The sequence below is a fragment of the Streptomyces sp. NBC_01304 genome (assembly GCF_035975855.1).
In the GTDB taxonomy this organism is placed as follows: Bacteria; Actinomycetota; Actinomycetes; order Streptomycetales; family Streptomycetaceae; genus Streptomyces.
The window spans coordinates 1027802-1085472 of record NZ_CP109055.1 but is presented as its reverse complement, the minus strand read 5'-3'; the positions used below and the strand labels follow the sequence as shown (position 1 = coordinate 1085472).

Annotated in this window: 49 protein-coding genes (2 of these 49 running past the window's edge); 24 read left to right on the top strand and 25 right to left on the bottom strand. The window is 71.8% G+C overall.

Going from position 1 to position 57671, the window contains the following annotated elements; all coding sequences use genetic code 11:
- The 9 genes from OG430_RS04770 to OG430_RS04730 all read left to right on the top strand — a co-directional run.
- Positions 1-1163 carry the 3' portion of a cytochrome P450 gene (locus tag OG430_RS04770; RefSeq protein ID WP_327351135.1) on the top strand. Its footprint begins 262 nt before the window's first position, so 1163 of the gene's 1425 nt are visible here — the last part of the coding sequence; its start codon lies off the left edge, out of view; the stop codon is at positions 1161-1163.
- A complete protein-coding gene (locus OG430_RS04765) occupies positions 1160-2731 on the top strand; it encodes a cytochrome P450 (RefSeq protein ID WP_327351134.1) in 1572 nt (523 codons plus the stop codon). Before OG430_RS04770 ends, OG430_RS04765 begins: the two co-directional genes overlap by 4 nt.
- 62 nt (positions 2732-2793) lie before the next feature.
- A complete protein-coding gene (gene acpS / locus OG430_RS04760; RefSeq protein ID WP_327351133.1) occupies positions 2794-3180 on the top strand; it encodes a holo-ACP synthase in 387 nt (128 codons plus the stop codon).
- A complete protein-coding gene (locus OG430_RS04755; RefSeq protein WP_327351132.1) occupies positions 3177-4457 on the top strand; it encodes a beta-ketoacyl-[acyl-carrier-protein] synthase family protein in 1281 nt (426 codons plus the stop codon). The genes acpS and OG430_RS04755 overlap by 4 nt, the downstream gene beginning before the upstream one ends.
- Entirely contained in the window at positions 4454-5845 is a 1392-nt protein-coding gene (locus tag OG430_RS04750) for a beta-ketoacyl-[acyl-carrier-protein] synthase family protein (RefSeq protein ID WP_327351131.1), read from the top strand. Before OG430_RS04755 ends, OG430_RS04750 begins: the two co-directional genes overlap by 4 nt.
- Positions 5842-8301, top strand: coding sequence for a beta-ketoacyl-[acyl-carrier-protein] synthase family protein (locus OG430_RS04745; protein ID WP_327351130.1), 2460 nt, complete (start codon positions 5842-5844; stop codon positions 8299-8301). Before OG430_RS04750 ends, OG430_RS04745 begins: the two co-directional genes overlap by 4 nt.
- On the top strand, positions 8301-9074 hold the full coding sequence (locus OG430_RS04740; RefSeq protein WP_327351129.1) for a 3-oxoacyl-ACP reductase family protein: 774 nt from the start codon (positions 8301-8303) through the stop codon (positions 9072-9074). Before OG430_RS04745 ends, OG430_RS04740 begins: the two co-directional genes overlap by 1 nt.
- A 198-nt stretch (positions 9075-9272) precedes the next feature.
- A complete protein-coding gene (locus OG430_RS04735; protein WP_327351128.1) occupies positions 9273-10082 on the top strand; it encodes a choice-of-anchor P family protein in 810 nt (269 codons plus the stop codon).
- 284 nt (positions 10083-10366) lie between these two features.
- Positions 10367-11137, top strand: coding sequence for a hypothetical protein (locus OG430_RS04730; protein WP_327351127.1), 771 nt, complete (start codon positions 10367-10369; stop codon positions 11135-11137).
- A 322-nt stretch (positions 11138-11459) separates the two neighbouring features.
- On the opposite strand, the gene OG430_RS04725 is transcribed toward OG430_RS04730, so the two are convergent.
- Positions 11460-14411 carry a lectin-like domain-containing protein gene (locus OG430_RS04725; protein WP_327351126.1) on the bottom strand — a complete coding sequence of 984 codons (2952 nt, stop codon included), beginning with the start codon at positions 14409-14411 and terminating at the stop codon, positions 11460-11462.
- Between the two features lie 596 nt (positions 14412-15007).
- Here OG430_RS04725 and OG430_RS04720 point away from each other — a divergent pair.
- Entirely contained in the window at positions 15008-15382 is a 375-nt protein-coding gene (locus OG430_RS04720; protein ID WP_327351125.1) for a hypothetical protein, read from the top strand.
- A gap of 45 nt (positions 15383-15427) precedes the next feature.
- On the opposite strand, the gene OG430_RS04715 is transcribed toward OG430_RS04720, so the two are convergent.
- From OG430_RS04715 to OG430_RS04700, 4 genes are all read right to left on the bottom strand, one after another.
- Positions 15428-16627 carry an MFS transporter gene (locus tag OG430_RS04715; RefSeq protein ID WP_327351124.1) on the bottom strand — a complete coding sequence of 400 codons (1200 nt, stop codon included), beginning with the start codon at positions 16625-16627 and terminating at the stop codon, positions 15428-15430.
- A 50-nt stretch (positions 16628-16677) separates the two neighbouring features.
- Positions 16678-17277 carry a dihydrofolate reductase family protein gene (locus OG430_RS04710; RefSeq protein WP_327351123.1) on the bottom strand — a complete coding sequence of 200 codons (600 nt, stop codon included), beginning with the start codon at positions 17275-17277 and terminating at the stop codon, positions 16678-16680.
- Positions 17274-18182, bottom strand: a complete 909-nt coding sequence (locus tag OG430_RS04705; protein ID WP_327351122.1) for a metalloregulator ArsR/SmtB family transcription factor — start codon at positions 18180-18182, stop codon at positions 17274-17276. The genes OG430_RS04710 and OG430_RS04705 overlap by 4 nt, the downstream gene beginning before the upstream one ends.
- A 110-nt stretch (positions 18183-18292) precedes the next feature.
- Complete coding sequence (locus tag OG430_RS04700) at positions 18293-20926, bottom strand: PA14 domain-containing protein (protein ID WP_327351121.1); 2634 nt, start codon at positions 20924-20926, stop codon at positions 18293-18295.
- A 170-nt stretch (positions 20927-21096) separates the two neighbouring features.
- Between OG430_RS04700 and OG430_RS04695 the strand changes: the two genes are divergently transcribed.
- The 5 genes from OG430_RS04695 to OG430_RS04675 all read left to right on the top strand — a co-directional run bounded on the left by OG430_RS04695 (position 21097) and on the right by OG430_RS04675 (position 27064).
- Complete coding sequence (locus tag OG430_RS04695; protein ID WP_327351120.1) at positions 21097-22110, top strand: LacI family DNA-binding transcriptional regulator; 1014 nt, start codon at positions 21097-21099, stop codon at positions 22108-22110.
- 189 nt (positions 22111-22299) lie between these two features.
- Positions 22300-23391 (top strand): ABC transporter substrate-binding protein, encoded by a 1092-nt coding sequence (locus OG430_RS04690; protein ID WP_327351119.1) that lies wholly within the window; start codon positions 22300-22302, stop codon positions 23389-23391.
- An 85-nt stretch (positions 23392-23476) separates the two neighbouring features.
- Entirely contained in the window at positions 23477-25087 is a 1611-nt protein-coding gene (locus OG430_RS04685) for a sugar ABC transporter ATP-binding protein (protein ID WP_327351118.1), read from the top strand.
- Positions 25080-26045, top strand: a complete 966-nt coding sequence (locus OG430_RS04680; protein WP_327351117.1) for an ABC transporter permease — start codon at positions 25080-25082, stop codon at positions 26043-26045. The genes OG430_RS04685 and OG430_RS04680 overlap by 8 nt, the downstream gene beginning before the upstream one ends.
- Before the next feature lie 26 nt (positions 26046-26071).
- A complete protein-coding gene (locus OG430_RS04675) occupies positions 26072-27064 on the top strand; it encodes an ABC transporter permease (protein WP_327351116.1) in 993 nt (330 codons plus the stop codon).
- A 56-nt stretch (positions 27065-27120) separates the two neighbouring features.
- Here OG430_RS04675 and OG430_RS04670 read toward each other — a convergent pair whose 3' ends face one another.
- Together OG430_RS04670 and OG430_RS04665 are read right to left on the bottom strand one after the other, a co-directional pair.
- Complete coding sequence (locus OG430_RS04670) at positions 27121-28308, bottom strand: PP2C family protein-serine/threonine phosphatase (RefSeq protein WP_327351115.1); 1188 nt, start codon at positions 28306-28308, stop codon at positions 27121-27123.
- Positions 28309-28487: 179 nt separating this feature from the next.
- Positions 28488-29441 (bottom strand): YihY/virulence factor BrkB family protein, encoded by a 954-nt coding sequence (locus tag OG430_RS04665; protein WP_327351114.1) that lies wholly within the window; start codon positions 29439-29441, stop codon positions 28488-28490.
- A gap of 185 nt (positions 29442-29626) precedes the next feature.
- Between OG430_RS04665 and OG430_RS04660 the strand changes: the two genes are divergently transcribed.
- Positions 29627-29884 carry a DUF7218 family protein gene (locus OG430_RS04660; protein ID WP_327351113.1) on the top strand — a complete coding sequence of 86 codons (258 nt, stop codon included), beginning with the start codon at positions 29627-29629 and terminating at the stop codon, positions 29882-29884.
- A 40-nt stretch (positions 29885-29924) separates the two neighbouring features.
- On the opposite strand, the gene OG430_RS04655 is transcribed toward OG430_RS04660, so the two are convergent.
- The 3 genes from OG430_RS04655 to OG430_RS04645 all read right to left on the bottom strand — a co-directional run bounded on the left by OG430_RS04655 (position 29925) and on the right by OG430_RS04645 (position 33477).
- Positions 29925-30755 carry a polysaccharide deacetylase family protein gene (locus OG430_RS04655; RefSeq protein ID WP_327351112.1) on the bottom strand — a complete coding sequence of 277 codons (831 nt, stop codon included), beginning with the start codon at positions 30753-30755 and terminating at the stop codon, positions 29925-29927.
- A gap of 260 nt (positions 30756-31015) precedes the next feature.
- The gene (locus OG430_RS04650) at positions 31016-32065 is read right to left on the bottom strand and encodes an SIS domain-containing protein (RefSeq protein WP_327351111.1); all 1050 of its coding nucleotides are present in this window, start codon (positions 32063-32065) and stop codon (positions 31016-31018) included.
- A gap of 83 nt (positions 32066-32148) precedes the next feature.
- Positions 32149-33477: a PTS transporter subunit EIIC gene (locus OG430_RS04645; protein WP_327351110.1), complete on the bottom strand. Its 1329-nt coding sequence runs from the start codon at positions 33475-33477 to the stop codon at positions 32149-32151.
- Positions 33478-33819: 342 nt separating this feature from the next.
- On the opposite strand from OG430_RS04645, the gene OG430_RS04640 reads away from it, so the two are divergent.
- Positions 33820-34578 (top strand): GntR family transcriptional regulator, encoded by a 759-nt coding sequence (locus OG430_RS04640; RefSeq protein ID WP_327351109.1) that lies wholly within the window; start codon positions 33820-33822, stop codon positions 34576-34578.
- A 62-nt stretch (positions 34579-34640) separates the two neighbouring features.
- Here OG430_RS04640 and OG430_RS04635 read toward each other — a convergent pair whose 3' ends face one another.
- The 5 genes from OG430_RS04635 to OG430_RS04615 all read right to left on the bottom strand — a co-directional run bounded on the left by OG430_RS04635 (position 34641) and on the right by OG430_RS04615 (position 39922).
- Complete coding sequence (locus tag OG430_RS04635) at positions 34641-35024, bottom strand: Ser-Thr-rich GPI-anchored membrane family protein (protein WP_327351108.1); 384 nt, start codon at positions 35022-35024, stop codon at positions 34641-34643.
- A 620-nt stretch (positions 35025-35644) separates the two neighbouring features.
- A complete protein-coding gene (gene mdlC / locus OG430_RS04630; protein WP_327351107.1) occupies positions 35645-37288 on the bottom strand; it encodes a benzoylformate decarboxylase in 1644 nt (547 codons plus the stop codon).
- Positions 37285-38112 (bottom strand): ABC transporter permease, encoded by an 828-nt coding sequence (locus OG430_RS04625; RefSeq protein WP_327351106.1) that lies wholly within the window; start codon positions 38110-38112, stop codon positions 37285-37287. Before OG430_RS04625 ends, mdlC begins: the two co-directional genes overlap by 4 nt.
- Positions 38109-38954, bottom strand: coding sequence for an ABC transporter permease (locus OG430_RS04620; protein ID WP_327351105.1), 846 nt, complete (start codon positions 38952-38954; stop codon positions 38109-38111). Before OG430_RS04620 ends, OG430_RS04625 begins: the two co-directional genes overlap by 4 nt.
- Positions 38951-39922: an ABC transporter substrate-binding protein gene (locus OG430_RS04615; protein ID WP_327351104.1), complete on the bottom strand. Its 972-nt coding sequence runs from the start codon at positions 39920-39922 to the stop codon at positions 38951-38953. The genes OG430_RS04620 and OG430_RS04615 overlap by 4 nt, the downstream gene beginning before the upstream one ends.
- Positions 39923-40306: 384 nt before the next feature.
- Here OG430_RS04615 and OG430_RS04610 point away from each other — a divergent pair, with 384 nt between their 5' ends.
- From OG430_RS04610 to OG430_RS04590, 5 genes are all read left to right on the top strand, one after another.
- Positions 40307-41089, top strand: a complete 783-nt coding sequence (locus OG430_RS04610; protein ID WP_327351103.1) for an MHYT domain-containing protein — start codon at positions 40307-40309, stop codon at positions 41087-41089.
- 106 nt (positions 41090-41195) lie between these two features.
- Positions 41196-43685, top strand: a complete 2490-nt coding sequence (locus tag OG430_RS04605) for a sensor histidine kinase (protein ID WP_327351102.1) — start codon at positions 41196-41198, stop codon at positions 43683-43685.
- Complete coding sequence (locus OG430_RS04600; protein ID WP_327351101.1) at positions 43682-44131, top strand: roadblock/LC7 domain-containing protein; 450 nt, start codon at positions 43682-43684, stop codon at positions 44129-44131. The genes OG430_RS04605 and OG430_RS04600 overlap by 4 nt, the downstream gene beginning before the upstream one ends.
- Positions 44128-44553, top strand: a complete 426-nt coding sequence (locus tag OG430_RS04595; protein WP_327351100.1) for a DUF742 domain-containing protein — start codon at positions 44128-44130, stop codon at positions 44551-44553. The genes OG430_RS04600 and OG430_RS04595 overlap by 4 nt, the downstream gene beginning before the upstream one ends.
- Complete coding sequence (locus OG430_RS04590; protein WP_327351098.1) at positions 44534-45124, top strand: GTP-binding protein; 591 nt, start codon at positions 44534-44536, stop codon at positions 45122-45124. The genes OG430_RS04595 and OG430_RS04590 overlap by 20 nt, the downstream gene beginning before the upstream one ends.
- A gap of 4 nt (positions 45125-45128) precedes the next feature.
- On the opposite strand, the gene OG430_RS04585 is transcribed toward OG430_RS04590, so the two are convergent.
- From OG430_RS04585 to OG430_RS04565, 5 genes are all read right to left on the bottom strand, one after another.
- Entirely contained in the window at positions 45129-45905 is a 777-nt protein-coding gene (locus OG430_RS04585; RefSeq protein ID WP_327351097.1) for an SDR family NAD(P)-dependent oxidoreductase, read from the bottom strand.
- 43 nt (positions 45906-45948) lie between these two features.
- Positions 45949-46911: an isopenicillin N synthase family dioxygenase gene (locus OG430_RS04580; RefSeq protein ID WP_327351096.1), complete on the bottom strand. Its 963-nt coding sequence runs from the start codon at positions 46909-46911 to the stop codon at positions 45949-45951.
- A 64-nt stretch (positions 46912-46975) separates the two neighbouring features.
- Positions 46976-47575 (bottom strand): hypothetical protein, encoded by a 600-nt coding sequence (locus OG430_RS04575; RefSeq protein ID WP_327351095.1) that lies wholly within the window; start codon positions 47573-47575, stop codon positions 46976-46978.
- A gap of 89 nt (positions 47576-47664) precedes the next feature.
- Positions 47665-49572 carry a caspase, EACC1-associated type gene (locus tag OG430_RS04570; RefSeq protein ID WP_327351094.1) on the bottom strand — a complete coding sequence of 636 codons (1908 nt, stop codon included), beginning with the start codon at positions 49570-49572 and terminating at the stop codon, positions 47665-47667.
- Positions 49569-49988: a hypothetical protein gene (locus tag OG430_RS04565; protein ID WP_327351093.1), complete on the bottom strand. Its 420-nt coding sequence runs from the start codon at positions 49986-49988 to the stop codon at positions 49569-49571. Before OG430_RS04565 ends, OG430_RS04570 begins: the two co-directional genes overlap by 4 nt.
- Positions 49989-50169: 181 nt before the next feature.
- Between OG430_RS04565 and OG430_RS04560 the strand changes: the two genes are divergently transcribed.
- Positions 50170-53292 (top strand): ATP-binding protein, encoded by a 3123-nt coding sequence (locus tag OG430_RS04560; RefSeq protein ID WP_327351092.1) that lies wholly within the window; start codon positions 50170-50172, stop codon positions 53290-53292.
- Here OG430_RS04560 and OG430_RS04555 read toward each other — a convergent pair.
- From OG430_RS04555 to OG430_RS04540, 4 genes are all read right to left on the bottom strand, one after another.
- Complete coding sequence (locus tag OG430_RS04555) at positions 53273-54091, bottom strand: ABC transporter permease (protein WP_442816438.1); 819 nt, start codon at positions 54089-54091, stop codon at positions 53273-53275. The two genes, OG430_RS04560 and OG430_RS04555, sit on opposite strands and share 20 nt — an antisense overlap.
- Positions 54088-55059 (bottom strand): ATP-binding cassette domain-containing protein, encoded by a 972-nt coding sequence (locus OG430_RS04550; protein ID WP_327351091.1) that lies wholly within the window; start codon positions 55057-55059, stop codon positions 54088-54090. Before OG430_RS04550 ends, OG430_RS04555 begins: the two co-directional genes overlap by 4 nt.
- 123 nt (positions 55060-55182) lie before the next feature.
- Positions 55183-55650 carry an NUDIX domain-containing protein gene (locus OG430_RS04545; protein ID WP_327351090.1) on the bottom strand — a complete coding sequence of 156 codons (468 nt, stop codon included), beginning with the start codon at positions 55648-55650 and terminating at the stop codon, positions 55183-55185.
- Between the two features lie 126 nt (positions 55651-55776).
- Positions 55777-56163 carry a hypothetical protein gene (locus OG430_RS04540; protein WP_327351089.1) on the bottom strand — a complete coding sequence of 129 codons (387 nt, stop codon included), beginning with the start codon at positions 56161-56163 and terminating at the stop codon, positions 55777-55779.
- A gap of 273 nt (positions 56164-56436) precedes the next feature.
- On the opposite strand from OG430_RS04540, the gene OG430_RS04535 reads away from it, so the two are divergent.
- Entirely contained in the window at positions 56437-56988 is a 552-nt protein-coding gene (locus OG430_RS04535) for a tellurite resistance TerB family protein (RefSeq protein WP_327351088.1), read from the top strand.
- 30 nt (positions 56989-57018) lie between these two features.
- On the opposite strand, the gene OG430_RS04530 is transcribed toward OG430_RS04535, so the two are convergent.
- On the bottom strand, positions 57019-57671 hold the 3' portion of the coding sequence (locus OG430_RS04530; RefSeq protein WP_327351087.1) for an AraC family transcriptional regulator. The gene runs 112 nt beyond the window's last position; 653 of the gene's 765 nt are visible here — the last part of the coding sequence; its start codon lies off the right edge, out of view; it ends in the stop codon at positions 57019-57021.

The following is a 57671-nucleotide window of genomic DNA, read 5'->3' as shown; positions in this document are numbered from 1 at the left end:
GGCAGGGCCTGTTCACCAGCAACGGAGACTTCCACTTCCGCCAGCGGCGGCTGGCCCAGCCCGCCTTCAAGGGGTCCAGGATCGCCGCGTTCGGGCCCACCATGGTGGACGCCGCCGCCGAACTCGTCGACGAATGGCGCCCGTCGGCCGATGAGCGGCGCATCCTGGACATCACCCCGGAGATGATGCGGCTCGCGCTGACCATCGTGATGCAGTCGATCTTCAGCACCGCGCTCACCGGCGGCCAGGCCGGTGAGATCGCCCGGGCGGTGCGCCTGTGCAACGCCTACACCAATACGCGGCTGCAGCGCTTCGTGGAGCTGCCGCAGCTGCTGCCGAGCCGCGCCCGCCGGGAGTTCCTCGCCGCGCGCACCCTCCTCGACGGCTTCGTCTACGGGCTGATCGCCGAGCGGCGCCTCGACGACGCCCCCCCCGACGACCTGCTGACCCGATTCCTCGCCGCACGGGACGAGCAGACCGGCGAGCGGATGAGCGACCGGCAACTGCGCGACGAGGTCGTCACGATGTTCCTCGGCGGATACGAGACCACGGCGCTGTGCCTGGTGTGGGCGTTCTCGCTGCTCTCCCGCCACCCGGAGGCCGAACGCCGCATGCGGGCCGAGATCGCCGAGGTGTGCGGCGGGCGCGCACCGTCCGCGGACGACCTCCCGGCACTCGCGTACACCCGCGCCCTCGTCCAGGAGGTGCTGCGGCTCTACCCGTCGGTGTGGACGCTGTCGCGCAGCCCGCTTCAGGACGACGAGATCGGCGGATATCGCGTCCCGGCGGGCTCGCAGGTCTTCATCAGCCCCTATCTGATGCACCGCCATCCCGGGTTCTGGCCCAACCCGGAGGGCTTCGACCCGGGGCGCTTCACGGCACGCGCCTCCGGCGGCGTACCGCTGTACGCGTATCTGCCCTTCTCCCGCGGTCCCAGGCGCTGTCCGGGAGCGTCGGTGGCGCTGCTGGAAGTGCCGCTCGTCCTGGCCCGCATCCTGCAGTCCTACCGACTGACCCTGGCCCCCGGGCATGTGCGCGAGCCGACGTCCAATGTCTTCCTGTACCCGCGAGGCGGCATGCCGATGAGAGTGGAGCACGTCACGGAGCGCACCGGGGAGTGCGGCGGCTCGGTGGGGCCCCGCGCGGAAGGCGGCAGCCGATGAACCGGGCCCGCCGGGGCGCCGCCCCGCCACCCGGCCCGCGCGGTCTGCCGCTGCTCGGCTCCGCGCCCGACTTCCGCCGCGACCCCCTGGAAACCTTCACCCGCGCCTGGCGGGAGTACGGCGACCTCGTGAGCTTCCGGGGACCGGTACCGGTCGTCCTCGTCACCCACCCCGACCACCTGCGCCACATCCTCGTCGACAACTTCGCCAACTACCCGCACCCGGACGACTTCAACGACAAGGTGAGCGTCTCGGTGGGCCGGGGCCTGGTCACCACGGAGGGCGAGGAGTGGGAGCGCCAACGGGGCACCGTGGCCCCGTCGTTCCGGCGTGAGCCCCTGGAGCGGTTCGCCGAGGTGATGGTCGACAGCACCGAGCGGATGCTGGACGGCTGGGAACGCGTGGCCCGTGCGGGCGGCGAGATCGACGCACGCACCGAGATGCAGAGCCTGACCCTGGACATCCTGGCGCGCTGCCTGTTCCGCGCCGACTGGTCGGTGGACGCCCGGGCGCTCGGCGAAGCCGTCCGCGTACAACTGGAGCATCTGAACGGCAAGTTGACCGCCGTGGTCGATCTTCCGGAGTGGGTGCCCACCCGCCGCAACCGGCAGTTCACGGCCGCCCGGACGCTCCTGGACGAGACGGTGTACCGGCTCATCGCGGAACGTCGCAGGGGGAGTGGACCCCCGGACACCCCGGACGGTGACGGTCCGCCGGACCTGTTGTCCATGCTGATGCGCGCCACGGACCCGGTCACCGGTGCATCGATGACGGATCGTCAACTCCGGGATCAAGTCATGACGTTGTTCGTGGCCGGGCACGAGACCGCCGCGGCCACGCTGTCCTGGATCTGCTACCTGATGTCCGTCCAGCCCGCGGAGACCGAGCGAGCCCGTGCCGAAGTCCGCGAGGTGCTCGGCGGCCGCCCGCCCACCAAGGACGACCTGCCGCGCCTGAAGTACCTCAAGATGTTCGTACAGGAGGCCCTGCGCCTGTATCCGCCGCTGTGGCAGGTGCCCCGGATGCCGCTGCGGGACGACGAGATCGGCGGCCATCACATCCCGGCAGGCACCTTCCTGCTGCTCGGCATCCACCTCACGCACCGCCATCCGGACTTCTGGGAGAACCCGGAGGGCTTCGACCCCGAGCGCTTCACCCGCGAACGTTCGGCCGGCCGCCCCCGCTGTGCCTATCTGCCGTACGCCGCCGGGCCGCGGGACTGCGCGGGCATGGCCTTCGCCACGATGGAGCTGACCCTGGTCACGGCCTCGCTGCTGCAGCGCTTCCACCTGGACCTGGTGCCCGGCCATCCGATCGTCACGCAGCCGGACATCACCCTGCGGGCCAAGTACGGCATCCCCATGACGCTCCGCCGCACGGACTCCGGCACGGATCTCGCCGCGCACCCCGGTACGGGCCTCGCCACGGACCTCGGCACGGACACGGAGCGTCACACTCCCGCAGGCCGCCAGGCCGCAGCGGCGGACCCGCAGTCGGAGGCCGTGTGCCCCGTTCGCGCCACCGCTCACCCGCATCACCCGCACCAAGGAGGGACAGCGACCCGCTGATCCGGTGACGGGCTGTATCCAGCGGCTCCCTCGCCTCCTCTATCCCGGGAAGGAGGTGCCAGATGGCCATAGCCGTGGGAGTCGACCTGGTGCGCGTCGCCAGGGTGCGCCGGCTGCTGGAGGACAACCCCGCAGCCGAGCGGGAGATCTTCACCGAACGTGAGCGCGACTACTGTGCCTGCCGACGCGACCGCTACATACATCTGGCGGCACGGTTCGCCGCGAAGGAAGCGACGTTCAAGGCGCTGGGCACCGGGGTGGGCCCCGGCTGCCGCTGGACCGACGTCGAGGTCGTCAACACCAGGCTCGGCCGCCCCACGCTGCGGCTGACCGGAGGGGCCTCCCGCACCACGGAATCCGGCGAGCCCGTCGCAGCGGAGATCTCGCTGTCCCACACCGGTGACTACGCCATCGCCAGCGTGGTCCTCGTCCATGGGGGTGCCGTGTGAAGCGGCGCGTCGCCATCACCGGCATCGGCGCCGTCACCCCGCTGGGGAACACGGCCGCGGACACGTGGCAGGGCCTCGCCCAGGGGCGCAGCGGCATCGGCCCGCTGACGACGTTCGACGCCTCCACATTCGCCGTACGCATCGCCGGTCAGGTACGCGGCTTCGATGAGGGCGAGGGCGAGGGCGAGGGTGCGGGCGAGGTGGGCCGGGACGGCCGGCTGTCCCGCGCCGCCCGGTTCGGTGTCGCCGCCGCACGTCAGGCCCTGCGCGACGCCGGCGGCGACCGGATCGACGTCGACCCCTACGAGCGCGGCGCGGCCATCGCGGGCACGGTGGGCCGCCCGCCGCTGCAGGAACTCATCGACATGTCGCAGCGGATCATCTCCAGCGACCACCGCGAGCTCTACCGCCAGGCCCCGGCCGACGTCGCGCTGCGCAGCCAGAACGCCGGCGCCGCCGCCATCGCCGACTCCGCGGACTGCCGAGGCCCGCTGATCAGCCTCAGCACGGCGTGCGCGGGCGCCGCGCACGCCATCGGCGAGGCCTACCGGCACATCCAGGAAGGCGACTGCGCCCTGATGCTGGCCGGCGGCTTCGACGCCCTCACCACCTGGATGGACGTCCTGGGATTCAGCCTCCTCGGCGCCCTCACCGACCGCTTCAACGACACCCCGCAGCAGGCCTCCCGCCCCTTCGACGCCCGACGGTCCGGCTTCGTCGTGGGGGAGGGCGCCGTGATGGTCGTCCTGGAGGACTACGACCGCGCCCTGGCCCGCGGCGCCAGAGTGCACGGCGAACTCACCGGCTACAGCTCGACGTTGAACGCCTACCGCATCACCGACTCCCCGCCCGACGGAGGCGGCGCGAGCGCCGCGATGCGCGGCGCGCTCACCGAGGCGGAGCTCGCCCCCGACGCCATCGACTACGTCGTCGCCCACGGCACCGGCACCCCCGGCAACGACGTGAGCGAGACCGCCGCCATCAAGGACGTCTTCGGCCGTCACGCGTACGACGTTCCCATCAGCTCACCCAAGTCCATGACCGGACACCTGACCTCGGCCGCCGCGGGCGTCAACCTCCTCGCGGCCCTCGGGGCCATCCGGCACGGCCTGATCCCGCCCACCCTCAACCTCGACCGGCCCGACCCCCAACTCGACCTGGACTACGTGCCCTTGCACGCACGCCGCCACCGCGTCCGGGCCGCGCTGGTCAACGCCTTCGCCTTCGGCGGCACCAACGCCTGCCTCGTCGTGCGCGCCGCGGAGGCCCGGACATGAGGCGCCGGGTGGCCGTCACCGGCATCGGCGTCCTCACCGCCCTCGGCGAGGGCCGGGCCGACACCTTCAAGGGGCTGCTCGACGGGCGGTGCGGCATCGGGCCGATCCGCGCGTACGACGCCTCGTCGCTGCGCACCCGCATCGCCGCCGAACTCGACGGATTCGCCCCCGAGCGGTACGCCACCCGACGCGAGCTGCGCATGACGACACACGGCGACCGCCTCGCGATCGCCGGAGCCGCGCTGGCCATGACGGACGCGGGCCTGTCGCCGGGCTCGACGCCCTACGCGCCCGAGCGCTCGGCGGTCTACGCGGGCGGCGCCAAGGAGATCTCCAACCCGGAACACCTCCTGGAGGGCAGCCTCGCGGCGCGCGCCGAGGACGGCCGCGCCGACTTCGCCCTGCTCGGCGAGCGGGCGACGAGCGCGTTCCATCCCCTGTACTACGTAGAGGGCTTGCAGTCGGCCGCGCTGTTCCACCTCTCCCACGCCCATGGTTTCAAGGGCGCCAACGCCTACTTCCACGGTGCGGCGGACAGCAGCGCGACCGCGGTCGGGCGCGGCTACCGGTCGATCGCGCGCGGCGAGTCGGACGTCGTCCTCGCGGGCGGCTTCGACGACGCGGCCTCGTGGTGGGTCATGTCCAAGACGGACGGCCTGGGCCTGATGAGCACCCGCAACTACGCGCCCACCGAGGCCTATCGCCCCTTCGGCCAGGGCCGTGACGGCTTCGTGCCCGGCGAGGGCGCCGCCTTCCTCGTCCTGGAGGAACTCACCGCGGCGCGCAGCCGCGGGGCAGCCGTGCTCGCGGAAATCCGCGGCTTCGCCGCCACGCGGGCGAGCAGCCGGCTGCCCGCCCCCGACGCGGACGGCCGCCCCTGCGCTCCCGACGCGGACGGCCGCGCCCTGGCCGCCGCCGTCCAACAGGCGCTGAGGGAGGCCGAGTTGAGTCCCACCGACATCGACTACGTGGCCGCACACGGCAGCGCCACCGCATGCGGCGACCTCGGCGAGGCACGCGCGCTCACCCGCGCGCTGGGCCCCGCACCCGACGCGGTGGGCAGCTGCGTCAAGCCCGCGCTCGGCCACCTCGGCGCCGCGGCGGGCGCCCTCAACGCCGCGGTGTGCGCGCTGGCCCTGGAGAGCGGCGCCGTGCCGCCCACCCTCAACCTCACCGACCCCGACCCGCGGTGCCGAGCCCTGGACTGGCTGCCCGGACACTCCCGCGAACTGCCGCTGCGCCACACCGTGTCCCTCGCCCGGGGCCTGGAAGGGCAGCAGACGGCCCTGGTACTCAGCACCCCCACCAGCGGCACCCCCATCAGCAGCAATCCCATGAGCGGCAATCCCATGAGCAACACCCCGATCGGCGACCGGAGGACCCCGTGAACAGCGACCCAGCCCCCGGCCGCACGGCCGACGACCACGCGGAACCGCAGGCGCCCGCGCCCGCGGAGCAACCGCGAGCCCCGGGCGTCGCGATCGTGGGTGTCGGCGCGGTCACCGCCCTCGGGCCGACCGCCCGCGACCTGTGGCAGGGCGCCCGGGCGGGCCGCGTCGAGATCCGGCCCGTCCAGGGCGTGGACATGAGCGGACTCGACACCAAGCTCGGCGGCGAGGTCGACACCCCGGTGCACCGGCACGGGCGCGCCTACCGCCGGCCCGCCCAATTCCGCGAACGGGCCCTGGACCTGGCGATCGTCGCTGCGGAAGAGGCGCTGAGCGCACTGCCGCCGGACCTCGCCGACCCCGAGCACTTCGCCGTCGTCCTCGGCACCTGCAACGGCGGGCTGCGCTCCGCGCGCGAGTGGATGCGCGCGGTGCACGCGGGCGAGGCCCCCGATCCGCTCCTGGCCCAGATGGTCACGCCCCAGGCGCTGGCCGAGTCGGTGGCCGCCGCCTTCGGCCTGCGCGGAGCCGTGCTCGGCGTCAACACCGCCTGCGCGTCCGGCAGTACGGCGATCGGCCTCGCCGCCGACCTGCTGCGCCACGGGCGGGCCGAGGCCGTCCTGGTCGGCGGCACCGACGCGTTCTGCGATGTCATCTTCGCCGGGTTCAACGCACTGCAGGCGCTCGCGGCACAACCCGCGAGGCCCTACTCCGCCGACCGCGAGGGCCTTTCGCTCGGCGAGGGCAGCGGCATGCTCGTCCTGGTCCGCTCCGACCTGGCCGAGCGGCGCGGGCTGCGCACACTGACCGAGGTGGCCGGGTACGGCCTGTCCGCCGACGGCTTCCACGCCACGGCCCCGCACCCGGAGGGCGAGGGCGCGGAGGCCGCCATCCGTGCCGCCCTGCGCCACGCCGGGGTGGCCGCGCGCGACATCGCGTACGTCAACGGGCACGGCACCGGCACGGCGAAGAACGACCCCGCCGAGAGCCGGGCCCTGCTGCGGGTGCTCGGACCCGAACGGGCCGGCCGGACACCGGTGAGCAGCACCAAGGCGACGATCGGCCATCTGCTGGGCGCGGCCGGGGCGGTGGAGGCCATCGTGACCGCGCACGCCCTCGCCGAACAGGTCGCCCCGCCCACCGCCGGCTACACCACGCCCGACCCGGACTGCCCGCTGGACTACGTCCCGGGCGATGCCCGGCCCATGGCCCCGGGCGTCGCCGTGTCGACCAACTTCGGCTTCGGCGGCGCCAACGCGGCACTCGTCCTGGCACCGCGCGGCCACCGCCCACCGCTCCCGCTCCTCGACGACATCGTCGTCACAGGCGTCGCGGTGACCATGCCGTCGGGCAACGACGTGGCGGCTCTGTGGGCGGCGTACGAACAGGGCAGTGAGCCCGGAGCAGTCGAGGACGGAATGCGGCTGGCCCGGGTCGACTTCGACCCCGAGCCCCACCTGAACCGCCGCGACCGCCGCCGCATGGACCGACTGGGCATCCTGAGCGTCGTCACCGCGGCCAAGGCGCTCACCGCGGCCGGACTCGAACCGGACAGCGCGGCCGCCCGCCCGGTCGGCGTGGTCTTCGGTACCGGCACCGGACCGTCGGAGGCACTGGAGCGCTTCACCCTGCCGGTCCTCGACGACGGCGTACGGGCGGCCGATCCCAGCGTCTTCCCCAACACCGTCTACAACCAGGCGGCCGGCCAGATCGCCCTGCACCTCGGGCTGCGCGGCCCGACCTCGACCCTGTCGGTCGGCCACGCCACCGGGGCCGCCGTCGTGGGGCACAGCGCGGACCTGCTCGCCGCCGGGCACGCCGACGCCGTCCTGTGCACGGTCACCGACACCCTGACCCCGTACGTGGCCCGGGCCTACGCGGACGCCGGGGCGGCCTCCCCCCGCGCTGTCGGAGCGCCGCCGGACGGCCGGTTCGTGCTCGCCGAGGGCAGCGTCGCGCTCGTCTTCGAACGCCGCTCGGCCGCGCTCGCCCGCGGCGCGCACGTGCTCGGCAGCATCCTGGGATACGGCATGGCGTCCGACGCCAGCAAGGCACGGCTGTGGGACCCGCGAGGGCGCGGCCTGGAGCGCGCCATGCGCGCCGCGCTGCACGACGCGTCCCTGGACGCCGCCGAGTTGGGCGGCGTATGGCTGGCCGCGGCCGGCCTCGACGCCGCCGACCGCGCCGAATCCGCCGCCCTCGACCGGCTGTTCGCCGACGCCGGTACGCCGCCCCTGCACGGCCCCAAGCGCGTCCTGGGCGAACCCATGGGAGCCGGCGCGGCACTCACCCTCGCCCTGGCCCTGCACCACGTCCGCCGCGGCGGCGCCCCCGCCCTCGTCAACAGCTCCTCGCTGGGCGGCACTCACATCAGCATCGCGGTCCAGGGGCCGGACCCGGACCACAACCACCACCAGGACAACGACCACGACCACGACCACGAAGGACGAGCGTGATGAGACTCAAGGGGCAGACCGCGCTGGTGACCGGCGGCGCACGCGGAATCGGCGCGGCCATCTGCCGCGCCCTCGCCGAGGACGGCGCGTCCGTCGCCGTCAACTACCTCTCGTCCCAGGGCCCGGCCGAGGACCTGGCACGCGAACTGGCCGACGAGGACAGCGGAGTTCGCGCGATCGCCGTGCCCGGCGACGTCTCCGACCACGAGCAGGCGACCGAGCTGGTCCGCCGCGTCATCGACGAACTGGGCGACGTGGACATCCTCGTGAACAACGCGGGCGTGTCCCGGGACGGCCTCATCTACAACATGGGGCCGCAGGACTGGTGGGACGTGATGCGCGTCAACTTCGGCGGCGTCTTCAACTGCACCAAGGCGGTGCTGCCGCACCTGATGGCGAAGGGTTCGGGAGCGATCGTCAACGTCTCCTCGGTCATGGGGGAGCGCGGCTGGATCGGCGAGGCCAACTACTCCGCCTCCAAGGGCGCGGTCAACGCCTTCACCCGCTGCTGCGCCATGGAGTCCGCCCGCTTCGGCATCCGCGTCAACGCCGTCCTGCCCGGGTTCACGCCGACCGACCTGGTCGCCCCCCTCACCGAGGGCGAGACCGGACGCTCCATCAAGAAGCAGATCCCGATGCGGGCCTTCGGCCGGGTGGAGCAGATCGCGGAGGTCGTACGTTTCCTCGCCGGTCCCGAATCCGCGTACATGACCGGTTCGCTGGTGACGGTGGACGGCGGAGCCATGACCGCCCTCGGCCTCGGCCGCCCCTGACCTGACGCCCGGTCAGCGCAAGGTGACTCGTACGGCCGCTCCCACCGCGACCGGCGGCCCCACCCCAGGAAGGATTCTTCCTGCGACGGACCTACCGGTCTGCTGTGCGTGAGCGCGCGAGGACCGGGCGATGTCGCGGCCTGCCGCTTCCGGCATGCCCCGCTCACTCATCGCCCCGTCCAGAAGGGACACCTCACCATGGCGCACCCCCGTCCGCTTGTCTCAGCCGCCCTCGCCGCCGGCGTCGTCGTGACCGCTTCCGCGCTGCTGCTGCAGGGCACACCCGCGCACGCCGCCCCCACGCCCTCCCCGACGCCCGCACCGGTCACGGACACGCCTGCCGCCGGCTGGCCGATGCTCTGGCCCAGCATGCCCACGCCCACACCAGGCATCGCCACCTCGACTCCCACGCCGGCCGTGGGCATGCCCACGCCGACGCCCAGTGCCAGCGCGGCGCCCGTCCCGGTCGGCGGCGTGCGGGGCTCGGCGGCAAGCGTGCGGATCGACCTGGCCGCGATCGGATGGCAGGGCCCCCAGTTCGCCCTCGGGTCGTGCTCGTACCCCAAGAAGCAGGAGTTCTCGCTGCCCCTCCTGCCCATCGGCGACTTCGGCGGCGTCCTCGGCCTCGCGGCCACCTGCAACTACGACGCCAAGACCCGCACCCTCACCAACACCGGCGGTTTCGCCTCGGCGTGGATCAAGTTCCCGGGAATGCCCATCGAGGCGGACGTGCTCAAGGCGTCCTGCACGGTGAAGGAGGGCGAGGAGCCCAAGGCCGTCATCGGTATCGCCGGGCTCAAGGTCGGGGACCTGAAGGTCGACCCCCTGGACCTGGCCACGAAGGAGACGAGATTCCCGATCCCGGCCATGGGCGACCTGGTCGTCAACGAGCAGATCCGCGAGGGGAAGAAGCTGACCGTCCGGGCCTTCCACTTCTTCCCGGACAAGAACTACTCCAAGCTCCTCAAGGGCGACCTCGTCTTCGGTGAGGCCGTCTGCCAGGGGTGAGCGCCCGCCGTCGGCCGGTGGGGGAGCGGCCCGGCTCCGGCTGGAAGCGACAAGTTTCCTGAGGTAATGAGGACTTGACGGCACGTCGGCTTCCTGCTTGCCGGGTGAACGCGGGCGCCTTGGCACCTCGCGCGCCCTCGCCGCCGAGCCCGATGGAATCCGGAGTACGGTCCCGCCCCGTGGACCGTACTCCGGATGTACGCTCCGGAGTCGCGAAGTTGCAGAGCGTGCTCTTAGCTGACTGTGCGTACACCTCTGTGCGCATCTCTCACAAGGAGCAGCACATGCAGTCCAAGCGCATAGCCACCGCCCTCGTGACCACCACCGCGCTGGCGGCCACCCTCTCCGCCGTCCCGACGGCCGCCGCGGCCGAGCCCACCCCGCCCACCGGCCAGAAGTCGGTCAAGGTCGACGGCGGCATCGTCAAGATCAGCCTCGACGCCATGCTGCTCGAGATCCTCAAGCTCAAGGGCCTGGTCCTGACCCAGCTGACGCCGGAGTGCCAGGTCCCGAAGGCCGCCGACGGCAAGCCCTACCTGCCATCGGTCACGCAGTTCACGCTCGGCATCACCCAGGGCAGCACCACCGGCGAGGCGAACAAGGTCGGCGGCAAGCTGGACTTCTCGGGGACCTGCCTCGGTCTGACCAACATCAAGAAGAAGACGGCCGTCGTCCTCAAGGACCTCAAGACCGACCTCTCCGCCGGCTCGATCTCCGCCACGCTGGCGAGCGAGAAGGGCGTCCTCGGCGAAGTGAAGCTCGGCACGTACAAGCCGCCCGCGCTGGACGCGGAGCACGTCGACCACATGTCGAACACGATCGAGTTCGCCAGCCCCGTCACCGTCGACGCCTCGCTCGCGGCCAAGCTCAACTCGGAGCTGGGCGCGGACGTCATCAGCGGCGGGCCCCTGTTCAACCTGCAGTCGGTGATCTCGCTGGAGAACGGCGTGGACGTGGCGGCCGCGCTGGGCCTGAAGCTGAACGCGGGCGCCACCACCGGCGGCCTCGTGGACGGCCTCTCCAAGACGCTCGGCGGCCTCCTCGGACGCCGCTGACGACGCAGCAGACCGAAGGGGCGGGCAGGTCGCAGGCGAGCTGCGACATGGGATGGGCGTGCAGGCCGGGACAACGGTTTCCAACCGACCCCGGCCCGCACGCTTTTGCGCGTCCTGGGACGCGCCCAGTAAGCAGGTAGGCAGGTAGGCAGGTAGGCAGGTAGGCAGGTAGGCAGGTAGGCAGGTAGGCAAGTAGGCAAGTAGGCAGGTAGGCAAGCCCGAGGACCCGAGCAGAGCCCGCCCGCACGCGGCACCGCCGGGGCCTCGTCATCGAGGCCCCGGCGGCGCTTCTACGGGATGTCTGCCGTTCGCAGACGCAGGGTCAGCCCTCGCTCACCGTCACCTTGGCCCAGGTGCCGGAGGCCTCCGTGTGGCCGCCGAGGATGCACTGGGCAGTGCCGGGAATGATGGTGCTGGCGATGTCCCATTCGGCGGTGCCATGGACCTTCATGCCCTTGTACGCGCCGTCGGTGACGACTCCGTCGAAGTCGGAGCCCCACATGGAGAACCGCGCGCGGCCCTCCACCTTGGACGTGACCACCTTGCCGTTCACCGTCCAGCGCATGACACCGGTCATGGTGCCGTTCGGGATGCCCTTCGAGGGGAAGCAGGACCCGTTGCCGCTGGCGTTGTACGAGATCTCCACCGAGGTCGGCTGGAGCGAGGAGCCGTTGGACGTACAGCCTCCGCTGGTGCCGGAACCGGTGAAGTTCTGCAGCTTGTCACCGATGCCGAGACCCGGCTTGAGGCTGATCCGCGCCGTACCGCCGTAGCAGCTCACGCTGCCACCGGGCGTGGTTTCGCCGGGGGTGATGGTGATGGTGTCCGGCACGCCCTTGTCGCCGTCCGGGTCACCTTCGGTGGTCACCGTGGTGGTGCCCTCGCCCGACTCCGGCGCGTCCGCGGCGACCGCGGTGGTCACCTTGATGGACGGGTACTGCTTGCCGGGCTGCAGCGCGTCCTCGCCGGTGCCGGGGCGGGTGCAGGTGACGGTCTGGCCGTCGATCTTGCAGTCCCAGCCCGCGCCGAGCGCGACCTTCGGCACGACGCCGTCGGGGAAGGTGCGCTTCACCGTGACCACGGCGTGGGTCGGGCCCGCGTCCGCGGCGTTGCTGACGTCGACGTGGAAGGTGGCCGGCCGGCCCGCGACGACCTCGCCCTGGGGCTTGGTGACCACGGTCAGGTCGGGCTCCTTGGTGGAGGCCGGGACGACCGAGACGGTGTCCTTGACCGGCTCCTTGGAGACCTGGCCGTTCGTGCCGGCCTGCGTGGTGCCGGTCAGCTCACCGCTCGCGCCCTTGTCCACGGCGGTCTCGACGGTGATGGGCGGGTAGCTCCGGCCCGGGTTCAGTACGTCCGCTCCGGTGCCGGGACGGGTGCAGGTGACCGTCTGGCCGTCGACCTTGCAGTCCCAGCCGGAGCCGGAGGCCTTGATGGGCTTGACGCCTGCGGGGAAGGTGCGGACCACCTTCACCTCACCGGTGGTCGGGCCCGCGTCGGGTGCGTTGGCCACACCGATGACGAACTTGGCAGGCTGGCCGGCCACGACGTCGCCGACCGGCTGGGTCACCACGCTCAGGTTCGGCCCCTTGGCCGGAGCCGGCTTGACCGTCGTGGTGTCCTTGACCGGGGTGGTGTTCGGCGAACTGGGCGTGGTCACCTGGGTGGTGCCCTCCAGCTCCCCGGCCGCGGCCCCGTCGACGGCGGTCTTCACGGTGATGGGCGGGTAGTTCTTGCCCGGATTCAGTACGTCCGCTCCGGTGCCGGGGCGGGTGCAGGTGACGGTCTGGCCGTCGATGGCGCACTTCCAGCCCGGGCCTGCGGCCTCGGTGGGCTTGACGCCCGCCGGGAAGGTGCGCACGACCTTGACCTCGCCGTCGGTCGGACCGGCCTCCGGCTTGTTGGCCACGTCGATGGTGTACTCGGCGGGCTCACCTGCTGTCACGTCGCCCTTGGGCTTGGTCGTGACCGTCAGGTCCGGGCCCTTGGCCGGGGTGATGCTGACCGGGCTGGTCTCCGGCTTGGGCTGCGACTCGCCGGGCGTCGTCGCCTGCGAGGTGATCTCCTTGTCGCCCTTGGCGTCCTTGGCGACCTCGGTCTTCACGAGCACCGGCGGGAACGACTCGCCCGGCTTCAGCGCGCCCGCGCCGTCGCCGGGGCGCTTGCAGGTGACCGTCTGGCCCTCGACGGTGCAGGTCCAGCCGTCACCGGAGGCCGAGACCGGCTTGATGCCCTCGGGGAAGGTCTGGGTGGTGGTGACCTCGCCGTTGGTCGGGCCCGCGGCCTTGTTGTTGCTGGTGGTCATGGTGAACTCGGCGGGCTCGCCCGCCTTGACCGTGCCGTTCGCCTCGACCTTGGTCGACAGGTCCGGGCCGAGGGTCTCGACCTTGCCGCCCCACAGCTCGTGGATCGCGGTGGAGTTGCCCGTGGAGGCCGAGAAGCCGATCCGCAGACTGTCCGGAACCGCCGGCTGGCCCTTGATCGAGTGGATGTCGACCGGCTCGATGACCTCGCGCGGCGGCTGCCCGTCGTGGAAGTCGATGAAGACGCGCATCACGCCTTCCTTGGACAGCTCCAGGGTCGCCGTGCGCCGGGCCTCCTCACGGGTCTTCGCGCCCGAGGGGGCGAGACGACGGCCCGACTTGTAGGTGGCGATCATCGCGTTCTTGGTGGCCTCGGCACCACGGATGGTGATCGAGTTGCCCGTACGGTCCGACAGGCCGCCCTCGGCTCCCGCGTCATTGTGGGAGTCGGTGAAGTTGCCGTACACATCGAGGCCGACACCGACATAGCCGCCCTTGATCCCGACATAGCCGAGACCCGAGCCGTTCTTGCCGGACTTCTTCGGCATCTCGGCACCGCCGTCGAGCAGCATCAGCGCGATGCCGTCGGCGGGGTCGTTGGGCTCTCCGGGCTGGTAGATGCCGAAGTCGATGCTGAACTTCAGACCGTCCTTGGTCGGCACGGCGTTCTTCGAGATCGCGTAGCCGTTCTGCAGCTTCTTGTTCGACGTCAGCCGCAGCGCGCCCTTGCCCGGAGCGTCCGGCGGCGGCATGCCGTCGTGCTTCTGGCAGCCCTCCAGCGGCTTGGGCGTCGCGGTCGACGCGGTCAGGCAGGCCCAGCCCGTCGGGTCGTTCTCGGTGTACGGACCTCCGTACCACTTGCTCTGGTCGATCGTGGCGCCCATGAAGGTCTCGCCGCCGATCTCGTCCGCCGCGGCCGACTGCACCGTGACCAGCGACAGGCCCATGGCCAGGGCGGTCGCCAGACCCATGGCCCCGGCGAACCGGGGTGGTCGTGACAACCTCCCCGGGTGCCGCTCACGACTGTGTTCTGTTTGCACCATTGGTGTCCTCCAGGAACGCGGCAGGGGCTGCCACTCGTGTCCGGTATGTGACGCTGCGTGTCAACACGACTGCGCACAGTAGTTAGTCGCGATCATCCGAACACTGCAAAGCGGCCTGCGCGAGCCCCGAAGTCCGAAGGGGTGAGTGGCAGTTGCCCGGGCGGGCGCGCGAAGTGACCCCGATCCAGGGGGAGTTGGGAGCAGCGCAAAGGCTCGGCCTCGGCTGTGACGCCGGTCTGCTCCGGGCCGTCGGGGTGTGGCGCGTCCGGGCCACGCGTTCAGTCTTGGCACGGCATGACGGGGCTGTCGCGGCAAGTGATCTAAGAGGGTGACGGCCGTTGAGGGCCCGGGTCTCCCCGCCGCCCGTCCGGGCGATCGACGGAGGTGGAGGCGGGGAGGTCGCCGGACGGATGCCGGGCAGCCAACTGCCGGGCGAATGCGAATAGTTGGGGGAGGCGGACGGCGGGGCGGCACGTCGATGGGGAACAGGCGAACGATTGGGGAGCGCCCGGCGTCACAGAGGCATGAGCGGGAGAACCGGACCACACATCGCCCTCGCCTTCGCCGTCGGGTTGGCCGCCGGAGTGCTCACGGGCTGCGCCCACGGTGACGAGGGCCCGCAGCCGGTGCGTACGACGCCGACCGGGCGGACGATTCCCTTCACCCTGTCCACGCACTGCGGGATCGGTGAGATCCAGATCGGCTCGACGTACTTCGAGGCCGACGACCCCCTCTCCGACGGCTCGGGCAACCCGCCCGCCGGATGGAACCAGCCCGTCCAGAAAGGCACGATGACGTTGAAGTCCGAGACGGAGGCCGTCTTCACCGACGACGCGGGGCACGAGGTGACCTTCCACGCCCGGCCGGGCGCAACCGGCTTCAAGAACCTCTGCCTCTGAGGCAGGCGGCCGGGATCTGCCGGTCCTGAGCCCCTGACGGGCCCCCTAAGCCATGCGCTGCGCGGTACGCATCCGCCCGTACGCGTACACGCATCCCGCCAGCGCGAGGTCGGACAGCAGCATGAAGCCGATCGAGTACGAGTCCTTCGCGCTGTAGATCCCGCCCATCACCAGCGGCGGCACGAACCCGCCGAGGCCGCCGACCGCGCCGACGATGCCGGTGACGCTGCCGACCTGGGCCTGCGGGGTGACCTGCGAGACCAGCGCGAAGACGCTGCCGCCCGCGGCGCCGAGCCCCGCGGCCATGCTCAGGAAGCAGATGGTGCCGAGCGGCGCGAGCGGCGGGTCGAAGGCCTGGAGGATCGCGAAGAGGGCCACCACGGCGAGCGCCCAGGCGGTGACGGTCGCCGGATGGATGCGGTCCGCGAGCCAGCCGCCGATGGGCCGGCAGATGACGGTCATCACGGCGAAGCCCGCCGCCTTGGTGCCCGCGTCGGTGGGAGACAGCTCGTACCAGGTCTTCAGATACGTCGGCAGATAGACGCCGAACGCGACGACGCCGCCGAACCCGATCGCGTACAGCGCCGACAGCTCCCACGTCACCCGCAGCCGTCCCGCCTGCCCGAGCCGCCGGCCGAGCGACATCGTCGGCACGGTGCGGTCCGGGTGGTCCGTGATGAGCAGCGCGCCGAGCACCGCGAAGGCCGCGAGTGCCACGGCCACCACGAAGAACGGCAGATTGTCCCCGTGCTTGGCGATGCGCGGCGTGAAGTAACCCGACAGCGCCACGCCGCCCGTCCCCATGCCGAAGACGCCGATCGCGAAGCCCCGTCTCGCGGGCGGGAACCAGGAGTTGACCAGGGGGACGCCGATGGCGAAGGTCGTCCCGCCGAGCCCGAGCAGGAATCCGGCGCCGAGCATCGCGGTGTAGGAATCCCGGGCCACGGTCAGCAGCAGCACCGGCAGGATCGTCAGCGCCGACACCAGCGGGAACATCAGCCGCGCCCCGTACCGGTCGGTGAGCGCACCCACCGGGATCCGGCCGAGCGACCCGACGATCACCGGCACCGCGACCAGGAGCGACTGCTGCAACGAGCTCAGGCCGAGCCGGTCCTTGTAGTCGCTGCCGAGCGGGGCGATCAGGTCCCAGGCCCAGAAGGTGAGGGTGAACCCGAGGGTGGCGAGGGCCAGATTGCGGTACGCGGCGGCCGGCGGGCGGCCCTCGGCGGCGTTGGCTTCGTTCACATGTGCACGCTAAGGACCGCCGCGCTCCGGGGCCCGTTGTGCTGGGCCGGTCAGCGGACGCGGTCGTAGACCACCGCGGTCTCGCCCAGCTCGCCGGTCTCCTGGTGGGTGACCGTCCACGTCGAACCGGGCAGACCGTCCTCGAACAGCCGCTGCCCGCCCCCGACGATCTCGGGGGTGATGACTAGGTGCAGCCGGTCGATCAGGTCCGCGGCGAGGAGCGGCTTGATGATGCTGGGGCAGCTGTTGACGAGGATGTCGCCCTTGCCGGTGGCCTTGAGCTCGGTGACGACGTCCGCGGCGGGTGCGTTCACCACGCGGGCGTGGTCCCACGGTGCTTCGGTCAGCGTGGTCGAGAGGACCACCTTTTCCGTGCCGACGAGCCACCTCGCGTAGCCGCGATCACGCGGATCGGCGTTCTCGTCCTCGGCGACCGACGGCCAGTAGCTCAGGAATCCCTCGGCGTTGCCGCGGCTGAGCAGCGCCGTCGTCGCGCTCTCCCACATGCGGGTCATGTGGTTGCGTGCGACGTCGCTGGTCACGTACGGGATGAACCTGCCGAAGTCGCCGGGCCCGCCAGGACCGTGGTAGCGCCCGTCCAGGCTGAGGCTCAGGTTCGCGGTCACCCTGCGGCTGGTCGAGTCGGTCATTTCGCGCTCCTTGTGTCGGTGTCGTTGGTGTCCTTGGTGCTGGTGCTGGTGCTGGTGCTGGTGCTGGTGCTGTGGCCGTCGCTTTCGTCCGCGCCCGCGGCGAGGGTCGCCGCGAGCTTGTCGAGGCTCTGGCCGAAGCCGATCTCGATCCCGGCGACGAAGTCCGCGGAGTCGACCGTGCTGTCGGTGATCCGCCAATGGACGTCGAGGTCCGTGCCGGTCCCGGCCGGTCGCAGGCCCAGATCGACATGGGCGGTGAAGGCGAGACCGCCGCCGGGAAGCTGCGGGGAGAGGCGGTAGGCGAGGCGTTCACCGGGGCGTACGACATCGACGATGCCCTCGGCGCGCCCGGCGACCGGGTCGGAGCCGTCGGTGTCCTCGGCGTCGCGGTACTCGTGGACGATCCGTCCGCCTTCGCGTGCCTCGAAGAGCAGCTCGGAGACACGCAGGTCGTCGGGCGTCCACCAGTGGGAGAGCAGAGCGGCCTCGGTCAGGTGGCGCCAGACGAGCCCGGGGCTTCCCGGCAGTGCCCGGTAGAACCGGAACGCGCGGCCGTCGGCCCACCCCGACTCCTGCGCGGCGAGCCGCTCCGCCCGGAGGCTGAGCCCGTAGCGGTCGTACGTCGCGTGCGGGCCGTCGCTCCGCTCCGCGGTGTCGGCGAGCCCGCCGAGCGCGGCCGCCAACTCCCGCAAGGGCGCGGACCGGAGGGCGTAGATACGGCGCTGGCCCGTGCGCTGGGAAGTGACGATCCCGGCGCGCTCGAGGGTCTGCAGATGCTTGGTCGTCTGAGGCTGGCGCGCCTCGGCGAGCTGGGCGAGCACCCCGACCGAGCGGGGCCGCTCGGCCAGCAGGCTCACGAGCCGCCAGCGGACCGGGTCGGCCAGGGCGGAGAGGAGTGCGTCCATGGCCACGAGTATTCTCCAACAAGAATATTCTTGTCAAGGAATATGAGGGCCCGCCCCGCGAAGGTGCATCGCGGGGCGGGCCGTCGAGCAACACGTGGAGTCGGTCCGGGTCAGCCGGCCGGACAGTTCAGCGTGCCCTCCTGGGCGTCCTTGATCAGGGCCTCGTGTGCCGCCTTGATGCGTGGCGCATCGCCCTTCTGGACCTCGCGGTCGTACGTCAGCAGGCCGTTCAGCTCGCCCTCCACGTCGGAGATCTGCGTGTAGACGGCGCCGTTGCCGCCCTTGCAGGCCAGCGCGCGCACCTCGGCCAGGCGGGCCAGGTAGTCATCGGTGTACGTCTCCGGATCGACGTTCACGTACGACATCTGCACCGGCCAGGCATGGCCCGGCACCGCGAGGCCGAGGCCGCCGTACTCGCCGCTGATCAGGGCCCGTCTGCCGTCCGGCCGGGGCAGGGCGGGGCTCGGGTAGCCGTGTTCGTCGATGAGGTCGCCGTTGCCGCCGTCGGTGCCCAGGTTGATGCCGGACATGTTGTTGACCAGGCGGGTCGGGTCCCAGGACTTGGCGAGGTCGGCGATGCGGGCCATGTCGTACTGGCCCCACCCTTCGTTGAAGGTGACCCACATGACGACGGACGGGCTGCTCGCGTGCTCGTCGATCATCTGCTTCAACTCCCGCTCGTACTGGGCGCGGGAGGCGGCGTCGGGGTCGACGCCCGCGGTCATGGCGGGCATGTCCTGCCACACGAGCAGGCCCAGCTTGTCGGCCCAGTAGAACCAGCGGTCCGGTTCGACCTTGATGTGCTTGCGCACCGAGTTGAAGCCGAGTTCCTTGTGGACCTTGAGGTCGTACGCGAGTGCCTCGTCGCTCGGCGCGGTGTGCAGGCCGTCCGGCCAGAAGCCCTGGTCGAGGGTGGCCATCAGGTAGACGGGCTTGCCGTTGAGGACGGTGCGCGGGGTGCCGTCGATCTTCTGTACGGCGATGGAGCGCAGGCCGAAGTAGCTGCCCACCTTGTCGCTGCCGATGGTGGCCTTGAGGTCGTAGAGGAACGGGTCGTCGGGCGACCAGAGACGGGGCTTCGCGATCTTCAGGGTGAGGGGCTGTCCGGTGCGGCCCGTGGCCGTGGCGACCTTCTCCTTGCCCGCGTACGCGGTGGCCGTGAAGGGCACTCCGTCGCGTACGCCGCGCGCCTCGACGGTGGCCGTACCGGCGGCCGCGTCCGGGGTGATCTTGAGGGAGTCCGCGTGGTCGGCGGCGACCGGCTCCATCCAGACGGTCTGCCAGATGCCCGACGACGGGGTGTACCAGATGCCGCTCGGGTCCAGGCGCTGCTTGCCCACGGGCGGGTTCTCGCCGTCCGCGGCGTCCGTCGGGTCGTAGACGCCGACGATCAGTTCCTGGGTGGTGCCGGGCTTGAGGGCGTTGGTGATGTCGGCACTGAACTTGTCGTAGCCGCCGGTGTGTTCGGTGACCTTGGCGCCGTTGACGTAGACCTCGGAACGCCAGTCGACGGCGCCGAAGTTGAGCTTCAGGCGCTGTCCGGAGCCGACCTTCCAGTCCGCGGGGACGGTGAAGGTACGCCGGTACCACATGCGGTCCTCGTGGCGCTGGAGGCCGGAGAGCTGGGACTCGACCGGGTAGGGCACGCGGATCCGCTCGGCGAGGTCCTTTCCGGTCGGCGGCTGCTCGCCCGCCTTCGCGGTGGCGAACTGCCAACGGCCGTTGAGGTTCTGCCACTTGGGGCGGGTCAGCTGCGGGCGCGGGTACTCGCGCAGGGCCGTTCCGGCCTCCGCGTCGGCGGCCCACCGGGTGCGCAGCTGGTGGGTGGAGTGGTTGGCGCCGCTGCTCCAGAACGCGCCGACCGCCTTGCCCGTCCCGGCGGCGGTCAGGCCGCCCTTGCCGTCGTAGCGCAGGTCGACGAGGCCGCGGGCGTTGCCTTCCTTGTTGCCGACCACGGGTTCCTTCAGGGCGACGAGCAGGGCGCTGGGGTCGTCCGGGTCCTGCTCGGCCGACTGCAGCGGCCACTTGGCGCCGCCGATGACCGCGTCGAGGTGGTCGGTGAGGCCGGCGGGCGGGGCGGAGAGGGGTCCGGCGAAGGCGAGTCTGAGGGTGCGGCCGTCGCGTTCCACCGTGGCGTCGGTGGCCCCGTCGTAGTCCCAGCCGCCGGGCAGCCGGAACGCGGAGCGCGGCACGGCCGACTTGGCGGAGCCCGGCGGGGTCCAGCGCAGATGGAGGTTGGAGCCGCCGTAGTGCTCGAAGTACTCGACCTTGATGTCGTACGCCCGGCCGGCAGTCAGCTCGACGGGCGCCGAGGTCTGCTCCTTGTCCCAGTCGTCGACCCAGTGGTCGATGGTGAGGCGGCCGTCGATCCACAGCCGGAACCCGTTGTCTCCGATCATGGAGAACGTCGTGGGCCCGGACTTCTCCGGCACGACCTTGCCGGTCCAGCGGACGCTGGCGTCATCGCCCTTGCCGGTGGCCGACGAGAGCCGCGATTCGAGCGAGTCGAAGTCGAGCTTCGGGTCGAAGACGGTGGCCTTGAGCTCGTGGAAGTCGAAGGCGCCCGGGGCGGATTGGGTGTAGTACTCGCCCTTCAGGCCCTGGACGTCGGAGAGTTGGGCCCCCGCGCCGGGTTCCGCGGTGGCGGTGGCGGCCGGCAGCGCGGCAAGACCGGCGAGGGTCAGGGCCAGGCTCGCCAGAACGGCCAGGGGGCGTCGGGGTCTTGTGAGGTGTCGTAAGCGCACAGGTCCTCCTTGTGAGGAAGGTGGCGGCTCGTCGCTGCAGTCTGTACAACGACCGTGTACAACGTTGCAAGGATGACGGCAGGCATGACAGCACGCCCCCGGGGCGGCTGTCCAGAGTCACGGCACGGGCGCCGGTCGGCGGCCCGGCCCGATTGCCAAGGGGAGATGCAGTGCGGGTGAGCTTGAAGGACGTCGCGGTGCGGGCGGGCGTCTCCATCAAGACCGTTTCGAACGTCGTGAACAACTACCAGCACGTCACACCGGCCATGCGGGCCCGGGTCCAGGAGGCCATCGACGAACTCGGCTACCGCCCCAATCTGACCGCCCGCCATCTGCGCAAAGGGCGCACCGGAATCATCGCGCTCGCCGTCCCTGAGCTGGGCAACCCCTACTTCGCGGAGCTCGCCGCGCACGTCATCGACGCGGCCGCGGAACACGACCTGACCGTGCTGCTCGACCACACCCGGGGCTCGCGCGAGCAGGAACTCCACGTCAGCCAGGGCTTCAGGGCCGGCGTCATCGACGGGCTGATCCTCAGCCCGCTGGAGCTGGAGGCCGAGGACCTCGCCGCCCGCGACGCGGACGTACCGCTCGTGCTGCTCGGCGAGCGCGAGTACGACCTGCCGCACGACCACATCGCCATCGACAACGTGGCGGCCGCCCGTGTCGCCGTACGCCACCTCATCGGCCGTGGACGTACCAGGATCGCCTACCTCGGCGCCCGCACGGACTCCGCGAACCGCCCCGCCCACCTGCGACTTGAGGGTTGGCGCACGGAGCTCACCGAGGCCGGGCTCGCCGCGCCCGACACCCTGGTGGGGCCGACCGGCGGCTGGGACCGGGCCGACGGAGCCGAGGCGATGGCCCGCATGCTCGACGCCGGGCACCGCCCGGACGCCGTCTTCGCCTACAACGACCTCGTGGCCATCGGCGCCATGCGGGTCCTGCACGAACGCGGTCTGCGGGTGCCCTGGGACGTGGCGGTCGTCGGCTTCGACGACATCGTCGAGGGCCGCTTCGGTGCCGTCACGCTCACCACCATCGCCCCCGACAAGGAAGCCATCGCGCGCCTCGCCGTGCAGTCCCTGCTGCGCTCCCTGGAGCACCCCGGTGAGCAGGCCGGACGCGAACTCGCCGCCGAATTCCGGCTGGTGGAGCGGGAGAGCACGCTGGGGCGGCGCTGAGCGGCCGCGCACGGCCGCCCGGCATCACGGTCCGGCAACTGCTGTGGGGAGGGTTTACAGCTTCCTTCCAACGATGTAAAAACCTCTGCGTAACGCCGAGTTGCGCACTGGAGCCCACGCCGGTGCGCAGCGGCGCCGACCTTCCCGCGAGCGCCTGAGTGCGCCGGGCCCTGCCGTGATGGGGACGCCATGAACCCGAACGCACCACTTCGCCGCACCACCGCCAAGCCGCTGTTCGCCCTCGGCCTCGCCGCCGCCCTGGCACTCGCCAGCGGCTGCGCCAAGTCCGAGGACGAGCCGGGCGGCAAGAGCCCCTCCGCCCAGGGCGACGGCGGCCAGGCCGTCCAGACCCCGGGCGCCGACGGCAAGACCTGCACGATCGACCAGTTCGGCGGCAAGAAGCTCGATCTGAAGGGGGCGACGGTCGGCTTCTCCCAGTCGGAGAAGGAGGCCAACCCGTTCCGCATCGCCGAGACCGCCTCGATCAAGGCCGAGGCGGACAAGCGCGGGATCAAGCTCCTCACGGCCAACGCCCAGTCGCAGTTCTCCAAGCAGATCAGCGACGTACAGGATCTGATCGCCAAGGGCGCGGACCTGCTGGTCGTCGCACCGCTCAACTCCGACGGCTGGGGGCCGGTGCTGCGGGCCGCGAGCGCCAAGAAGATTCCCATCGTCACCATCGACCGGAAGATCAACGCGACGGCCTGCAAGGACTACGTCTCCTTCATCGGCTCCGACTTCACCGAACAGGGCAAGCGCGCCGCCGACCAGCTGATCGAGGCGACCGGCGGCAAGGGCGAGATCGCCATCCTGCTCGGCGCACCCGGCAACAACGTCACCACCGAACGCACCAAGGGCTTCGAGGACCGCATCAAGGAAAAGGCCCCGGACCTGAAGGTCGTCTTCAAGCAGACCGGCGAATTCACCCGCGAGAAGGGCCAGTCGGTCACCGAGCAGCTCATCCAGTCCAAGCCCGGCATCAAGGCCGTCTACGCCGAGAACGACGAGATGGGCCTCGGCGCGATGAACGCCCTCAAGGGCGCGGGCAAGAAGGCCGGCGACGTCAAGATCGTCACCATCGACGGCACCCGCAACGCCGTCCAGGCCATGGTCGACGGCTGGATCTCCGGCGTCGTGGAGTCCAACCCGCGCTTCGGTCCGCTCGCCTTCCAGACCCTCGACACCTTCACCAAGGGCGAGAAGGTCGGCCAGGACATCGTCATCAAGGACACCGAGTACACCCCGGACAATGCCGAGGACGGCCTCGACAAGGCCTACTGAGCCGGGTGCGCCCTGATCCTCAACAGCGCGCGGCAGGCGGACACCGCCTGCCGCGCCCCGTCCGACTACCCCCAGGAGGGCCCCGGTGTCCGCACCCGCTGAAGTCCTCGCCGTGCACGGCCTGACCAAACGGTTCCCCGGCGTACTGGCCCTGGACGACGTGGACTTCACGGCCCGCGCAGGCGAAGTGCACGCACTCGTCGGCGAGAACGGCGCCGGCAAGTCCACCCTGATCAAGGTCCTCACCGGCGTCTACCAGCCGGACGAGGGCGAGATCCGCCACCACGGAAGCGCGACCGCCTTCGCGACCCCGCTCGCCGCGCAGAACGCGGGCATCTCGACCATCTACCAAGAGGTCAACCTCATCCCCCTGATGAGCGTCGCACGCAACCTCTACCTCGGGCGCGAACCCCGCACCCGCTGGGGCCTGATCGACTTCACCCGCATGCACCGCGAGGCCGAACAGACCCTGCGCGACTACGGAGTCCGCTTCGACGTCCGGCGCCCCCTGCGCGAACTCGGCGTCGGCGCCCAGCAGATGGTCGCACTCGCCCGGGCCGTGTCCGTCGACGCCCGCGTGGTCATCATGGACGAGCCGACCTCCTCCCTCGAACCCCGCGAGGTGGAGACCCTGTTCGGCGTCATCCGCCGGCTGCGCGCGCACGGCATCGCCGTCGTCTACGTCAGCCACCGCATGGACGAGCTGTACGCGGTCTGCGACCGGGTCACGGTGCTGCGCGACGGCCGCCTGGTGCACTGCGGGCCGCTGGCCGAGACCGACCGGCTCACCCTCGTCTCCCTCATGCTGGGCCGCGAGTTGGGCCAGGTGCGGGCCGAGGGCGTCACCACCTTCACCGGCGAGCACGAGACCGGCCGCGAGCCGGTGCTGCGCGCCGAGAACCTCACCCGCGACCACCAACTGCACGGCGTGGACGTACGCATACACCCCGGCGAGGTCGTCGGCCTGGGCGGACTCCTCGGCTCCGGACGCAGCGAGACCGCCAAGGCCATCGCCGGCGCCCTGCCGCTGAGGGGCGGCCGCATCACCGTCGCGGGCACCGCCGTACGCACCGGGTCCACCCCGGCCGCGATCCGGGCGGGCATCGGCCTGCTGCCCGAGGACCGCAAGGCGGAGGGCATCGTGCCGGGCCTGTCCGTACGCGAGAACATCGCCCTGGCCGCCCTGCCGGGCATGTCCCGCTTCGGTCTGGTCTCCGAGGCCCGGATCGACGCGGTCGTGGACACCTTCATGAAGCGGCTGCGCATCAAGGCCTCCAGCCCGCAGCAGAAAGTGGGCGAACTCTCCGGCGGCAACCAGCAGAAGGTGCTCCTGGCCCGCTGGCTCGCCATGAACCCCAAGGTGCTGCTCCTGGACGAGCCCACCCGAGGCATCGACGTCGGAGCCAAGGCCGAGGTGCAGCGCCTGATCGACGAACTCGCCGAAGGCGGCCTCGCCGTGCTGCTCATCTCCTCCGACATCGAGGAACTCGTCGAAGGCTCCGACCGCGTGGTGGTCCTCAGGGACGGCGCCGTCGTCGGCGAACTCGCCGGCGACGACGTGACGGAGGACCGGCTGATGCAGGCGATCGCCGCGGCCGCCGAGGACGTACGGCCTTCGACAGCCGAGGACGTACGGCCCGCGGCAGTGGACGAGACACCCGGCAAGGCGGCGGGGGAGGGAGCGACCCATGACTGACCTCACGCTGGGCAAGTCGCCCGCGGTCGACCGTGCCAAGGTGCTGCGCGGGCTGCAGGACTACGGGGTGTACGCGGGCGTGGCCGTCCTGCTCCTGTTCAACGTGGTCTTCACCGACCACTTCGTCTCCGCGGAGAACTTCCGCACCCAGGCCGTCCAGGTCGCGCCCGTACTGATCGTCGCCCTGGGCATGGCCCTCGCCATCGGCTCCGAGGGCATCGACCTGTCGGTCGGCTCGGTGATGGCGCTGTCGACCTCGCTGCTCTCGCTCTATCTGGGGTACGGGCCGTGGATCGCGCTGCTCGTCGTCCTCGTCGGCGGCGCCGTCATCGGCTTCGCGAACGGCGCCCTGATCGCCTTCGTGGGAGTCCAACCCATCGTCGCCACCCTGGCGTTGATGGTCGGCGTACGAGGCCTTGCCCTGGTGCTGCTGCCCCAGCTCAAGAGCGTGCGCGACCCGGCGATGGGCTCGCTCGGCGCCGAGGACATCCTCGGTGTGCCCTACCTCGTGCTCATCGCGGCGGGCCTCGCCGTGGTCGTCGCCTTCCTCGTGCGGCGCACCACCTTCGGCCGTCAGCTGCTCGCCGTCGGCGACAGCCGCCCCGCGGCCCAGCTCGCCGGACTGCCGGTCCGCCGCATCCTGATCATCGTCTACGTCGCCTCGGGCATCCTCGCCGCCATCGCCGGGTTCCTCGCCACCGCGCGCCTGTCGGCCAGCGACCCGACGTCGCTCGGCAACCTCATGGAGCTGTCCGCCATCACCGCCGTCGTGGTCGGCGGAACACCGCTGACCGGCGGCCGGATCCGCATCGGCGGGACCGTGGCGGGCGCCGTGCTCATCCAGCTGCTCACCGCCACCCTGATCAAGCACGATCTGCCGCCCTCCTGGACGCAGATCGCCCAGGCCGTCGTGATCGTGCTCGCCGTGTACGCGGCACGGGAGAGGGGCCGACGTTGACCGTCACGAAGGAAACCCCAACGACCATGCCCGCCAAGCCCGTTGAGGAACCCACCGGCCCCACTCGCGGTGAACGCCTGAGCGCACTGGCCCAGCAGCACGGCGCGCTGGTCGCGCTCGTCGTCCTCGCCGCCGTCGCGTCGCTGTCCTTCGACTCCTTCGCCACGAGCGCCAACCTCGAGCCGATGGCGATGTCCGCCACCTTCCTCGCCGTGATCGCGCTCGGCATGACCTTCGTCATCATCACCGGAGGCATCGACCTCTCGGTCGGGTCGGTCTTCGTCCTCGGCGGTGTGCTGGCCGCATGGGGTTCGCAGTACGGGACGCTGGTTGCGCTGCTGTTGCCGCTGGTGGTCTGCGGGCTGATCGGTCTCGTCCACGGCCTGCTGATCGCCCGGACCGGGCTCGCACCGTTCATCGTCACCCTCGCGGGCATGCTGGCCGCCCGCGGGATCATGCTGAGCATCACCGACGAGGGCGCCACCACGTATCTCGTCGACAAGGACGCGTACTTGGCGCAGCTCGGCCAGGGCAAACTGCTCGGCTTCGGAGTCCCGATCTGGATCACCGTGGCCCTGTTCGCCGCCGGCGCGGTCGTCCTGCGCCGCACCCGCTTCGGCCAGAACGTCTACGCGGTCGGCGGCAACGAGGACGCGGCCGCCCTGATGGGAGCGCCCGTCGCCCGTACGAAGATCAAGGTGTACGTCCTGTCGGCCCTCCTCGCCGGTCTCGCCGGCATACTCAACGCGGCCTGGCTCACCTCGGGCGTCACGATCCTCGGCTACGGCCTGGAGCTGGAGGCGATCGCCGCCGTCGTCATCGGCGGCACCCTTCTGTCGGGCGGCCTCGGGTTCGTCAGCGGCTCGCTCGTCGGCGTACTGCTGTTGAAGGTCATCCAGAACATCATCAACCAGATCGGCACCCTGGACTCCGCCTATCAGCAGGTGGTGAGCGGGGGCTTCCTGGTGCTGGTGATCATCGCGCAGACGTGGCTGGGACGGCGGCGCAAGGTGTTCTAGCGGTCGCCGTTCCGAGCCGGATTGTCATGGCTCCGGATTGTCATGGCTCCGGGTGGTCACGGCTGCGGGGGATTCCATTCGAGAAGCAGGATGGTGGCGTCGTCCCGCAACTGGTTGCCACTGGCGTCCAGGATCGAGTGGATGAGGCGGCGCAGCGTCTCGGGGGCCGGTTCCCCGGTGGAGGCGGCGTGAATGACGGCCTCGGCGAAGCGGTGCGCGCCGAACTCCTCGCCGTCCTCCAGGCGGGCCTCCGTGATGCCGTCGGTGTGGAGCAGCACCCGGTCGCCCGGTTCCAAGGCGATCTGGTGCACCTGCCGGGGAGCGTCGGTGAGGAGGGCCGGGAGGCCCATCGGGACATCGGGTTCGCGTTCCATGGCCTGGGGCACGAGCCGCTGCCCGCGCAGCAGGAGCGGCGGGGGATGGCCGCAGTTGATCCAGCGCAGTGACCCGGTGGCCAGGTCCAGTTGAGCCAGGACGGCGGTGGCGAACTGGTCGGGCAGCCAGGTGAAAAGGGCGCGGTCCACGGCCGTCGCCAGCTCGGACAGCTCGGAGCCGGTCCGCCGGGCATTGCGGCAGGCGGCGAGCGTCACCGTGGCGGTGAGGCCGGAGGCCAGGTCGTGGCCCATGGCGTCCACCACGGCCGCGTGCAGCGTGGACTGCGTCAGGGCGTGGTCGTACGCGTCTCCGCCGATCTCGTACGCCGGCTCCATGACGGCAGTGGACACGATCTTCTGGGTACCGATGGTGCGGGGCGGCAGCAGGGCGCGGAGCATCTCGGCCGGCAACCCCATGGGCTCGGTCCTGGTGCGCTGTACGACCGAGTCCTTGTAGGCCCGCTTCGAAGTGATCAGGGGGGCCAAGAGGGCGGCGAGGGCCCGGCTCCGCTGCATGAACACCGGATCCAGGGCCGGGGTCCGGACGGCGAGGACACCCAGCCGTTCGGCCCCGTCGATCAGCGGCAGCCAGGCGGTGATCTCGCGAGCGCCCTCCTGCACCTGCAGCTTCTGCGTCCGGTACGCCCAGCCACCGGGGGAGTCGTCGATGGTCAGTGCGGTCGCCGGAGCCGACAGCGGCATCAGCTGGCGCTGCTGGATGTCGGCCAGGTACACCCGTGCCTGCGCGAGCCCGAACGCGTCGGCCGTCAGGGCGACGATGGTGGCCAGGTCCTGCGCCGCGACCTGGCCGCTGGCGAGCAGCGTGCACAGCCTGGCGTCGGGATCGTCCGGGCCCTCTACCGCCGCCACGTCCGTACTCCTGAGGTCGGTTGCGCGCTGTCGTACCGCGGAATTGCCCGCTTCTCGCAGTGTCACATCGACTGGCCGTCGGGTCGTGTCCGCCAAGCCGGTGGGGTGACGGGCGGCTGACGCTCCGCTTATGGGCGGGACGGGGCGTACGAGGTCTCGGCCCTTTCACCCGGCGTGGATCACACCCCCGGATCAGGCCGGACAGGACCGGGGCAGCCTCCCCGGGCGGCTTCGAGCTGGGCGGCGAAGGACAGTCCGAGGAAGAGGGCGATCGAGGTCAGGTAGGCCCACAGCAGCAGCGACATGAAGGCGCTGAGCGGGCCGTAGACGATGTCGAAGGATCCGCTGACGGAGAGGTAGCGGCTGAGCGCCCAGGTCAGCGTGGTCCACAGCACCAGGTACACGGCGGCGCCGAACGCCAGCCAGGTGTAGCCGGGTTGTCGTCGGCGCGGGGAGCGTCGGAAGATGACGCTTGCCGAGATGAGGGCCAGGAGCAGACCGAAGGGCCAGCGCAGGACGGCCCAGGCGGTGCCGACTCCGGCCTCGATGTGGAAGACGGTCACGGCTGCCGCTCCCAGGTCGCCACCGGCCACCATGGCGACGAAGCCCAGGCCGAGGGGGAGGCCGGCACTCGTGGCCATGACGAGTCCGCGCAGGTACTTCTGACGGAAGGGGCGATCGCGCTCGTTGCCGTAGATGCGGTTGGCGCCGCGCTCGATCTGGCACATCGCTGTGGTGACGTTGGCCAGGGAGAACGCCAAGGCGAACCACAGGGCGACTTGGGTGCCGCCGCCCGCCGTTCTACGGCTCCGAGTCAGGGTCTCGTCGACCACCTGGGCACTCGGGCCGCGCGCGATGCGCTGGATGGAGACCTCCGCGAACTTGCCGATGTCCTGTGTGTGCAGGGCAGTTGACAGACCGACGAAGACAAGGGCCAGCGGGATCACCGCCAGGACCGTCTGCAGGGCCAGCGCACGGGAGTGGCTGAACCCGTCGGCGTACCGGAACCGGATGAACGCGTCCCGCAGCAGGTACCGGCCCCCGTAGCGGCGCAGAGCCTCGAACGCCTCGTCGCCGGAGAGCTCGTCCCCTTGCATGTCCCGCGTCTCGGGAACCGTCATCGCCGTGCCCATACACCGCTCCCGGGTGGGTACTTGACGTCCGGCCGCCCCCAGGAGGAGACCGGCCCTCGCCGAGGATGCGCCCTGCCCGGCGCAGGGGGCCACGGGTTCCCGGTGCGGCGCTGACCAATCCCTGGGCATAGTGGAAATGACCGGAAGAACGCCATTCAGGGGCTGACGGAAGGGGCGCAGAGCGCATGCCCACACCGCAGATCAAGGACGAAAAGACCTATCGGGCCCTGCGCCGCGAAGGCGCAGGCAAGGAGAAGGCGGCCAGGATCGCCAACAGTGCCGCGGCTTCCTCGCGCAAGGCGGTCGGGCGCCGGGGCGGCAAGGCCGGAGCGTACGAGGACCGGACGAAGGGCGACCTGTACGACGAGGCGAAGAAGATCGGGATCGAGGGACGCTCGAGCATGACCAAGGCGGACCTCATCAAGGCGCTCCGCAGCCGCTGACGACCGGTACGGGTGCCGACCGGGAGGAGGCCCCCCGAGGTCAGGCCTTGGGGAAGCTGAAGGTGTAGCCCTGTTCCTTCAGCCACGGCAGCAGTCGTTCCAGGGCGGCGAGCGTCTGTGAGCGGTCGCCGCCGCCGTCGTGCATGAGGATCGTCTGGTGGCCGGCTCGCACCCCGGCCTCGACGTTCTGCACGATCTTGTCGACGCCGGGCCGCTCGAAGTCGCCCGGGTCGATCCGCCAGCCCAGGGGGCGCATGCCGAGACTCGCTGCGAACTTCCGGCTCTCCGGGGTGAACGCGCCGCCCGGCGCCCGGTAGTACCTGGGCCGGACACCGCCGGAGGCGGCTTCGATGGACTGCTCGGCCTGCTCGATCTCCGCGCGCTGGTAGGACACCGGCTTGTCGTCCATCGTCACGTCGTGGTGGACGGAGTGGTCGCACAGCCGGTGCCCGGCGGCCACCACCTGCTTGACGAGGTCGGGGTGGGCGGCGGCGTTCGGGCCGATCATGCAGAAGACCGCCTTGGCGTCGTACCGCTTCAGCAGTTCCAGGGCCTTGGGCGTCCACGTCGGATCCGGGCCGTCGTCCAGGGTGAGGTTGACCGCCTTACCGTCGGCCTCCGCCTGATGGGACATCGAGTCGTCCACCTGCCGCGCCGATGCCGGTTTGCCGTCCGTCGCGCCGCCCTGGCCCGGCAGCCCCGTCAGGTGCAGTCCGATCAGCCCGGCACAGACGAGGGCGACGACGGTCGCGGCCGCGATCGCCTGCCTGCGCCGTCCTCGTACGGACTCCCGTATTCGTGCCGACATCCGTGCCGATATCCGTGCCGATGTTCGTGCCGACCGGGTGTCGTTCTCGTTCTCCACGCTCATGCGCACAGCGAAACACTTGAATTTACGCATTTAGGGCGCGGTGATCGAATGGTCAAGGGAAGCGTGCCTTGCTGTCATCGGACGGTCATGTGGAGCGGTCGGCGCGGTCATCGGATGCCCGGTTCGGCCTCCGGCCGAAGGGTCGGCCGGTGTCGGCTGCGGCAGCCAGGCCACGAACGATCGAGGCAAGCCCGACGCCGCAGGCGCAGGTCCCGCTCTCCCACCTTGTCCTGAGCGGGACCTGCGCAGGACGCCGCCGGTCAGGCGTGCGTCAGATCGGGGGAGCCGATGGCGAAGTCGCCCGGGTCGACGCCGCCTTCCTTGGTGTCGTCGTTGGCGAACACGAACGACTCGATCGGTACATCGCGTTCGGCGCTCAGCGCCTGCACCAGTTCCTGGACGGCCACCGTCTCCAGGACGACACGGGGTGCGGCGGACGTCGCCGGGAGGCGGACCACGCCGAGGTGGTCGCCGGGGGCGATGTCCTCGGCGGTGACCAGGAGCGTGAGGTGTCCGGCGTCGGACAGCGAGCGGGCCAGGTCGATCTCGCGGCCGTCGCCGAAGACGAGGTGCAGGGTGTTGCCGGCCGATTCCATCTCGCCGTGCAGGTAGTTGCGGGTCGCCGAGGCCGCGGCCGGGATGCGCGGGACCTCGCGCAGGAGCAGGGCGGCCTCCTCCGCCGACGCCCGGGAGGCGCCGGAGGCCACGCAGTCGGCGGCGACGGTGGTGGCGGCGCGGGCGCGCAGCGGGGCGATCGCGGCGGCGGCCCGCTCGCGGACCGTGCGGACGTGCGCGCCGATGCCGTGCCACGGGTCGTCGTCCCGGCCCGCGATCGCGCCGGCGATCAGGTCGAGGGCGACGATCGTGCCGGTGAAGCCGACGGTGGAGGCGTACGAGTCGGGCTCGTTGCCCATGTCGACGGCGAGTTCGGCGAGTTCGGCGAGGGGGGAGGGGGTGACGTTGAGGACGGCGACCGTGCGGGCGCCCTCGGCGGCCTTGAACGCCGCGATCGTCTCCGAGCTGCGGCCGCCCTGCGAGATGCCGAGCAGCACGTCGGTGTCGAAGCCGGTCAGGCCGTCCTCGATCTCGCTGGACAGCACCCGCTGGGCGGGCACGCCGTGGGCGCGCAGCACCTCGACGGGCACGGCGAGCGCGGCGAACGAGGCGCCGATGCCCGCGAACAGCGGCTTCTGCGCGGCGCGCAGGGCGTCGAGCGCCGGTGCGGCGAGCTGGGCGCGGACGTGGGCGGCGACGCGCTCCAGTGCCTCGGGCTGGCCGTCCTGGCCGTCGTGGAAGGTGATGCGGGACATGAGGGGTTCCTTTCGGGGGCTCCCGCCGTGCGCGCCGGAACGGGCACGGCGGGAGCGGAAGTCTGGGACGGGGCGGGGGAGCGTCAGCTCTTGGGCGCGGAGCCCGATGGGGACGGTGCGCCGCCCGGTGACTCCTCGGTGGGCACGTCCGGGGTCTGCGCGGAGGTGACGGCGGCCGTCTCGGTCTCGGTGTCCTCGCCCTCCACCGGTTCACGACCCGGTGTCGGCAGATTGAACTTGGTGATCGCGAACCGGAAGATCGCGTAGTAGAGCGCGGCGAACGCGAGGCCGATGGGTATGAGCAGCCAGGGCTTGGTGGCGATGCCGTAGTTCACGATGTAGTCGATCGCACCCGACGAGAAGCCGAAGCCGTCCCGGATGCCCAGCGCGTAGCAGACCGCCATCGAGACTCCGAAGAGCACGGCGTGGATCGCGTAGAGGACCGGTGCGACGAACATGAAGCTGAACTCGATGGGCTCGGTGACACCGGTGACGAACGAGGTCAGGGCGACCGAGATCATCATGCCCTTGACCATCTTGCGGTTCTCGGGCCGTGCGGTGTGTGCGATCGCCATGGCCGCGGCGGGCAGGGCGAACATGTAGATGGGGAAGCCGCCGGTCATGAACTGCCCGGCCGCCGGGTCGCCGGCGAGGAAGCGGGCGATGTCGCCGTGCACCTCGGCGCCGGTGTTCGGGTTGACGTACGTGCCGGCGTCGAACCAGGGGTAGACCGAGAAGAAGTGGTGCATCCCGATCGGGATCAGCGCGCGGACCACGAGCCCGAAGAGTCCCGCGCCCCAGGCGCCGGTGCCGATCAGCCACTCACCGAAGTGGAAGAGCCAGGTGCCGACGTGCGGCCAGATCAGGCCGAAGGCGATGCCCACGCCGACGCCCGCGAAGGCGCTGAGGATCGGTACGAGGCGGCGGCCGCCGAAGAAGCCCAGCCATTCGGGGAGTTTGGTGCGGCTGAAGCGCTGGTAGAGCAGCGCCGCCACCAGGCCCATCACGATGCCGCCGAGCACCTTGGCGTCCATCGGCTCGCCGTCCGGGCCCTTGGGGAAGGCCTCGCTGGCCAGTACGGCCTTGAAGACGAGATAGCCGACCGCGGCCGCCAGCGCCGTGGAGCCGTCCGCCTTCTTGGCGAAGCCGATGGCGACACCGATCGCGAACAGCAGCGGCAGGTTGTCGAAGACGGTCTGGCCGCCGGCGGCCAGGACCATGCCGAACTTGCGGATGATGTCCGGGAAGGACTCCCGGCTCAGCAGATCCGGACCGCCGAGGCGGACCAGGAGTGCCGCGGCGGGCAGCGTGGCGACCGGCAGCATGAGGCTGCGTCCGATCCGCTGCAGGACCGCCATCACACCGCTGCCGCCCCGCTTCTTCGCGGGCGCCTTCGCAGTGGCCGTACTCATCGTGTTCCTCCAGGGAGCAAGGGGCCGGCGCCGTCCTGCGGACGGAGAACACCGGGGTCGGCGAGGGGAGAGACCTCCGTCGCCGTCCCCACAAGGTATGCAGTGGTCTGCAACTGGTCAATAGTGGTCTGCATGCTTGTTGGTGCGTCGGGTCCCTTGGGGTCACAGTCGGGCCTTAGGTCCCGCCGAGCTGGGGGCGTAAGGCTCAGGTAAAGGCGAGCGGCGAGTGTTCCCTCCGCCCTCGGCACCGAAGTCACGTCACTTCGCGGCCGAGCCGCCCACCGCTGAAGGCGAGTGGTCTGCAGTGGTATCTTTGTGTGCCGTCCCCTCGGAGGTTCACGCATGCCGGACAACGCCAGCGCGGCCCGCGCCCCCCAGCGGTCCAGTGGCGCCGCCCCGCTCTGGTCGCAGGCCGCCGATCTGATCCGGGAGGAGATCGCCCGGCGCGGCCTCGCGGCAGGGGCCCGGCTGCCCTCCGAGCGGGAGCTGTGCACCCGCTTCGACATCTCCCGCGTCACCCTTCGCAAGGCCCTGCTGCACCTGGTGGACCAGGGGCTGCTCACCGCGTCGCACGGCCGCGGCTGGTTCGTCGCCACGCCCGCGCCGGCCCGTGAGTGGCCCAACGACCTCGAGTCCTTCAGTGCGACCGCCCGCCGCAAGCACATGACGCCCAGCTCCCTGGTGCTGCGGCACGAGACCGTGGTCGCCTCGCTGGATGACGCCGACCGCCTCGACGTACCGGCCGGCGCCCCGCTGCTGCGGCTCGACCGGGTGCGGCTGCTCAATGACGTACGCATCGCCGTCGACCGCACCCTCGTCGTCGCCGACCTGGCGCCGGGCATCGCGGAGGCCGACTTCACCTCCGCCTCCCTCTTCGAGGAACTCCGCGCCCGGGGCGTGGAGTTGGACCGCTCCGAGGCCACCATCGAGGCCCGCGTCGCCGATGCCGAACTCGCCGGACACCTGCAGATCTCGGCGGGCTCGCCCGTGCTCTGCCTGGATCAGACGATCCACACGCGCGAGCAGCGGCCCGTGCTCCTGTCGACCGTCGAGTACTGCGGCGAGCGCTACCGCCTGCGCACGACGTTCCAGCCGGGCTGACCTTGCCGGGCCGGCCTTCGGGTCGTCCGGCCGGCGGGAGTCAGGTCCGCGGCGGGTGGGCGTCAGGCGGCCGGGATGCGGACCGGGGAGCTGAAGGCGTCCAGGATGCTGTGCGCGCGGACCTGGACGAGGTATTCGCCCGCGGGGAGTTCGGGCACGGTCACGCTCAGGCCGGACCGCGTCGCGAGAACGTCCTCGGCGAGCACCGCACGGCTGACCGCCTGCGCGCCCCGCATCTGGACCAGTTCGACCGTGACGGTCTCCTTGGCGCCCGCGGTGAAGTACCAGACCACCGTCTGGCGGCTCCCCGGCGCCCAGACCGCACCTTCGCCGGGCTCGGCGACGACCAGGTCGTCGGAGTCCACGAACAGCGCCCGAAAGGGCACGCGCAGGGCGGTGCTGACACGCCGGCCGAGGCTGCGGACCGGCATCGGGGACGTGCTCATGGCGCTGTCTCCATCGTCGAGGGGCGGGGGTCCCTTCGAGGTTAAGGGCGGCTCGCAGGCGTTTCGGGGGCAGCGCGCGAAGTCACGACCAACGCCCGACGGAAGGGTCCGCACGTCCCGCGTGTGTGGGACCAAGGCCCTGTGACCCCTGCCGGACCGTGCGGAACTCATCTCCCGGCTATGCGGAATTCATGTCTCCGAACTGCCCACCCTCGGTGATTGGCTGGATTCGTTCTGTGTCTCCCGACGGCTTCCGGCGGTCCACGCCGCTGTGGGTGGCGGGCCCTGCGGGTAATCGCTTTCCGGCTCCGTGACGTGTGACGCCGGGTCCCCGAACATCCCGTACTCCGCGGGCAGTTGGCCGAATCGCGGGCCGCTGATGGGGGGTCGTGGAGAAGTTGAAGCGGAATCGTTTTACGCCAGTTTTCACATTGCCTGCACACTTTCCCTACAGAACGGTCCACCATGTCATCCAACAGAGCGGGACATGGGGGCGGCTGCCGCGGCATCCCTGACCTGCTGGGGGGAGAGGGCGTGCCGGGCTGGGGGGTCCGGCACGCCCCGCTGGGGAGGGATCACGTTCACTTGAACAGCACATTCCGCATGGCCGCGTTCGGTCCTCAAGGGCCCGAGCCGTACAGCGCGGTGTCGGTGCCGGTGCCGGTGAGGCGTATGTGCAGGAGGTGGGGGCCCGCGTCGTCACCCAGGGCGAGTGCCTGGTCCACGGCTGCGGAGAGGTCCCTCGGATCGGCGACGTACGACGCGGGGCAGCCGAAGGAGCCGGCGAGCGCGCCGAAGTCGATGCCCTCGATGGATGTTCCGGGCACGGGCGCGATGCCGATGCGGCGGCCCAGGGCGCGTACGGCCGCGTATCCGCTGTTGTCGAGCAGGATGTACGTGACCGGTGCGCGGTGCTGCGCCGCGGTCCACAGGGCCTGCACGGAGTAGAGCGCCGAACCGTCGCCCACCACGCACACCAGCCGACGCCGGTCGGCAAGAGCGCGCCCCACGGCGAGCGGCAGTCCCCAGCCGAGAGCCCCGCTGCCCGTGGTCAGGAAGCCGCCGGTGACCTCGATGGGCACGCGCGCGTGCAGGGCGTCGCGGTGGCTCGGGGTCTCCTCCACCAGGACGCGGTCGCGGGGCAGGCGATTGCGCAGGAGGTCGAAGACCAGCTCCGGGGTGAGGTTGTCCCCGGCGGCTTCGGCGGGTGTCGGGTGAAGTGGCGGCGGCTTGCGGTCCGACTCCCCGACCTGCGCGGCGAGTTGGGCGAGGGCCGGTTTGAGGGTGGTGATGATGCTCGTGCCGGTGGGCAGCCAGGCGGCCTGCGCGGGGTCGCAGTCGAGGTGGAAGAGTTCGGTGGTGGCGGGGAACAGCCTTCCCTCCGTATGGACGTGGTACGTGAAGAGGGGCGCCCCGAGGGCGACGACGACGTCGTACGCCTCCAGCCGGGCCGCCAACTGGTCGGCGACCGGCGGCAGAAAGCCCTGGAAGAGCGGGTGCGACTCGGGAAAGCCGGAGCGGCCGGAGAGCGGGCTGATCCACACGGCCGCCCGCATCCGCTCGGCGAGCACCCGCACCTCGGGGAGCGCGTGTTCGTCGTCCACGCCGGGGCCCACGATCAACGCGGGCCGCGCGCAGCTCTCAAGTCGCGCGGCCAGGGCGGCGAGCGCTTCCGGGTCCGCGGTGAACGCGCCGTGGACCGTGCGCGGCGCCACGGGCTCGGCCGGCCGGTCCCAGTCGTCCTCGGGGACGGACACGAACACCGGCCCGCGCGGGTGCGTCATCGCGATCCGGTGGGCCTCGGCGAGAACGGCGGGGACGTCGGATGCGCGATCGGGCTGACGGCTGAACTTGACGTACGGGCGCGGGAATTGGGCGGGTTCGTCGGCGCCGAGGAACGGGCGGAGCTGGATCAGGGCGCGGGACTGCTGCCCGGCGACGATGACCAGGGGGACGCGGTCGTGGTAGGCGTTGAAGACGGCGCCCAGGGCGTGCCCGGTGCCGGCCGCCGAGTGCAGGCTGACCAGGGCGGCGCGGTCCGTGCCCACGGCGTGACCGGCGGCCATCGCGACCGCTAGGGACTCCTGGAGGCCCAGTACGTACGAGAAGTCGTCGGGCCAGTCCCGGAACATGCGCAGCTCCGTGGAGCCCGGGTTGCCGAAGACCGTGGTCATGCCGGTGTCCCGGCACAGCCTCAGGACACAGTCCCGGACCGTCGTCCGCGCCGCCCCGGTCGTCTCTGTCATGCCTGTCGTGTCTGTCATGCGGAGTACTCCCTTCCGCGGCCGATCAGACGCTTCTCGACCGACAGCAGGCCGCTGTTGAGCAGATTGCCGAGCGTCCCGAGGAGCAGCAGCGCCGCCCAGACGGTCAGCAGGTCGGAGCGCGACTGGGCGTCGGTGAGCGTGAAGCCGATGCCGTTGGCCGTGCCGGGCAGCAGTTCCGAGAACACCATGAGGATCAGGGAGAGCGAAAGGCTCAGTCGCAGGCCGGCGAAGATCCGGGGCAGCGCGGAGGGCAGAAGCAGCAGCCACAGCCGTTGGCTCGCGTTGAGCCTCAGGACGGCGGCGACTTCGAGGCGGAGCGGATCGGTGTTGCGTACGCCCTCCGCCGTGTTGATCAGCACGGGCCAGACGGCGCTCAAGACGATCGAGGCGAGCTGCATCGGCGTACCGAAGGAGAGGACCACGACGAAGACGGGGACCAGCGCGGGTGGTGGGACGGCGCGGGCGAATTGGAGCACCGGGTTGCAGAGTGCGTACGTCCGTCGGGAGCGGCCGATCGCGACGCCCAGGGTGATCCCGAGGGCCGCGGCGAGGACGAAGCCGGTGGCCATCCGGCCGAGGCTGGGGAGGATGTTGTCGAGGGCGTCGCCGGTGAGGAAGGCGTGTCCGGCGGGGCCCGAGAACCAGAGGTCGTGGGCGTGCCGGGCGATCCGCGCGGGCGGCGGGAAGTAGACGCTGTCGCGGGCGCCGGCGGCGACCTGCCACAGGCCGACGACGGCGGCGAGCACGGTCCAGCGCAGCAGCAGGGCCTGCTGCTTGGCGCTTCGTCGAGCCTTCCGGGGCCGGGTCGGGGGCAGTGTCATCGGCGGCGCCCCCGGTGTTCCGGAGCCCACGGGAACAGCCGTCGTTCCGCTCCCACCAGGGCCTGATTGATCACCAGGCCGAGCACCCCCGCCCACACCACCGCGGCCAGCACGTCCAGGGTGCCGTCCGTCGCCTGGCCCGCCTGGGCCATGAAGATCCCCAGGCCCTCGCCGAACCCGGAGAGGAGCTCGGTGGCCACGGCGAGGATGAGGGCGACGGCGGCGGAGATGCGGATGCCGGCGGCGATGAACGGGGCGGTGCCCGGCAGTTCGACGCGCAGCAGGACCGAGAGCCGGCCGAAGCCGAAGGCGCGCAGGGTGTCCTTGGCCTGGGGGTCGCTCTCGCCGAGGCCGTAGACCGTGTTGAAGAGGATCGGCCAGACGGCGGCGTAGGTGATGAGTGTGACCTCGGTCTGCGTGCCCGAGCCGAGGAGCAGCGACACCAGAGGGATCAGGGCCACCGACGGCAGCGGGCGCAGGAACTCGACGACGGCACGTACGGCGGCGTCGACGAGCGGCACACTGCCGAGGAGCAGGCCCAGGGGGACGGCGATGGCGCAAGAAAGACCGAGCCCCAGCGCCCAGGCGCGCACGGTCGCGCCGACGCCGTCCACGAAGGCCTGATCGCCCGCCAACTGGATTGCCCGGCGCAGGACATCGGAGGCCGGGGGCAGATAGCTGCGGCTGACGAGCCCGGCCCGGCTGACCGCTTCGCAGCCGCCGAAGGCGAGAAGCAGGCCGACGGCGCCGAGCGCCGGCTCCTGCCAATGCCCGGGCGGGCGCGCCCGTCTCCGCCCGGTCGCCGCCTCGTGGCCGGCGCGCTCGGCCGGCTGGTGGCTCACTTGACGAGCAGGGTCGCCGGGTCGACGGCCTGCTTCAGCAGGCCCTGTTTCCGCATGAGGTCGGTGAGACGGGTGAGCTGCTCGACGTCCGTCGTGGCCGGATAGGCGGGCAGGTGGATCGACTTGGCCTGGTCGGCGGTCACCTTGGTGTACTTGGGGAGCTGCTCACGTACGGCCGTCGGGTCCTCGGTGGCGAGCTTCGCGGCCGCGGCGATGGCGCGCTGGAAGGCCGCCGCGGCCTTCGGGTTCTTGTCGGCGTACGCGGAGGTGGTGACGTACCCGCTGATCGGGATGCCCGCGACGGGCGCGGACCCGCCGTCCACCAGGACCCGGGCGCCGAGCTGTTCCTGCACGGCGGTGTTGAACGGCTCGGCCGCGTGCACCGCGTCGACCTGCCCCTTCTCCAGGGCCGGGCCCATCTGCGGGAAGGCGATCTGCCGGTACACCGGCCGGCCCGCGCCCTGCTCCGCGAGGATCGCGTTCAGGGTCAACGACTGGATGTTGTTGAGGATGTTGACGGCGATCTTCTTGCCCTCGAGGTCGGCGACCGACTTGACCGGCGAGTCCTTGGGCACCAGGACGTCCATCATGTGCGGGGCGACCCTGGCCCCCTCCGCGAGGATGCGCACATCGAGGGTGCCCTTCTCGTGCGCCTGCAGGAACGTGACGTAGTTCGCGCTGGCGATGACGTCCACCTGGCCGTTCGCGAGGGCCGGCAACGCCTGGATGCTCTGCTGCACGGGCCGGATGCGGACGTCCAGGCCCTCCTTCTTGAACAGCCCGCGGTTCTGCGCGATGTAGAGCGTCGCGTCGTCCGCCAAGGGGAGGGCGGCGACGGTCAGCTGCTGCGTCTTGCCGTCGTCGGGCGGGGAGTCCGAGTCGTCGCCGCAGCCCGCCAGGGCCAGGGCCAGTACGGCGGCGATGGTGGTCAACCAGCGTATGTTCAGGCGTACTTGACGCGACGTCATGCTTCGCATGGTGACTCGCTCGTTGGCGTGAGCACAACATGCCCGTGGGCCGAATTCGTCCACGCGGCCGGGTGTGGGTCGCGCCGGAACCTGACCTCTTCGGCCCTTTTGTGCGGTCGTCGCGGCGGGGGAGGGGTGCGGCGGACCGCGTGGCCGAGATGTCCGGAACACCCGTAGTCCGGGATGTCCGATCCACCCCGAGGCGCGGCGTGACAAGACTCGCACCGGCGCCGGCCGCGAAGCCGTCCCGCTGCCGCGCATGCCCCTTGAACTCGGGGTTTACCCGTCAGTAGCCGTTCTGCGGTGCGCCATTTGCGTTCCTGATCAAGGTGTTAGCGTCCCGTCCCGATCGGGGGGCCGACCGCGCAGAGCGAGAGGAAATCCGTGGGTCACATGCATCACATGGCAGGGGGCTGGGCCACTCCGGTCCTGTCGTACGCCATGGCCGTCGTCGGCGCCGCGCTGGGACTGCGCTGCACCGTGCGCGCCCTGGCAGCCGAGGGGCGCTCCAAGAGGAACTGGCTGCTCACCGCGTCGGCCGCCATCGGGTCCGGCATCTGGACGATGCACTTCGTCGCCATGCTCGGCTACACCGTCAACGGCACGGCCATCCGCTACGACATCCCGCTCACGCTGCTGAGCCTGGTCGTGGCGATCGCCGTGGTCGGCGCGGGAGTCTTCATCGCCGGATACGGCGGCTCCCGCGTGCGCTCCGTGCTGCTCGGCGGGCTCGGCACCGGCCTCGGCGTCGCCGCGATGCACTACATCGGCATGGCGGCCGTCCAGCTCAACGGCACGCTGTCGTACGACCCGGCCGTCGTCGCCGGGTCCGTCGGCATCGCGGTCGCCGCCGCCACGGCCGCGCTGTGGGCCGCGCTCGCCGTGCAGGGCCCCGTGGTCGCGGCGGCCGCCGCCCTCGTGATGGGGCTCGCGGTGAGCAGCATGCACTACACGGGCATGGCCGCCGTCGACGTCGCCGTGCGCGCGGGCACCGCACCGCTCGAGGGCGCGAGCGCCACCGCCTTCATCCTGCCGCTCGCCGTGGTGCTCGGCTCGTTCCTCTTCCTGACCTGTGCCTACGTCGCACTGTCCCCGACGGCGCGGGAGCGCGCCGAGAACGAGGCCGCCGCCCGACCGCTGCACGAGGTGGAACTCCCGGCCACCTGAGCCGCCCCGCCGCCTCGCCTTCACCAGGGCCGTCCCCTGCTCGCCCGCGCCCTGCCCGCACTCCTGCACTTCTGCACTCCTGCACCGCCAAGGAGATCCCTTCCCCATGCCCGCACGCACTTCGCGGCTCGAACGGCTGCGCCCCAAATCGATCAGGGCCAAGGTCGTCACCCTGCTGACCCTGCCGGTCGTCTCCCTGATGGCGCTGTGGGGCCACGCCGCGGTCACCACCGCGTCCCAGGTCTCGGACACCGAGCAACTGAAGCAGGTCAACTCGGCCCTGGTGCGGCCCGTCGCGCGCTTCACCACCGCCGTACAGGACGAGCGCTCGGCCGCCCTGAAGTACCGGTCGGCCCCCGGCGCGGGCCGCGACGCCTACGACGCCGCCGCGCTCCGTACGGACAAGGCCGTGGGCGCCCTGCGGACGGGCGTGCGCTCCAGCAGCACCGACCTCGCCGCACTCGACGCCGCGCTGCCCACCCGGATCCAACGGCTGCTCAAGAGCGCCGACTCGCTCCAGGACCTGAGAGCGAGCACGCAGGGCCCGGCGGCCGTGCTCGCCGGATACGGCAAGGCCGTCGACCGCGCCTTCTCGGTACGGTCCAAGCTCGCCGGAGCCGACCGTACGGACCACGCCTCCACCGCCCGGACCGTGCTCGAACTCGCCCGTGCCCGTGAGGCGTTGAGCAGTCAGGACGCCGTGCTCGGCGCCGCGCAGGCCACCGGCGCCATGACCGGCGCCCAGTACCGCGCCTTCGCCGCAGCCGTCGGGCTGCAGCGCGGCCTCACCCAGAGCGCCGTGCCCGACCTGCGCAGCCAGGACGCCGCCGCCTATCGCACGGTCCTCGACTCCGCCGACGCCACCGAACTGGCCGCCGCCCAGGACGCCGTGCTCGGCGTCGGTGCCGCCAAGGCCGTCGACGCGGTACCGGCCGACCGCTGGCAGCCGGTGGCGGCACAGACCCTGACCGGGCTCGCCGCCGCGGAGGGCGCGGCGACCTCGGCAGGCGCCGACGCCGAGCCGTACTCCCTTGCCACACTGGGCAGTTCGGGCCTCGCCGTCCTGCTCGGACTGCTCGGCGTGGCCCTCTCGCTCCTGCTGTCGGTACGCATCGGACGCGGCCTGGTCTCCGACCTCACCGGTCTGCGCAACGACGCGCTCGAACTCGCCGCGACCCGCCTGCCGGCCGCGATCCGCAGCATCCACAACGGCGACGCCCTCGACCTCGACACCGAGGCGCCGCTCGCCCGCACACCCATCCGCGACGAGGTCGGCCAGGTGGGCGCCGCCCTGACGACCGTGCAGCGGGCCGCGCTCCGGGCCGTCGCCGGGCGCGCCGAAGTCCTCACCGGGGTCTCCGGCGTGTACGTCAGCCTCGCCCGCCGCAGCCAGGTGCTGCTCCACCGGCAGCTGGACCTCCTCGACACCATGGAGCGCCGCACCGACAACCCCACTGACCTGGAAGACCTGTTCCGCCTCGACCACCTGACGACGCGGATGCGCCGCCACGCGGAGTCCCTGCTGATCCTGTCCGGCTCGGCCCCCGGCCGCGCCTGGCGCAACCCGGTCCCGCTGATCGACGCCGTACGCGCGGGCATCGCCGAGACCGCGGACATCGACCGCGTCCAGCTGCACGACATCCCCGACCTGCGGCTCGCCGGCACCGCCGTGGCCGACCTGGTCCATCTGGTCGCCGAACTCGCCGAGAACGCCGCCATGTTCTCGCCGCCGCACACCCCCGTGGTGGTCCGCGGCGAGGAGGTCGGCGCCGGAGCCGTCCTGGAGATCGAGGACCGTGGCCTCGGCATGGGCGACGAGGCGCTCGCGGCGGCCAACCAGAAGATCCGCACCACCGACATCGACCTCCTCGACTCCCGCCAGCTCGGCCTGTTCGTGGTCAACCGGCTCGCCGAACGCCAGCGGCTTGAGGTGACGCTGCGGCGCTCGGTGTACGGCGGGATCACGGCCGTGGTCTTCCTCCCGCAGGAACTCCTGGAGGCACCGCATCCGGGGCTGCGGCCCCTGCCGGAGGAGGTGGCCGCCCCCGCCGCTGCCTCCGCACCCGCACTCGCGCCCAAGCCCGATTCCGTACCGGAAGCAGCGTTGGCTCCGCGGCCGACGGTGACTGCGGACATCGCCCCCGAGGTGGCTCCCGAGGCGCAGGAAGCCCCCGAACTCCCGCGCCGCGCACGGCATGCGGCCCCGCCGCCGGTCCAGGCCCGGGTCCCCGGCGTCACGGCACCGGTTGCCGCCGAGCCCCCGGTTCCCGAACCCGAACCGGTGACCGAACCGGTGCCCGAACCGGCTCCGGTTCCCGAACCCGCCCCAGCCGCGGAGGCAGCATCTGCCCCCGCCGAGGACGGCCTGCCCCGCCGCGTACGCCAGGCCAACATCGCCCCCGGGCTGCGCAAGACCGAGGACGACAGCGACAGCGAGGCCGCACAGCTCCCGGCCCGCCGCTCCCCGGAAGCCGCCCGCGCCACGATGACCTCCCTGCGCTCGGGCCGCCGACGCGCCACGGTCGCCCGCGAGGAGCCCCACCCGCCGAACGACCGCATGGCGCCGCCCGCAGCGACCGAAGAAGGAACCCGATGACCCCGACCTACACCGTCACCAACCTGGCCGGGCCCGCCGACCGATCCGGCGCGGGCACAGGCGTCGACTGGCTGCTCAACGACCTGGTGGACCGGGTCGCCGAAGTCCGGTACACGGTCATGCTCTCCAACGACGGCCTGTGCGTCGGCGCCTCCACGGGCCTGGGCCGCGACGAGTCCGAACGCTTCGCCGCGATCGCCTCCGGCTTCCACTCCCTCGCCAAGGGCGCGGGCCGCCACTTCGACGCCGGCGGCGTCATCCAGACCATGGTCGAACTCCAGGGCGGCTTCCTCTTCGTGGTCGCCGCGGGCGACGGCTCCTGCCTCGCCGTGTTCACCGACGGGCACGCCGACATCGGCCTGGTCGCCTACGAGATGGCCCTGCTCGTCGACCGCGTACGCGAACACCTCGGCGTACCCACGAGGTCGGACGGCGAGGCCACATGACGGACGCGCACCTCCACCGCCGGCCCGCCGAGCGGTCCGCGGACGCCTGGAGCGACCGCTATGACGACGACGCGGGCCCCCTCGTCCGCCTCTACGCCATGACCGCGGGCCGCGCCCGCACGGACAACGGCGCAGAGCGCGTCGACCTGATGGCGATCGTCCGCCCCACCGCGGCCACTCCGCGCGCTCCGCTCCCACCCGAGCAGCGCGCCCTGCTGGCCCTGTGTGCCGGGGGCCCGCGCCCGGTCGCCGACTTGGCCTCCGACTCGGGCCTGCCGCTCGGCGTCGTACGCGTCCTGCTGGGCGACCTGACGGCCCACGGCCTGATCCACATCACCCCGCCCGAGTCCACCGCCACCAAGGCCGCCCGCCCCGACGCCCACCTCCTGCGAGAAGTGATCAATGGCCTCCGCGCACTCTGAGCAACTGCCCGCCGCCCGCACCGACTTCACGGCCCTGAAGCTCCTGATCGCCGGCGGGTTCGGCGTCGGAAAGACCACGCTGGTGGAAACGGTGAGCGAGATCCGCCCGCTGCGCACCGAGGAGGACCTCACCGAGGCCTCCCGCCCGGTGGACAGCCTGCACGGCGTGGCCACGAAGACCACCACGACCGTCGCGATGGACTTCGGCCGCATCACCCTGCGCGACGACCTGGCCCTCTACCTCTTCGGTACGCCCGGCCAGGACCGCTTCTGGTTCGCCTGGGACGAGTTGTCCACGGGCTGCCTGGGCGCGGTCGTCCTGGCCGACACCCGCCGCCTGGCGGACTGCTTCCCGTCGGTCGACTACTTCGAGAGCCGGAGCATCCCGTTCGTCGTCGCGGTCAACTGCTTCGACGGCCTGCGCACCCACACCCCCGACGCCGTGTCCCGCGCCCTCGATCTGGGACCCGACACGCCTGTCCTGCTGTGCGACGTCCGGGAGCAGGCGTCCGGCAAGGACGTCCTGATCACCCTCGTGGAGCATGTGCTGGCCCAGCTTCCCGGACGGTAGGACCTCAATCCTCCGGTGGCGTACGGAATGCCGTGTGCGCGGCGAGGATTCCGCCGTCGACCCGCAGTGTGGTCCCGGTGATCCAGGCGGCGTCCCGGGACGCCAGGAACGCCACGGCGGCCGCGATGTCCTCGGGCTCGCCGACCCGCCCGAGCGGATACAAGCTGCGCACGGCGTCGAGTTGCTTCTCGCGGCCCGCCCAGGCCGTGGTCCGGACCGTGCCGGGAGCGACGAGGTTGACGCGGACTCCGCGCGGTCCCGCGTGGTCGGCGAGGGTGCGGGTGAGGGAGGCGAGGCCTGCCTTGGCCGCGCTGTAGGCGTGGTTGCCGAAGGAGACCTCGCCGTTGACCGAGCCGATGTTCACGATCGCGCCGCGACCGGAGGCCGTCAGATGTGGCATGGCTGCGCGGGCGCAGCGAAAGGCGCCGTTGAGGGTGATGTCGAGGTCGCGCTGCCACACCTCGTCGGGCTCGTCCTCGAAGTGCGGCGCGTCCAGGCCGCACGACGCGGCGTTGTTGACCAGGACGTCGAGCCCGCCCATGCGATCCATGGCGTACGCGACCGCCGCCTCCACCGATGCGCGAGAGGCCACGTCGCACTCCAACGCCCAGGCATCGGCGCCTTGTTCGCGCAACACGCCCGCTGTCTTCTCGGCCGCCGTCCCGTCCACATCCGTCAGCAGGATTCGCCCGCCCTCCTGGGCGAGCCGGGTGGCCGTGGCCGCGCCGATGCCGCGCGCCGCTCCAGTGATCAGTACGCCGTGTTCTTCGAAGCGTCTCATCGAACAGAACGTACCGATCATCCGGCCGGTCGCGCCAGGGCCATCACAGAACGTCGGCGCGGAGCTGGGGGAAGACCTTGGAGACCTTGTCCAGGAGGTAGTCGCCGTACGTGCCGTCGAAGGCGCGCAGGTCCTGGCCGTCCCAGCGGGCGCTGCCGGGAACGTCGGCGCCGGTGGTGGGCAGGGGCGGGACCTCGCTGGACCAGCCGGGGTCGAAGAAGAAGGGGAAGGACAGCCGGTCGTTGCCGCTGAGGTTGCGGACCCGGTGCGGGGTGGAGCGGTACACGCCGCCGGTGAGGCGGTCGAGCATGTCACCGATGTTGCAGACGAAGGTGCCGGGCAGGGGCGGGGCCTCGAGCCAGCCGTCGGGGGTGCGTACCTCCAGGCCGCCGTTGTCGTCCTGCGCCAGCAGGGTCAGCAGCCCGTAGTCGGTGTGCTCGCCCACGCCCCACTCCGCGGCGCCCGGCGCGGACGGCGGGTAGTGGAAGATGCGGAACAGCACGGTCGGCTCGGCGGTGCAGCCGTCGGAGAAGTAGCCGCCCGGCAGACCGAGACTGCGTGCGACGCCGCGCATCACGGTCTGGCCGAGGGCGGTCAGCCGGTCGAGGTACTCCAGTACCGCGGGCCCGAGTTCGGGGACTTGGGCGGGGAACAGGTTGGGGCCGTGCAGGGGGCGGGGGTCCCCTGCGGGGAGTTCGGCGCCGAAGTAGATCCCCTCCTTCAGATCGGGGCGGCCCGAGGTGAGCTCGCCCCCGACGGGGAAGTGGCCCCGCCAGGTGCGGCCGCCCCTGGCCATGGAGATCTCCTGCTTTACCGGCTCCGGCAACGCGAAGAAGCGCCGGGCCGCGGCGTCCAGGCGCCCGCACAACTCGTCGGGCACGCCGTGTCCGGTGACGTAGAAGAACCCGTTGTCGCGGCACGCCCGGCCGATCGCGGCCGCGGCCCGTTCGCCTGCCTCGCCGCCGCCTGCCAGGGCGCTGACGTCGATCACCGGTAGTCGGTCCATGGCGCCATGATTCATCAAGGGCCGGATGCGTGGGGCGCCTTGGTCCGACTTCCGTGCGGCGCGGTCAGGGGGTGGGGAAGCCTCCGGCCTTGGTCCAGGTGAGGGTGTCGCCGCCGTTGGTGAACGTGACCTTCTTCCCGCCGGTGGCGATCGCGATCTTCTCCCAGCCGTCGAAGTTCTTGGTGAGGTGCGTGTCCCATTTCGCCAGCGCCCCGACGGCGACCGCGGCGATCGACTCGGTCGGCGGTTCGCCGTCGGCGCAGTAGACGCCGAAGTCCGCGAAGGCGGCGACCGTGCCGTCCTTGGCCTTGAGCGTGATCCCCTGGCAGGCCTCGGTCGCGGTCTTGTGGACCACGGCCGACTTGGACCACCCTCGCTCCTTGGGGCTGTAGTCCTGCACGAAGAGACCCTTGCCCCGCATGTAGTGCATGGCCACCCGCCGCCCGTCGGCCAGCTTGAGCTGCGCGTTGAACGGGCTCGGGCTGCCGCTCCACGGGATGTCGCTCTTCTGCAGCGGATAGCCGTGGTCGCCCAGGGCGATGCGGCCCGCGCTCTGCCCCGCGGTCTCGCCCTGCTCTTGTGCGGCGCCCTGGCCGCAACCGGCCAGCAGCGTGAGCGCCACCGCGCCACTCGTGGCCAATGCCCTGATACCTGCTCTGCGCATGATGTCCTCCTGTGTCGCGCGCAGGATACGCAGGCCGGGCGCCGGGCGTCTCGGACACCTCCCCCCTCGGAGGGGGATGAGGGAGGGAGTCAGTGCTGGGTCGCGGCGTGCCGCCGACGATTCCTGATGCGCCACAGCGGGACCACGCCCCACAGCAGGAGCAGACACCCTGGGTAGAAGACGAAGGAGCCGGCGCCCGCCGCGACTTCAGGATCTGCGAGATGCGCCCCGAAGAGGACCGCCACCGCCAGAGCCAACAGCACCACGAAGTCGTACCACCAGCGCAGTGCCCGGTGCCGTGCGGCCGCCGCACCGCGCCGGAGCAGGATCGCCATCGCACCACAGGTGAGCAGAACCGCTGTGGCGGCGACGGTGAGCGGTAGGGCGTCGTAGCTGGCGCCCTGGACCCAGGTGTCGTCGTACTCGTCCCGGTAGGCCGGCATCACCAGGACCAGCAGCATCAGCGTCGCCGTCACCGCGAACGGCCAGGCATGAGCCCGTCGTACACCCGGTGGCCGGACCGACTGCGGCGGCGTCCGGAACCCGGCCGACGGCGAGCCCTGTGCAGGGCCGAACTGTGCGGCTTGGGCGGGGCCGAACTGCGAGCCCTGCGTGGGGCCGAACCACGGGGCCTGTGCCTGAGGCTTCGGGCGGGCGAGGCGGAACCGGCGCGGGCGGCTCGGGCGGGCGGCATCGGGCCCGGTGGCGGTCACCTCGGCCGTCACCTGGACCACGAGCTCCCCGGTGGCCGTCCGCAGCGTCACACCGCCCGCGTACGGGCCGGGCGTCGGCGCGTCCACCGACAGCGTGAGGCCCCGGTCCACGTACCGCACGCGCAGCCATGGTTCGGCCACCGCCTGCAGGGTCGCGCGCACGATCGGCGGGCCGTCGACCCCGAGCAGGACCGGCGCTCCGGGCGTGCCCGCCGGGACCCGGCCGAGGTTCCAGTAGGTGCTCACGATCCGTGGGAACGCGGAGGCGAGCATGCGCTGGGCCGCCTCCGCGACCCGTCGGCTGTCGTCGCGGGCCAGTTGGGCGAGGGCGGAGTGGGCCGTGAGCGCGAGGGGCACCTGCGGGCCGTGCAGCATGGTGCCGAGATCGTCGACGGCCCAGAGCCGCTGTTCCCGGTTGGCGGAGGTGGCCGCTGCCGCCAGCCGTTCGGGCAGTGCGACGGCCTGTACGCGCCGCCGGGCGCGGGCGATCGGCAGATCGCCCTGGGCGCCGAACATCCACAGCTGCGGGTTCTGTTGCGGTGTCACCGCCCGGATGCGCTGGCCGATGTAGTCGGCGAGTTCGGCCAGACCGATCTCGCCGTCGCCGTCCAGGTCGGCCTGCCCGGTGCGCAGTCCCTCGACCAGCGCGCCGGTGAACAGCGAGGAACCCGGCGTCCCGATCTTCAGGCCCGCCCCCATCGTGGTGCCCGCCGCCGCCTCCGCCACGAACTGGTTGCCCTCGTAGGCGTACTCCACCGCGCTGGACGCCGTCACCACGGCGCGTCCGCGTTCGTTGCCGGTGCGGTCGAGCCCGGTGAAGCTGTCCTGCACGTGCACGGCGGAGTCGGCCCGGCTGATCATGCCGCGCTCGAAAAGCCCCGCGAAGCAGCAGTCGAGCAGCACGGCCACCCGCTGCGCCCGGCTCGCCATCATCAGGCTGCTGACGTACTCGGCCGGCACCGCGGTGGAGGCGAGTCGCGCGGGCCTGGTGTCCGTCGCGGCCAGGAACAGCCGGTTGCCCTCTCCTTTGAGGCCGTGGCAGGCGAAGTGCAGCACCAGGGTGTCCCGCAGGGACCGGTCGGCGAAGAAGTCCTCGATCTTCACCCGGAGTTGGTTCGCGTCGGGGTTGTCCAGTACGTCCACGTCGAAGCCGCCGATCGCCGGATCTGCCAGGACCTCGGCGAGTTCCGTGGCGTCGCGGGTCGGCGCGAGCAGGCCGCGCAGCCCTTCGTCCTGGTAGTCGCCCGTGGCCACGACGAGCGCGTACCGTCCGGAGGCATTCATGACCGGTCCGGTGGTATCGACGGCCGGTCGGGTGGCATCGACGATTGCCCGACGGTCGCGGCGATCCAGGTATCGATCAGGCGTTGCTGCTCACGCCCGCGAACGCCCGTGACGGCCAACTCGTTGTCGCCGATCCGCAGGACGACGGTCCGTCCGCCGGCCCACCCCGACCAGTTCTGTACGACGGCGATGAGGCCCTGGAGCAGCGGAAGCGTCGGCGTGAGTACGACCAGCAGGGCGTTGATCGCTTCCATCGCGCCGGCGCGGGTCCCCTGTGGAGCGGGGCCGGCGACGGGCCGTTCGACCCGGTCCACGTCGAGTTGGAGGAGATCGTCCCGCAGCGCCTCGACGCGCAGTTGGAGTTCTTCCGGGTCCTCGCCGTGCGCCACGGCGATCAAGTTCAGTTGCTCGGACATGCTGTCCACCCCCGATACGGACCCCCCCGGTCCGTGGAGGCCAGTCTGGCACTGCCCATGGGCTCGGGCACGGTCGATTCCGAACCCCTCAAGCCCCCCTTCGGCCTTCCCGGCAGACGTCTCCCCTCAGCCCCGCCCGGCGGTGGACTCCGGCTGTCGAGGCCTTGGTTAACCTGCACGGGTGACCATCGAGCTGACGCTGCTGCCGCGCGTCGCCTGGCGCGGCCAGGACGTCACCGCGCCCCGGCTGCGCGCTCTCCTCGCGCTGCTCGCGGGCGACGTACGCACGGGCTGCGACGCCGGGCGTCTGGTGGCGGGGCTGTGGCCGGACGAGTTGCCGGAGCGGCCCGGGAAGGCGTTGCAGGTCCTGGTGTCCAGGGCGCGGGCGCAGTTCGGCGCCGAGGTCGTCGCGAGCACTCAGACCGGATACCGGCTCGCCCTCGCCGAGGACCGGGTCGACAGCTCCGCCCTGCTGCTGCACGCCGCCGCGAGCGCGGACCGGGCCGGGGCCGGGGACCACGCGGGATCCCTGGCGGCGGCCGAGACAGGGCTCGCGCTGTGGGAGGGCACCGCCGACGACGGCGCCGACCCGGTGGCCGCGCTGCGCGCCGAGCGCGCCCCCGTACGCGAGGGCCTCGTCCGCGCGCGGGCGCTCGCGCTGGCCCGCCTCGGCCGGCACGCACAGGCGGCCGGGCCGCTGGCCGTCGCCGCGTCGGAGCATCCGCGCGACGAGGAGGTGCTTGCCGAACTGCTGCGCGCCGAGGCGGCCACGGCGGGTCCGGCCGCCGCGCTGGAGCGGTACGAAGCGTACCGGCGCACGCTGCGCGACGAGCTCGGCACGGATCCGGGCGCAGGGCTCAAGGTCGTACAGCAGGAACTCCTGCGCGGCGAGGCACCGTTGGTCAGGCACGGTGTGCCGCACGAGCCGAACCAGCTGCTCGGCCGGGACGAGGACATCGCGGCGGTGCGGCGTCTCCTGCGCGCCTCCCGCGCCGTCACCGTCGTCGGCCCCGGCGGCCTGGGCAAGACCCGGCTCGCGCACGCCGTCGGCCGTGGGGCCGAGCAGCGCGTGGTGTATTTCGTGCCGCTCGCCGGTGTCACCGCGGACGAGGACGTGGCCGTCGAGGTGGCTGCTGCGCTCGGCGCGGGCGAGACCCGGCACGGCGTCGTGAGCGGGCCTGCCCCCGCGGCCGACCCGGTGTCCGCGATCCTCGGCGTGCTCGGCTCCGGGCCCGCGCTGCTGGTCCTCGACAACTGCGAGCAGGTCATCGGGGGCGCGGCCGGTCTCGTACAGGCGCTGATCTCGTCCTCGAAGGACCTGCGGGTGCTCGCCACCGGCCGGGCGGCGCTGGACCTCACTTCGGAGGCCGTGTACGCGCTGCCGGAGCTGGGCCTCGACACCTCGGTCGAGCTGTTCACGCAGCGGGCCCGGGCCGCCCGGCCGGGCGTGGAGCTGCCGCCGGACGAGGTGGCAGAGCTGTGCCGGCACCTCGACGGGCTGCCGCTCGCCGTGGAGTTGGCCGCGGCGCGGGTACGAGTCCTGGCGGTGCCGGAGATCGCCCGCCGTCTCGGCGACCGGTTCGCGCTGCTGCGCGGCGGGGGACGGGACGTGCCGGAGCGGCACCGCACGCTGCACGCCGTCGTGGAGTGGAGCTGGAACCTGCTCTCGCCGGAAGCCAGGGCGGCGCTGCGCACGCTGTCGGTGTTCCCCGGCGGCTTCCTGGGGGAGGCGGCGGAACAGGTCCTGGGTACGGACGCGCTCTCTCTGCTCGAGCAGTTGGCCGGTCAGTCGCTGCTCACCGTTACCGACACCCCGGTCGGGGTGCGGTTCCACATGCTGGAGACCGTACGGGAGTTCAGCGCGGCCCGGCGCACCGAGGCGGGCGAGGACGAGGAGGCCGTGGGCCGGTTCCTCGCCTGGGCGCGGGACTTCGGGGTCACGTACCACGACTGGCTATTCGGCCCGCAGCCCCGGACTGCCTGGGCGCGCATCAGGGCCGAGCAGGACAACCTCGTCGCGGCCCTGCGACAGGCCCTGGCCCGCGCGGACGGCCCTGCCCTCGCCGCTCTCACCGCGGTCCTCGCCGCCCTGTGGTCCACCGACTCGAACTACCCGCGCCTCGCCGCCCTCGCGGCCGACACCGGACCGCCGCTGTCGCACTACCGTCCCGAGCCGGAGTACGACGAAGTCGCCCGCGCCGCCGCGGTGTTGTGCGCGGCGGGCCTGTTCATGAACCACGGCCCGCACGGCGTACGCCAGCTCGTCACTCTGCGCCGGCTGCCCCCGGCCCCGCCGGACACACTGCTGCGCGCCGTCGCGGTCGTGCTGGGCGCGGCCGCCGAGATGCGCCCGCCCGACCACGAAGTGCTGCACGAACTCTGTGCGAGCGAGAGGCCGTTGGTCGCCGCCCTCGCCGAGTGCGCCGCCACCTACGTGTGGGAGTACGAGCACGACATCGACCGCGCGTACGCCTCGGCCCTGCGGATGACCGCCGCACTGGCCCCCGTCGACAACCCGACCCTGCAACTCATGGGCCACTCCCGGCTGAGCGAGCTGAGCCTGCGGACGGGGCGCGGCGAGATCGCGTACGAACACCTCAAGGCGGCACTCGGGGCGCTGCCGCGGCTCGGCGACGAGCACGACCACATCGGAATCCGCTCCGGCCTGGTCCTCGCCTGCCTGCAGCGCGGCGACCCCGACGAGGCCGAGACCTGGCTGCGGCAGGCGCAGGCCGACAACACCCCGCGGCAGGAAGCCTTTTACAGTCCCGATCTCGGCGCCCGCGCCGAGATCGCGCTTGCCCGCGGGCTGACGGAGGCCGGACTCGGCCTGTGGCGCGGCGCCGTGGACCGGCTGCCCGTGACCGGCTCGCCGTACGGCGACGACCCCTGGCTCGACCCGTGGGCGCTGCAGATCCAGTCGGCGGCCGTGACGGCCCATGCGTACGCCCGCCGTCTCGAGTGCGTCGCGGAGCCGGCCGAGCGCTTGCGGCAGGGGCTGCGGACGCTGCTGACCGGTCCGCCCCGCTCGCCCCTGGATCTCCCGGTCTGCGGGACGGTGCTGCACGCGTTGGGCATGGCGGGGATCGCGGCCGAGGACACCTCGGCGGTACGGATGCTCGCGCTGGCCGAACGGCTGCGGGTGCTGCGGGAGTTCCAGCCCACGATGTCGGCGGCCCGCGCCCGGCAGGCGGCCGAGGACGCGGACCGGGCGGCGTACGCCGACGCGGCGCTGGAGTACGCCGCCCTCGGGCGGGACGAGCTGCGCGAGGCGGCCCGCGGACTCATTTCGCGTCGCGGCTGAACAGCGACGTCGACCAGCGGTAGCCGAGCGTGGCCAGAACCAGGCACCAGGCGAGCGTGATCCACCCGTTGCTGCCGATCGCGCTGCCGAGGAGCAGGCCGCGCAGGGTCTCGATGGCAGGCGTGAACGGCTGGTACTCGGCGATCGGCCGGAACCAGCCCGGCATCGCGCCGATGGGGACGAACGCGCTCGAGATGAGCGGGAGAATGATCAGCGGCAGCGCGTTGTTGCTGGCCGCCTCGGCGTTCGGACTGGCCATCCCCATGCCCACTGCGATCCAGGTGAACGCCACGGCGACCAGTGCGAGCAGTCCGAACGCCGCCAGCCACTCCAGGGCCGTGGCGCCCGTGGACCTGAACCCGATGGCCACGGCGACGGCGCCGACGAGAACGACGCTGATGAGCGCCTGGAGGACACTTCCGACGACGTGCCCGATGAGCAGGGAGCCGCGATGGATCGCCATCGAGCGGAAGCGGGCGATGATGCCCTCGGTCATGTCCATGGAGACGGACACCGCGGTCCCGGCCGGGGTGGCGCCGATGGTCATCAGCAGGATGCCCGGGACGAGATAGGCGATGTAGTCGGACCGGTCGGCGCCGGAGCCGCCGATGCCCGCGCTCATCACGTCCCCGAAGACGTAGACGAAGAGCAGAAGAAGGACGACCGGCGTCAGCAGGATGTTCAGGGTCAGGGACGGATAGCGCCGCGCGTGCAGCAGGTTGCGGCGCAGCATCGTGGACGAGTCGCGTACGGCGAAAGAGGTCCGGCCCTGGCGGGCGGGAGCCACGGGGGTGCTCAACAGACTGCCTCCTTACGGGGGTTGGGCTGCCGGGTGTCGTCGGTCAGGGCGAAGAACACGTCGTCGAGGTCGGGGGTGTGCACGGTCAGCTCGTCCGCATCGATGCCTGCCGCGTCCAGCCGGTCGAGGATCGCGCGCAGCGCGCGCTGGCTTCCGTCGCCGGCGATCCGCAGCGTCAGAGCCTCGTCGTCCCGGGTGACCTCGGGCAGGGAGTCGGCGGCGGAACGGTAGGCGGCCGGGTCGTCGAACCGCAGCCGCACATGTCCGCCGGGGATGAGGCGCTTGAGCTCCTCGGCGCTCCCCTCGGCGGCGATCCTGCCGTCGCTCAACACCGCGATGCGGTCGGCCAGTTCATCGGCCTCGTCCAGGTACTGCGTGGTGAGGAAGACGGTCACGCCGCCGCGGACGAGCTCGCGGATGATGCCCCACATGGTGTGGCGGGAGCGGGGGTCGAGGCCGGTGGTCGGCTCGTCGAGGAAGATGATCCGCGGGTTGCCGACCAGCGTCATGGCGATGTCGAGGCGGCGTTTCATGCCGCCGGAGTAGGTGGCGGCGGACTTCTTCGCGGCGCCGGCCAGGTCGAAGCGCGCCAGCAACTCGGCGGCGACCCGGCGTCCTTCGCGGCGGGGGAGGTGGTGCAGGTCCGCCATGAGGAGCATGTTCTCCTCGCCGGTGATCAGGCCGTCGACGGCGGAGAACTGCCCGGTGAGGCCGATCGTGCCCCGTACGGCCTGGGGGTCGACGGCCAGATCGTGGCCGCCGACGTGGAGGTCGCCGGCGTCGGCGGTGACGAGGGTGGAGAGGATCTTGACGGCGGTGGTCTTGCCGGCGCCGTTCGGGCCGAGCAGGGAGAAGACGGTGCCGGTCGGCACCGCGAGGTCGATGCCGTCGAGGACGGTGTGGTCGCCGTAGGCCTTGCGCAGCCCCTTGGCCGCGATGGCAAGTGGGCGCGGGGTCGTTGTCGTCATGCCGCAGAGAGTGCGGCAGGGCGCATTCGACGTGGTTTCACGATGGTTTCAGCGCCATGGGTACGAGGACTCCCTACCTCGCGCCGCGCTGAGCGCACGGCAGGCTTCCTTCCGCAGGCCCGCTCAGCCGGCCAGCAGTTCCGCCAGCCGGTCCAGGAACGCGCGTTGGGCCGCCACCAGCTTGTCCCGGGCCTGTTCCAGCGGGAGCCAGGCGACCTTGTCCAGTTCGGGGAATTCCTGGATGCGGCCCGAGCCGCGCGGCCACTCCAGGGTGAAGGTGCCGGGCACCACGGCCGCCGGATCGAGGTCGGCCTCGACGGCCCAGACGGTCACCGTCTTGCCGCCGGCCTGCCGTACGTCGCCCAGGGGGAGGTAGGGCCCGTCGGGGGCAGGCAGTCCGAGCTCTTCGGTGAACTCGCGTACGGCGGCGGCCTCGGGGGCCTCGTCGTCCGCGTACTCGCCCTTGGGAATCGACCAGGCGGCCTGGTCGCGGCGTGCCCAGAACGGGCCGCCCATGTGACCGATCAGGACCTCGGTGCCCGGGCCGGGGGTGCGGAACAGGAGCAGACCGGCGCTGCGGCGGACGGTCATGGCATCGCGTGGGGTGAGGGCTGCATGGGCAGGGACCCTACGCCCACCCGGGCGGCGAGGCCGGACGACACCGCTCCGCACCCACCGCGTTGATGGGTGCGGGCAGTGGGCTTGGCCCAGGAAGGGTCAGTCGGTGATCGTGACGCAGGGCAGGCCCACGCTCTGGCCCCCGCGGAAGCCTTCGGCGCAGAGCCGGGTGCCGGCCGGGAAGTGGCGCTGCGGGTACGCCTGGTCCCGGTAGGTCCGGAACGCGGCGACGTCCTCGACCTTCGTGTTGGCGCTCCAGCCGTTGGTGGTCCACACGCGCGCGCTCATGCGGTTGGGCTGGTTGGTGTTGGTGACCGAGACCTCCACCCTGCCCAGGTAGTTGCCGGAGTCGTAGGTCTCGATGCAGACCGAGTTGTTGCACCACTTGCCGTCGGCCGCTGCGGGCGGGCCCGAGGCGACGGTGGAGCAGAGCGCCGCGGCGATCACTCCGAGTCCCGAGGCGATCTTCTTGGTGATGTGGCGCATGGCGGGCGATCTCACTTCCTGGCCCGGCGACGAGGCCCGGGTCCTGTCGGTACGTCTTTTTGAGGGCCGCGCAGACCGCTGAGTCGGATGCGTGAGGCCCCGAGCGAACAAACGCCCCACAAGATCACGAGTTACGTTGTCCCGCTCCTTTGCCGCAATGCGGTGTACTGCAACGACCGTGCGGACCATGGAACTTCGCGGGGCGGGAACCCGTTGCCCCAGGAGCGCGTGAAATGCGCGCGGACGAACGAACAGCTAGTCGAGGTGGCACGGATGGCGATGTGGGACCGGCTCAAGGACCAGGCCAAGGGTCTGCAGCAGCAGGCGCAGGGGGGCCGGAGCTCCGGCGGCCACGGTCGGCCGGGTTCGGGGTCCGGCGGGGGATCGAAGGCTCAGCTCGTGGGCATGCTCAAGACCCAGCTCAGCTCCCTCAAGACGGAGCTCAAGAGCGGCGCCTACCGGGACGCCAGCATGGCCATGTGTGCCCTGGTCGCGGCCGCCGACGGGTCGGTGGACCCGGCCGAGCGGCAGCACGTGGAGTCGCTGATCCTGCAGAACGACGTCCTGCAGAACTTCCCGCCCGACCAGCTGCGGCAGCGGTTCAACAAGCATGTCGACCAGCTGTCGTTCAACTTCCAGCAGGGCAAGACCGGTGCCATGCAGGAGATCGCCAAGGCGGCGAAGAAGCCGACGGAGGCCAGGGCGGTCGTGCAGACCGGTTTCGTCGTCGCCGGCGCGGACGGGTACATCGCCCCGGCCGAGGAGCAGGTCCTGCGGGAAGCGTGCGCGGCGCTCGGCCTGTCCCCGCAGGAGTTCGGTCTCTGATCGGCCGGGCGGCCGCCGGGGCGCCTCGATTCAGGGGGCGTCCCGACGGGCCCGGAAGTACGCGCCGGGAGTCACGCCGGTCTCCCGGCGGAACGCCGCGACGAACGCGCTGACCGTCTCGTAGCCGACGTCCCGCGACACCCGGTTCAGGGGCTCGCCGGCGGCCAGTGCGGGCAGGGCCGCGTTGAGCCGGACCAGCGTCCGCCAGCGGCCGAACGGCATCCCGGCACCGGTCAGGAACAGCCGGGCCAGCGTCCGGCCCGAGGCGCCGACCCGGCGCCCCCAGGCCTCGACGGAGAGCGCGCAGGCCGGATCGTCGAGCAGCGCCTGTGCGACCTCGCGGGCGCGCGGGTCGGCCGGCATCGGCGTGCCGAGCGTCGTCACCGCCACCGGTTCGAGCAGATCGAGCAGCAGCGCCTCGGCGAGGGCCCGCCGCCGCTCGTCGAGTTCCGCGTCGTCCAGGTGACGGATGAGCTCGGCGAGCAGCCCGGGGACCTCGACGGGCTGCGGTCGGGTCCACGGTCCCGGGTCGCCCACCGGCGTCGCGGACAGGTACAGCGACGTCATCGTGCTGTGGCTCGCGGAGACCACCTCGTGCGCCACCCCCGACGGAATCCACAGCGCCCGCGTCGTCGGCAGCACCCAGGTCCGGGCGTCCGCACCGACCGTGAGCGTGCCGCTGG

Bases quoted from the DNA above. Each gene is read 5' to 3' on its own strand.
- acpS (WP_327351133.1), top strand. From the start codon at position 2,794: ATGGCCATAGCCGTGGGAGTCGACCTGGTGCGCGTCGCCAGGGTGCGC.
- OG430_RS04540 (WP_327351089.1), bottom strand. From the start codon at position 56,163: ATGCGCCACATCACCAAGAAGATCGCCTCGGGACTCGGAGTGATCGCC.
- OG430_RS04675 (WP_327351116.1), top strand. From the start codon at position 26,072: ATGCCCGCCAAGCCCGTTGAGGAACCCACCGGCCCCACTCGCGGTGAA.
- OG430_RS04710 (WP_327351123.1), bottom strand. From the start codon at position 17,277: ATGACCGACTCGACCAGCCGCAGGGTGACCGCGAACCTGAGCCTCAGC.
- OG430_RS04680 (WP_327351117.1), top strand. From the start codon at position 25,080: ATGACTGACCTCACGCTGGGCAAGTCGCCCGCGGTCGACCGTGCCAAG.
- OG430_RS04585 (WP_327351097.1), bottom strand. From the start codon at position 45,905: ATGAGACGCTTCGAAGAACACGGCGTACTGATCACTGGAGCGGCGCGC.
- OG430_RS04765 (WP_327351134.1), top strand. From the start codon at position 1,160: ATGAACCGGGCCCGCCGGGGCGCCGCCCCGCCACCCGGCCCGCGCGGT.
- OG430_RS04650 (WP_327351111.1), bottom strand. From the start codon at position 32,065: ATGTCCCGCATCACCTTCCACGACGGCCAGGACGGCCAGCCCGAGGCA.
- OG430_RS04720 (WP_327351125.1), top strand. From the start codon at position 15,008: ATGAGCGGGAGAACCGGACCACACATCGCCCTCGCCTTCGCCGTCGGG.
- OG430_RS04655 (WP_327351112.1), bottom strand. From the start codon at position 30,755: ATGAGCGTGGAGAACGAGAACGACACCCGGTCGGCACGAACATCGGCA.
- OG430_RS04725 (WP_327351126.1), bottom strand. From the start codon at position 14,411: ATGGGTCTGGCGACCGCCCTGGCCATGGGCCTGTCGCTGGTCACGGTG.
- OG430_RS04545 (WP_327351090.1), bottom strand. From the start codon at position 55,650: ATGACCGTCCGCCGCAGCGCCGGTCTGCTCCTGTTCCGCACCCCCGGC.
- OG430_RS04645 (WP_327351110.1), bottom strand. From the start codon at position 33,477: ATGAGTACGGCCACTGCGAAGGCGCCCGCGAAGAAGCGGGGCGGCAGC.
- OG430_RS04660 (WP_327351113.1), top strand. From the start codon at position 29,627: ATGCCCACACCGCAGATCAAGGACGAAAAGACCTATCGGGCCCTGCGC.
- OG430_RS04590 (WP_327351098.1), top strand. From the start codon at position 44,534: ATGGCCTCCGCGCACTCTGAGCAACTGCCCGCCGCCCGCACCGACTTC.
- OG430_RS04595 (WP_327351100.1), top strand. From the start codon at position 44,128: ATGACGGACGCGCACCTCCACCGCCGGCCCGCCGAGCGGTCCGCGGAC.
- OG430_RS04635 (WP_327351108.1), bottom strand. From the start codon at position 35,024: ATGAGCACGTCCCCGATGCCGGTCCGCAGCCTCGGCCGGCGTGTCAGC.
- OG430_RS04665 (WP_327351114.1), bottom strand. From the start codon at position 29,441: ATGGGCACGGCGATGACGGTTCCCGAGACGCGGGACATGCAAGGGGAC.
- OG430_RS04600 (WP_327351101.1), top strand. From the start codon at position 43,682: ATGACCCCGACCTACACCGTCACCAACCTGGCCGGGCCCGCCGACCGA.
- OG430_RS04535 (WP_327351088.1), top strand. From the start codon at position 56,437: ATGGCGATGTGGGACCGGCTCAAGGACCAGGCCAAGGGTCTGCAGCAG.
- OG430_RS04615 (WP_327351104.1), bottom strand. From the start codon at position 39,922: ATGACGTCGCGTCAAGTACGCCTGAACATACGCTGGTTGACCACCATC.
- OG430_RS04730 (WP_327351127.1), top strand. From the start codon at position 10,367: ATGCAGTCCAAGCGCATAGCCACCGCCCTCGTGACCACCACCGCGCTG.
- mdlC (WP_327351107.1), bottom strand. From the start codon at position 37,288: ATGACAGACACGACAGGCATGACAGAGACGACCGGGGCGGCGCGGACG.
- OG430_RS04640 (WP_327351109.1), top strand. From the start codon at position 33,820: ATGCCGGACAACGCCAGCGCGGCCCGCGCCCCCCAGCGGTCCAGTGGC.
- OG430_RS04740 (WP_327351129.1), top strand. From the start codon at position 8,301: ATGAGACTCAAGGGGCAGACCGCGCTGGTGACCGGCGGCGCACGCGGA.
- OG430_RS04565 (WP_327351093.1), bottom strand. From the start codon at position 49,988: ATGTCCGAGCAACTGAACTTGATCGCCGTGGCGCACGGCGAGGACCCG.
- OG430_RS04705 (WP_327351122.1), bottom strand. From the start codon at position 18,182: ATGGACGCACTCCTCTCCGCCCTGGCCGACCCGGTCCGCTGGCGGCTC.
- OG430_RS04750 (WP_327351131.1), top strand. From the start codon at position 4,454: ATGAGGCGCCGGGTGGCCGTCACCGGCATCGGCGTCCTCACCGCCCTC.
- OG430_RS04575 (WP_327351095.1), bottom strand. From the start codon at position 47,575: ATGCGCAGAGCAGGTATCAGGGCATTGGCCACGAGTGGCGCGGTGGCG.
- OG430_RS04605 (WP_327351102.1), top strand. From the start codon at position 41,196: ATGCCCGCACGCACTTCGCGGCTCGAACGGCTGCGCCCCAAATCGATC.
- OG430_RS04625 (WP_327351106.1), bottom strand. From the start codon at position 38,112: ATGACACTGCCCCCGACCCGGCCCCGGAAGGCTCGACGAAGCGCCAAG.
- OG430_RS04550 (WP_327351091.1), bottom strand. From the start codon at position 55,059: ATGACGACAACGACCCCGCGCCCACTTGCCATCGCGGCCAAGGGGCTG.
- OG430_RS04735 (WP_327351128.1), top strand. From the start codon at position 9,273: ATGGCGCACCCCCGTCCGCTTGTCTCAGCCGCCCTCGCCGCCGGCGTC.
- OG430_RS04570 (WP_327351094.1), bottom strand. From the start codon at position 49,572: ATGAATGCCTCCGGACGGTACGCGCTCGTCGTGGCCACGGGCGACTAC.
- OG430_RS04690 (WP_327351119.1), top strand. From the start codon at position 22,300: ATGAACCCGAACGCACCACTTCGCCGCACCACCGCCAAGCCGCTGTTC.
- OG430_RS04580 (WP_327351096.1), bottom strand. From the start codon at position 46,911: ATGGACCGACTACCGGTGATCGACGTCAGCGCCCTGGCAGGCGGCGGC.